Raw genomic sequence first — 56,321 nt, 5'->3', positions numbered from 1 at the left:
GGGGCCGCCGCCGAGCAGGTCGATAAAGGCATCCTCCAGCCGGGGCTGGGCCGGTTGAAAGGCGCCGTTGGCGAGATGCAGCTCTGCCAGCGGTGGGGGCGTCATGCCCGGGTGCAGCAGCAAGCGCACCCGCTCCCCCGCCACCGCGCCATCCATCACCGCCGGGTGAGCCAGTGCCCGGCGCAGCAGGGCGCGCCGCTCGCGGCCATCCAGTTGCCCCGCCTCCAGCAGCCAGCAGCGGCTGGCCATGGCCCCCATCAGATCGGCCGGCGTGCCGCTGGTGCGCACCTCGCCATCCGCCATCAGCAGCACGTGGTCGCACAGCTCCGCCTCATCGAGATAGGCGGTACTCCAGAGCACCGTCATTCCCCCCTTGGCCAGTTCGCGCACCATCTGCCAGAGGGCGCGGCGAGAGATGGGATCGACCCCGACCCCCGGTTCGTCCAGCAGCAGCACATCCGGGGTGCCGAGCAGGGCGCAGGCCAGCCCGAGTTTCTGCTTCATCCCGCCAGAGAGCTTGCCGGCTGGCCGCGCGGTGAAGCGGGCAAGATCGGTGAAGGCGAGCAGCCGCGCGAAGGTGGGCGTGCGTTCGGGCTCCAGTACGCCGCGCAAGTCAGCGTAGAGGGTGAGGTTCTCCAGCACGCTGAGATCTTCGTAGAGGCCGAACTGCTGGGGCATGTAGCCGAGGCGCTGACGCAGCAGATCCCCCTCGCTCACCGGATCCAGCCCCAGCACCCGGATGGTGCCCGCTTCGGGGATCAGCAGACCGGCCAGCAGGCGTAGCAAAGTGCTCTTGCCGGCGCCGTCGGGGCCGACCAGCCCGGTGATGCCGCCAGCCGGAATGGTGGCCGAGATGGCGTTGAGGGCGACCCGCTCGCCAAAGCGTTTGGTGAGCCCATCGAGGGAGATTGCGCAGCTCATGGCGCCAGCCTGACGGTGACCGGCATCCCCTGGCGTAGGGCCGGGTCGGGGTCCTGCACCACGATGCGCAGCCGGTAGACGAGGTGAGTGCGCAGGTCCGGCGTCTCCACCGATTTCGGGGTGAACTCGGCGGTCGGCGAGACAAAGCCCACCACCCCGTGATAGGGCTTGTCCGGCCGCGAGTCGGTGGTGAGGGTCACCTTGGCGCCGCTCGGGAAGTGGCCGAGCCAGGGCTCCTCCACATAGGCGCGCACCCAGACCGGCGCGGTCAGGGAGAGGTTGAAGGCGGTCGCTCCGCTCTGCACCATGCTGCCGTTTTCGATGGCGCGGCTGATGATGATGCCGTCGCTGGGAGCGGTCAGGCTGGCATCCGCCAGCGCCAGCTCGGCACTGGCGAGCGCCGCTTTGGCACCTTCCAGTTGGGCATCGGACTGGGCTATCTCTTCCGGACGATAGCCGGTTTCGAGCTGGGCGAGCTGTTCGCGGGCGGAGCGCACCTGCGCCCGGGTCTGATCCCGCTGGGAGCGGGCGGTATCGAGCTGACCGCGGGAGATGGCGCCGGTGGCTGCCAATGCGCTCTGGCGGCGCCACTGCTGGTCGGCCTCCAGTGCAGCGGCTTCGGCGGCGGCCAGTGCGGCCCGGGCGCGGTCGGTCTCTTCGCTGCGATAGCCTTTGTGGATCAAGGCGTTGGCGGCAGTGAGCGCGGCCAGATTGGCGCGGGCGCTGTCGCGGCTGTGGGTGAGGGGAGCCGGATCGAGGCGGGCCAGCAGTTGACCGGCTTTTACCCTATCCCCCTCATCGACCAGCGCCTGATCGACGCGGCCGCCGACCCGAAAGGCCAGATTGACGTCGCGAATGTCGACGTTGCCGTAGAGGACGGAGCCGTCGGCGGGGCGCCCCTGCCACCAGAGGTAGCCACCGATAACGGTTAGCAGCAGGGCCAGGATTGCAATGCGTTGCTTCATGCCGCGTCTCCTTCTTTCATATCACTGGGGCGCAGGCCGCGCAGTGCCCATACCAGCCGCTGTCTGGCGGCCTCGGGGTTGTCTATCTGGCTCAGAAAGGGGGCGGCCTTCTCGGGCAGCCAGCCGAGCTGACGACCGCTGCCAGCGATCACCAGCGGCAGGCCGACCGACCCCATGATGAAGATCATCAGCTGGAGTGGGTGACCCGCGACCAGCGACCCTTCCGCCTGTGCCATCCGTACCTGTTCGATCAACAGCAGGGGATGGCGGCGCGGCAGGCTGAGCAGAAAACGCTGGGCCGCCCCTTCGCCTGCCAGCGCATCGCCAAACAGGTGGTTGATAAAGCCGCGCTGGCGCGCCACCAGCCCGATCAGCGCCTCCATGGTGGCCTCGAACATGGCGATGGCAGAGGGGTAGGAACCTTTGGCTGCCACCGATTTGAGCTCGTCATAGAGGGGGGCGTACCAGAGCTCCACCAGCTCGTCGATAAAGGCGTCGCGGTTGCCGAAGTGGTAGACGAAAGAGCCAAGGTTCACCTCGGCCGCCGCCGCCAGCTCGCGCACCGTCAGGCCGCGCAGACCCTTCTCGGTGGCGATGGCGAGGCCGGTATCGAGCAGTTTCTGCCGGGTTGGATTCATCTCTCTGGTTCCTGTTGCGCAGCTTTCGATCTGATTTATACGTATGTATAAATCAATCGCACAGAAGTTGATAGATCTTTTTTTGAGCAAATTTCAGCAGGGATGAAAAACGGCGGGCTTTCGTAAGGGGAGGTATGAAAGCGCCTTGGGATTGAATGGATTGCCGCAGATAAGGGCCAGAGTCCGGGCGACGGAGACGGAATGAAATGGGCGGTGGAGAAATAAAAACGCCTCCACAGGGGAGGCGTTTTCAGATCAATCGCGCGCTTACAGAATAAAGCGGCTCAGATCTTCATCCTCGACAAGCGCACCGAGGTGGGCGTTGACGTAGTCGGTGTCGATGACAAAGGTCTCGCCAGACTTCTCGGAGGCGTCGTAGGAGATATCTTCCATCAGGCGCTCCATCACGGTGTGAAGACGGCGGGCACCGATGTTCTCGGTACGCTCGTTAACCTGCCACGCCGCTTCGGCCAGACGGCGGATGCCATCCTTGGTGAACTCGATGTTGACCCCTTCGGTGGCCATCAGCGCCTTGTACTGATCGGTCAGGGAGGCGTTCGGTTCGGTCAGGATGCGCTCGAAGTCATCTGTGGTCAGCGCGGTCAGCTCGACCCGGATCGGCAGACGGCCCTGCAGCTCGGGGATGAGGTCGGACGGCTTGGCGATCTGGAAGGCGCCGGAGGCGACAAACAGGATGTGGTCGGTCTTGACCATGCCGTGCTTGGTGTTGACGGTGCAACCTTCAACCAGCGGCAGCAGGTCGCGCTGTACCCCTTCACGGGAGACATCGGGGCCGGAGCTCTCGCCGCGCTTGCAGATCTTGTCGATCTCGTCGAGGAAGACGATGCCGTTGTTCTCGACCGCTGCGATCGCTTTCTGCTTCAGCTCTTCCGGATTGACCAGACGAGCCGCTTCCTCTTCGATCAGCGCCTTCATGGCCTCTTTGACCTTGATCTTGCGCTTCTTCTTCTGGTTCTGGCCCAGATTCTGGAACAGTCCCTGCAGCTGGTTGGCCATCTCTTCCATGCCCGGCGGGGTCATGATTTCGACACCCATCGGGGAGGCGGAGAGTTCCAGCTCGATCTCCTTGTCATCCAGCTGACCTTCCCGCAGTTTCTTGCGGAAGATCTGGCGGGTGTTGGAGTTGTCGGCTTTCTCTTCCTCACCCCAGGTGTTGCGCGGGTTGGGCAGCAGGGCGTCGAGAATGCGCTCTTCGGCAGCCTCCTCGGCGCGGTATTTCATCTTCTCCATCTCGGTTTCGCGCACCAGCTTGATGGCGGCATCGGTCAGATCGCGGATGATGCTGTCCACTTCCTTGCCGACATAGCCCACTTCGGTGAACTTGGTCGCTTCCACCTTGATGAAGGGGGCGTTGGCCAGCTTGGCCAGACGACGGGCGATCTCGGTCTTGCCGACACCGGTCGGGCCGATCATCAGGATGTTTTTCGGGGTCACTTCATGGCGCATCTCTTCGTTGAGCTGCATCCGGCGCCAGCGGTTGCGCAGGGCAACGGCAACGGCGCGCTTGGCATCGGCCTGACCAATGATGTGTCTGTCCAGCTCGTGGACGATTTCTCTCGGGGTCATCTCGGACATGATGGTGTTCCTGTATCCGGGGCGGGCAGTGCCCACCCCTTGGGAAATTGGGTTTGGCTGGCGGCCTTATTTCGCCGAATAGTCCAGCACTTCAATGGTGTGGTTGCCGTTGGTGAAGACGCAGATGTCGCCCGCAATCTTGAGGGACTTCTCGACAATGGTCCTGGCATCCAGCTCGGTGTTTTCCAGCAGCGCGATGGCGGCGGACTGGGCGAAGTTGCCGCCGCTGCCGATGGCGATGAGATCGTGCTCCGGCTGCACCACGTCACCGTTGCCGGTGATGATGAAGGATTTGTGTTCGTCGGCCACGGCCAGCAGCGCTTCGAGGCGGCGCAGGGCGCGATCGGTGCGCCAATCTTTGGCCAGCGCCACGGCGGCGCGCTCCAGATTACCCTGATGGGCCTGCAGTTTTGCTTCGAAACGCTCGAGCAGGGTGAAGGCGTCGGCGGTACCGCCAGCGAAACCGGCCAGCACCTTGCCGTTATAGAGACGATGAACCTTGCGGGCGTTGCCCTTCATGACGGTGTTGCCAAGAGAGACCTGGCCATCGCCACCGATGACGACCTGACCGTTGCGGCGAACTGAAACTATGGTAGTCACTTTACTTACCTCGCTTGAGCCGAATGACGGCCTGACTGTGCATGGCAAGAAAGATGGGGATGGCAAACGGGCTTTTCAACCCTGCCTTTGGTCGGGATAAACGGGGTAGCAAACAGCGTGGGTGCGAGTGACACCAAAAGAACAGGGCCGGGTGTTGCCACCCAGCCCTGCGTCATCGGTAAGCAGATTACCCTTTCTTGGGAATGCAGCCGCTGATGCCGGAGCTCTGCAGCTTGCTGTTGGCCGCGTCGGCGGCCGCCTTGCCGTTGAAGGGGCCCACCATCACCTTGTAGACGGTGCCGTTGGCGCCATTGATCACCTGCAGGCTGGATGAGAGCCCGGCGGTGAAGGCGATACGAGCCTTGAGCGACTCTGCGGAATCCTGCGAGCGCAGGGCGGCGCACTGCATCATATAGCGACCGCTGTCGGCGGCTGCGGTCTGGGCTGGCGGAGTGGCCGCTTTGGCCTTGGCCGCTTCGGCGCGTTCCCGTTCCAGCTCGGCACGGATCTCCCGCTCCATCCGTTCCCGTTCAGCCTTGCGGTCGATCACCTGCTCTTGCGCGCTGGCAACCGGTGCTCCGGAGGTGGAAGGGGTGGTCGCCGGATTGGGCTGATAGGGCTTGGGCTGGCCGATGGGCGTTCCCGGTTGGGGAATGTCGGTCGGCACCGGCTGTGGCAGTTTTTCCGGTTGCAGGGTCATGGTATCTGCCGGTGGTGGCGGCAGCACACCCGGCTGGGTCGGCGGCTCTATGATATCGACCTGCTTGTTCTCAAGCCGTTCGATGTAGCTCCACTTCTCCTGAGGCAGCCCGTTATTCTGCGCTTTTGGCTTGTTGGCCTTTACCTGCTCCTCAATGGTGGGGGCGTCGTTGCCCTTGCCATTGATCATGTAAAGGAAGCCACCAAAGCCTGCCAGCAGTGCCACGACCAGCAGCACTGGAATAACAGGAAAGCGGCGAGGGGCCGCTTTCTTGGTATTGCGGCCACCCGCCCGACGTCGCGGGCGGCTGCCGACATAATCCCGGGTTGCCATCTATTACATGCGCTCCAGGGTATGGATGCCCAGTACGCCGAGGCCCAGCTTCAGCACCTTGGCGGTGGCGGCGCACAGCAGCAGACGGCTCTGACGGGTCGCTTCGTCCACGCCATCCTTGTTGATCGGGCAGGCTTCATAGAAGGTCATGAAGTTGCCGGACAACTCGTACAGGTAGGTACAGAGCAGGTGCGGCATGCCTTTTTCGGCCACGCCGTTAACCGCGTCGGAGAACTGGATCAGCTTCTGGGCCAGCACCTCTTCGGCCTCTTCGTTCAGGGTCACGTTGCCGGTCAGCGTTTCGGCATCGATGTTGGCCTTGCGGAAGATGGACTGGATACGGGTGTAGGCGTACTGCAGGTAAGGGGCAGTGTTGCCTTCAAAGGAGAGCATCAGATCCCAGTCGAAGATGTAGTCGGTAGTACGGTTCTTGGAGAGATCCGCATACTTGACCGCGCCCATGGCGATGGCGTTGACCACGTTGGCCTTCTCTTCGGCAGAGAGGTCGCTGTTGCGGCTCTCCAGCAGGGCGGCAGCGCGCTCTTCCGCTTCGTTCAGCAGGTCAACCAGCTTGACGGTACCACCGGAGCGGGTCTTGTAGGGACGACCATCCTTGCCCAGCATCATGCCGAAGGCGTGGTGCTCGAGCGGCACGGATTCCGGCACATAGCCCGCCTTGCGGGTGATGGTCCAGGCCTGCATCAGGTGCTGGTGCTGACGGGAGTCGATGAAGTACATGACACGGTCGGCGCCCAGGGTTTCATAACGGTATTTGGCACAGGCGATGTCGGTGGTGGTGTAGAGGAAACCGCCATCGCTCTTCTGGATGATGACGCCCATGGCCTCGCCATCCTTGTTCTTGAACTCGTCCAGGAAGACAACGGTGGCGCCTTCGCTCTCGACCGCCAGCCCCTTGGCTTTCAGGTCGGCGACGATCTCCGGCAGCATGTCGTTGTACATGGACTCGCCCATGATGTCCTTGTTGGTCAGGGAGACATTCAGGCGGTCGTAGTTGATCTGGTTCTGTTCCATGGTCATGTCGACCAGCTTCTTCCACATGGTACGGCAGTACTCGTCGCCGCCCTGCAGCTTGACCACGTAGTTACGGGCGCGCTCGGCGAAGGCTTCGTCTTCGTCGTAGCAACGCTTGGCCTGGGTGTAGAAGGCTTCCAGATCCTTGAGCGCCATGTCGCTGGCGTGCTCGTTGGACATTTTCTCCAGATAGGCGATCAGCATGCCGAACTGGGTACCCCAGTCACCGATGTGGTTGGCGCGGATCACTTTGTGGCCGAGGAATTCCAGTGCGCGCGCGGCCACGTCACCGAGTACGGTGGAGCGGATGTGGTGCACCGCCATCTCTTTGGCCACGTTGGGGGCGGAGTAGTCCACCACCACGGTTTGTGGCGCGGGCAACCGTACGTTGGCGTTGGCAGAGGTCACCATGGCCTCGACCTGACCGGCCAGCCAGCGCTGGTCGAAGAAGAAGTTGATGAAGCCGGGACCGGCGATCTCGACCTTGGCGATCAGGTCGGAGGCAGGCAGGTGCTCGATGATGGCAGCCGCCAGCTCACGGGGATTTTTGCGGGCCGGTTTGGCCAGCAGCATGGCCAGGTTGGTAGCCAGGTCGCCGTGAGCTTTTTCCTTGCATCGGTCTACTTGCACGCGGGCTTCCAGGTCCGCCGGCAGGACGCCTGCTGACTTGAGATTGGCTACCGTTTGTTCAAGTAGATGATGAATATGCTCTTTCATAACTGACCACCAAGGTTGCGCGTCGAAAAATGACTGATATATAAGGGCGTGAATTTTACCCGCATCGGCTCGAGAAAACTATAGGGATGACCCGCCGCTCGCTGTCGGGCGGATATTTCACTGCGTTTGGCGCCATATTCCAGAATATTGGGCGGAAATTACGGTGCTTATCCATTTCTACTGCATATCGAAGCGGCTTGTCCAGGCTATTTTCCCCTGATTGTTAAGGGTTTTTCCTTTCCGCTGACGGGAATGATCTCCTCCCTCTGGCCCGGCGTATCAACAGAGGTTCCCAACCGAGGAGTTTGCGATGCGACTGGCGCTGTTTCCCCTATCTGCCCACCTGCTGCCCGGCGGCGTCATGCCGCTGCGGATCTTCGAACCGAGATACCAGCGGATGATCGCCGAGGCGGGGGAGTCCGGCTTTGCCCTCTGCATGGTGGACCCTCGCCAGCCCGACGCCCTGCGCAACATGCTGCCCATCGCCACCCGGGTCACCATCATCGATTTCGACCGGCTGCCGGACGGCATGCTGGGGATCACGGTGCAGGGGATGGAGCGGGTGCAGATAGAGGATCTGTGGCAGGAGCCCGATGGCCTGCGTATCGGCGAGGTGACGCCGCTGACGGCCTGGCCGCCCCGCCGGCTCCATCCTGATCAGCAGCCGCTGGTCGATGCGCTGCGGGAGGTGTTTGCCGACTATCCCGACTACGCCGCCCTCTATCCCGCCCCCCGCTGGGACGATGGCAACTGGGTGGCCCAGCGCTGGCTGGAGGTGCTGCCGATCCCCCCCGAGCAGAAGCAGCTGCTGCTAGCCGCCGCCGACAATCAGCCCGCCATCGCCCTGCTCAAGGGAGTGCTGGTGGCCAGCCACTGATTTTTTCCTGACCCGCTGATCCGCCACTGCCGCAGCGCCGTACAAGTCATCACCACAGCATGTTCGACAGCACACCAAAGGGATGGCGCAATGGCATATACTGGCCAACCACACTCGACCATACGCAGGACCTCGCCCGTGATGGATAACCCGGATGGCGATCTCAAATCTCTGCTGATCAGGGTGGCAGAGCAGGCCGACAAGGCTGCTTTTGCCCGCCTGTTCCAACACTTTGCGCCGCGTATTCGCAGCTACGGCCTGCGCCACCTCGGCAGCGAAGCCAACGCCATGGAGCTGGTGCAGGAGACCATGCTGCTGGTGTGGCAGAAGGCGCGCCTCTACCACCCCGAGAAGGGGGCGCCGACCACCTGGATCTACACCGTGATGCGCAACCAGTGCTTCGACATGCTGCGCCGTCGTCGCGCCAGCAAGGAGGATCTATGTGCCGAGGAGCTGTGGCCGGTGCTGGAGTTTCAGGCCGAAGAGGAGCACCTGAGCGGCGGTGAGGATGCGGTGCTGACCCGTCAGATGGCCCACTATCTGGGCACCCTGCCGGAGCCGCAACAGCAGGTGGTGCGTGGCATCTATCTGCAGGAGTTCTCCCAGCAGGAGTTGGCGGAGCGACTCGGCGTGCCGCTCGGTACCATCAAGTCCCGCCTCCGGTTGGCGTTACAGAAACTGAAAGAGCAAGTGGAGCAAGGCCATGATTAAAGCCCATCCGACCGACCCTATGCTGCGTGCTTTTGCCGCCGATGAGCTCCCTCTGCCGCTGGCGGTAGGGCTCTCCGCCCACTGCGAACTCTGCCCCGATTGTGCTGCCCGACTAAAGACATTCGAGGAGCTGGCGCAACAATATCTTGCCTCGCCAGCGGAGCCCGAGCTGGCCTCCCGCGATGAAGTGGGACTGGACGCCGGATTCGACGCCATGCTGGCGGATATTCTGGCGCAGCCGCTGGCAGAGCCCCTCTCCGAGCCAACACATGACCAGCCCCGAACGCAGCACGGCGAGCTGGAGGTGGCCGGTCACGCCTACCGTTTGCCACGGGTGCTGGCCCGCTACCGCTCGCCCAAGTGGCGCCATATCGGGGTCATTCGTCAGCAGAGTCTGCCGCTGGACGAGATGGGCGCGCGCGCCAGCCTGCTCCATATCGAAGCGGGCGGTCGCATCCCCGAGCACACCCATCAGGGTTATGAGCTGACCCTGCTGCTGGCTGGCAATATTCAGGATGGCGATACCCTTTACAAGGCGGGAGATTTCATCTGGCGCGATGCCAGCCACTCCCACAGCCCGCATACGCCGGACGGTTGCCTCTGCTACACGGTGCAGGATGCGCCGGTGCAGTTCACCAAGGGGTTGTCGCGGCTGCTGAATGGCATCAGCCAGCATCTCTACTGAGCACTATGACGCCATAGAAAAAGGGACCAGATTGGTCCCTTTTTTCATTTGATTGCTGGTTGCCGGTCAGGCGACAAACACCAGATAGACGGCGAATGCCACGATAAAGCGGTAGATGGCGAACGGGATGAAGTCGATGCGGCGGATCAATGTCAGGAAGGTCTTGATCGCAAACATCGCTACCACGAAGGCGGTGATAAAGCCCACTGCAAACATCGGGAAGTCGGCCATCGAGAGGAAATCGCGGCTCTTGTAGAGATCCAGCCCGCTGGCGGCCACCATCATGGGCACTGCCATGATGAAGGAGAACTCGGCGGCAGCGTGACGGCTGATCCCCATCAGCATGCCACCACTGATGGTGGCGCCGGAGCGGGAGAAGCCGGGCCACAGGGCCAGACACTGGAACAGACCGATGCCGAACGCCTGCTTGTAGCTGATGTCATCCAGGGTTTCGGCTGTGACGGCCGGGCGGAACTTCTCGGCGATGATCAGCAGGATGCCCCCCGCGACCAGCGCGTACATTACGGTCTGCGGACCAAACAGGTTGGCCTTGATCCAGCTGTGGATGGCCAGACCGACCACGATGGCGGGCATCATGCCGAGGATGACATGGATCAGCGACAGGGTGGCGTGATCCCGGGACGGCTTCTGGCCAAAGTGGATGCCAATCAGGCCAAACAGGCGACGCCAGAAGACGGCGACCACGGCGAGGATGGAGCCAAGCTGGATCACCACTTCGAAGGTGGCGGCCTTGGGCCCTTCAAAGCCCAGCAGATGGCCGACGATAATCATGTGGCCGGTGGAGGAGACGGGGAGGAACTCGGTCAGCCCCTCGACGACGCCCAGAATAAAGGCGACCAGCAGGCTATAAGTGTCAGTCATCGAACAAACAATCCTTAACTTCGTTGATGTAAAACGCCCCGGGAGGGTCTCGGGGCGGCTTATCTTGCTCGATAGTGACTGCTGAGGCTATGTAAAAATCATGAAACCTTTAAGTCAGTCGCGGATAAAACGGTAGCGGGTCTGGTGGTGATAACGCCCGCCCGGCAGCAGCCAGGGGTTGCCCAGCTCGGGGCGATTGGGGCTGTCCGGTAGCTGTTGCGCCTCAAGACAGAAGCCGTCGTGATCCCGGTGCGACTGGCCGCTACGGTTCGGGGTATTGGCCAGCCAGTTGCCGGTATAGAACTGCAGCGAGGGCTGGTTGGTATAGACCTCCATCGCCAGCTGCTTGTCGCCAGAGACTATCCGAGCGGCCCATTCTGATGTCGGGCCGTTGAGCACAAAGGCGTGATCGTACCCCTTGGCCTGTTGCTGCTGGGGATGGTTCAGCCAATCCTGGCCAATCAGGCGCTCGCGGCGCAGATCGAACGGCCCCTCCACCGGAGTGATGGCGATCGGCAGGCTGCTCAGGTCGGTCGGCAGGAAGTGATCGGCATTGATGCTGATGAGGTGGTCACGGACATCGCCGCCATCGGTTTGCCCATCGAGATTGAAGTAGGCGTGGCTGGTAAGGCTGACCGGGGTCGCTGCATCTGTGCTGGCCACAAAATCGACCACCAGATCGCTCTGCTCCAGCCGGTACTCCAGGGTGACCCGCAGATTGCCGGGAAAGCCCTGATCTCCCGCTCGGGAGAGCAATGCCAGCTTGACCCGATCCGCCTCCAGCTCCCTGATTTGCCACTGCTGGCGATGAAAGCCCGCCTGCCCGCCGTGCAGACAGTTGGGTGCCTGATTGGCATTCAGCGGCCAGTGCTGTCCATCACGCACCAGCTCAGCACCGCCGATGCGGTTGGCAAAACGCCCGGCCACCGCACCCAGCCACACCTGTTGGGTGGGATAGGCGTCGTCGGCACAGCCCAGCAGCACTTCGCGCCGTTTGCCCGCTACCGGCAGGGTGAGGGAGGTGAGGGTTGCGCCGAAGTCGAGGCCGCGTAGCCGCAGCCCCTCTTCATTTTCCAGCTCGAACGGGGTCATGGCGCTGCTCATAGCTTGCCTGCACCGGCGCTGGCAGAGCAGACGTAGCAGTCGGCCTTGAGGCCCGAGAGGGCCGGATACTCCGCCTCGACGGCGGCAATCACCTCGGCCACTTTCTCCGGGCGCAGCAGGGCGACCACGCAGCCGCCGAAGCCGCCACCGGTCATCCGCACGCCACCATCTGTGCCGATCCTGGCCTTGATGATCTCCACCAGACCGTCGATGGCGGGCACTGTGATCTCGAAGTCATCGCGCATGGCGGCGTGCGACTGGGCCATCAGCTCGCCGAGACGGGTCAGATCGTGGCTCGCCAGCGCATCGGCGGCCGCCAGAGTGCGGGCATTTTCCCCAACGATGTGGCGGGCACGACGATAGCAAGCATCATCCAGCCCGGCCTTGCGCGCTTCCAGTCCGGCCAGATCAAGGTCGCGCAGCGCCTTGACTCCGTAGTGACGGGCGGCCGCTTCGCACTGCTGGCGGCGGGTGTTGTATTCGCTATCCACCAGACCGCGGCGCACATTGGAGTTGACGATCAGCACCGCCAGATCGGTGGGCATGGGGATGAGGCGGGTCTCCAGCGAGCGGCAGTCGAGCAGCAGGGCGTGGTCGGTTTTGCCGCTGGCGGAGATCATCTGATCCATGATGCCGCAGTTGCAGCCGACGAACTGGTTCTCCGCCTGCTGGCCATTGAGGGCGATCTCGGCCTGAGTGATGCCGAGCCCCAGCGCCTCTTTGAAGGCCTGACCAATGGCCACTTCCAGCGAGGCGGAGGAGGAGAGCCCCGCCCCCTGCGGCACGTTGCCGGAGACCACCAGATCGAGGCCGTGCAGGGCATAGCCACGCTCCTGCAGATACTTCACCACGCCGCGGATGTAGTCGCTCCAGCGTTGGCTGGGGTGGTGCTCGATGGGCTGGTCGAGGTCGAACTGGTCGCGCTGGTTGTCGTAGTCGGCGGCGATCACCTGCACTTGTCGGTCATCGCGCAGGCCGATGGCAACGCAGGTCTCGTAGTCGATGGCGCAGGGCAGCACGAAGCCGTCGTTGTAGTCGGTATGTTCACCGATGAGGTTGACGCGGCCGGGGGCGCGCACCAGCAGATCGGGCGCTTTGGCAAATTGCTCGGCAAAAACGGTGCTGACGCGTTGGCTGGGGGTCATAGGGCCTCCTCATTGGTTTGATTGGTCTGGTTGTAGTGAATGGGGCTCAGAGCGCGCAGCCGCTCGGCGGCCTGCTCCGGAGTAAGGTCGCGCTGGGTTTCGGCCAGCATCTCGAAGCCGACCATGAATTTGCGCACGGTGGCGGAGCGCAGCAGGGGCGGATAGAAGTGGGCATGTAGTTGCCACACCTCGGGGCAATCCGACTTGGGCGGTGCAAAGTGCCAGCCCATGGAGTAGGGAAAGCTGCACTCGAACAGGTTGTCGTAGCGGCTGGTGAGCTCCTTGAGCGCCACCGCCAGATCCTGTTGCTGGGCCTTGGTCAGGTTGAGCATGGAGGGGACGTGCGCCTTGGGCAGCAGCAGGGTTTCGAACGGCCAGGCGGCCCAGAAGGGGACCACGGCGAGCCAGTGCTCGGTCTCCACCACGATGCGCGAGCGATCCGCCAGCTCCCGCTCCACATACTCCAGCAGCATGGGACGGCCATGCTCGGCCAGCCAGTCACGCTGGTGCTGCTCTTCGCGGGCGATCTCGTTGGGCAGGAAATCGCTGCCCCAGATCTGGCCGTGGGGGTGCGGGTTGGAGCAGCCCATGACGGCGCCTTTGTTTTCAAATACCTGCACCCACTCCCACTGGGCCGACAGCTCGGCGACCTGATCCATCCAGGTGGTGATCACCCCTTCGATGGCGGGCAGCGGCAGCTCGGGCAGGGTCTTGCCGTGATCTGGCGAGAAGCAGATGACCCGGCTTGTGCCGCGGGCGGCTTCCAGTTTCAGCAGGGGATCGCTGGCGCTATCGGCGGCCGGGGTATCCTGCATCAGAGCGGCGAAGTCGTTGGTAAAAACGAAGGTGCCCTGATAGTCGGGGTTGATGTCGCCAGTGACCCGGGTGTTGCCCGCGCAGAGGAAGCAGTCGGGATCGTGGGCCTGTTTGGGGGCCTGACTCACCTTCTCCACCTGTCCCTGCCAGGGGCGTTTGGCCCGATGGGGGGAGACCAGCACATACTGGCCGGTCAGCGGGTTGAAGCGGCGATGGGGATGATCGACGGGGTTGAACATCATCTCTCCTGAATAAGGTATTGAAAAATAGGGGCGTCTATTAACAGGGAGCAGGCAGGCCTACTCCTCGTAACCGTTCGGATTGGCGGATTGCCAGCGCCAGCTATCGGCACACATGGCGTCGATGTTGCGGGTCGCCCGCCAGCCCAGCTCGCGCTCGGCCTTGGCCGGATCGGCCCAGCAGGCGGCGATATCGCCGGGGCGACGCGGCTCGATGCGAAATGGCAACGGCTTGCCACAGGCGGCGGAGAAAGCGGCGACCAGCTGCAACACGCTCTGGCCCTCGCCGGTGCCCAGGTTGTAGGTGTGCACGCCACCCTTGCCGGCGCAGTGTTGCAGCGCCTTGACGTGCCCCTCGGCGAGATCCATCACGTGGATGTAGTCGCGCACACCAGTGCCATCCGGGGTGGGGTAATCGTTTCCAAAGACAGACAGGCAGTCGCGACGGCCAATGGCGACCTGGGTGATATAGGGCATCAGATTGTTGGGGATCCCTTGCGGGTCTTCACCCATGGTGCCCGATTCGTGGGCGCCGACCGGATTGAAGTAGCGCAGTAGGGTCATGCTCCAGTGGGGCTCGGCCAGCTGCAGATCTTCGAGGATCTCCTCGATGATCAGCTTGGATCGCCCGTAAGGGTTGGTGGCGCTGCGAGGGAAATCCTCGCGGATCGGCAGGTTGGCGGGATCGCCATAGACGGTGGCCGAGGAGCTGAACACCAGATTGTGCACATTGGCCCGCTTCATCGCCTGCAGCAGGGTGAGGGTGCCGCCGAGGTTGTTCTCGTAGTAATCCAGTGGAATGCGAGTCGACTCACCGACCGCCTTGAGGGCGGCAAAGTGGATCACTGCGTCGATCTGCTGTTCGGCGAAGATCCGGTCCAGCAGGGCGGCATCGCGAATATCTCCTTGATAGAACACGGGTTGCTGGCCGCTGATAGCCGCGACTCGAGTCAATACGCTGCGCTTGCTGTTGCAGAGGTTGTCGACCACCACGGGATTCATACCTGCCGATTGCAGGGCCAGACAGGTGTGGCTGCCAATATATCCGCAACCGCCGGTGACCAGAACGTTCATCTTGCTCTCCACTGAAAAGTGTCTGGAAGCAGTCTAGCCGAGGGTGTGGCGACCAAACTGTGAGCTTGCTTGCAAAACAGTGTAAACGATTACACTGTTTTTATGGTCATCCTGACGGCAGATATGCGTTTCACCTCTGTTTTCAATGGGTTTGCTGGGTATAATGGCGCTCTATTGCACAGTGAAATAAGTGAAAACAGTATGAGCACCATCAAGGACGTCGCCCGTTTGGCCAATGTGTCGGTGGCAACGGTTTCACGGGTGATGAACAACTCCCCCAAGGCCAGCGCCGCGTCTCGCGAAGTGGTGCAGAAGGCCATGGCCGAACTGGGCTATACCCCCAACGCCAACGCGCGGGCACTGGTGAACCAGACTTGCGACACCATGGGGGTGGTGGTCGGTGATGTAGCCGATCCCTTCTTCGGTGCACTGGTGAAGGGGGTCTCCGGCGTGGCCGTCGAGCAGAACCTTCACCTGCTGATGGGTAACGGTTTTCACAAGGCGCGTCAGGAGCGTGAAGCGATCGAGCTGCTGATCGGCAAGCGCTGCGAGGCGCTGGTGGTGCACAGCAAGGCGCTTAGCGACGAGGAACTTTACGATTACGCTATGCGGGTGCCCGGTATGGTGCTGATCAACCGTGATATTCCGGTCCTCAAGGGGCGATGCATCGCTCTAAACAACAGGCTTGGTGCGGCCACGGCGACTCGCCACCTGATCGAACTGGGTCACCGCCATATCGCCTTTATCAGCTCGGATCATGCCATCGAGGATGCCACCTTGCGCCTGCAGGGTTATCAGGATGGACTGATGGAGGCTGGTCTGGCAGCCGATCCGGAGCTTATCGAGAGCGGCACGCCGAACGAGGAGGGGGGGGAGCGCGCCATGCTCAACCTGCTGGCCAAGGGGCTCAAGGTGACCGCCGTGGTGGCCTATAACGATGCCATGGCGGCGGGCGCCATCTCAGTGCTGGCCGACAACGGCCTGCGAGTGCCGGAGGAGGTTTCGGTGGTGGGCTTCGATGACATCATCTATGCCAGATACCTGAGGCCCAAGCTCTCCACCATGCGCTATCCCATCGAGTTGATGGCGGCCCAGGCGGCCAAGCTGGCCATTCAGCTGGCGGCGGGGGAGAGTGACGCGACCCAGAGCCGGATCTATACCCCCACCCTGATCAATCGCCACTCGGTGGCACCGGTTCGGGCCGGATAGCCCCCTTTTTAGGCCCTGTTCGGGGCCGTTTCTTGCACAGTTATTGTTTTACCTGTTTTTAATCATTTTTACTCCGCTTTACTTAACAAAATCAGTGTAATCGTTTACATCTGTGTGAGCGAGATCGCCGTTCCCTGCGTCATACTTCTCTAGACTGAATACGTTTTTCAATCAGCAGGGAGAGAGTGAATGCTCAGGGAGATAGTGGCGCGTCAGGATTGGCAGACTCAGGCCATTACGTCGGTAAACCGTCTGGCTGCCCATACCCCCATGTTCAGCTGGCGCAGCGAAGCGGATGCCAGGGGTGATCTGGCCTCTTCCTCCCGTCTCTTGCTCGATGGCGAGTGGCGCTTCTCCTTCTTTGCCGCTCCCGAGCGGGTGCCCGAGAGTTGGCTGGCGCAGGATCTGGTGGATGCTTGCCCCATTACAGTGCCGGGCAACTGGCAGCTGGATGCCGCCTATCCGGCTGCGCGGCCGCTCACCGATGGCCCCATCTACACCAATATCAAGTACCCCTTTCCCTGCGATCCGCCGCGAGTGCCAGCAGAGAACCCCACCGGTTGCTACTCACGCGAGTTCGAACTGTCCGCCGACTGGCTGGCCAGCGGTCAGAGCCGAATCATCTTCGACGGGGTGAGTAGCGCCTTCCACCTCTTCTGCAACGGCCGCTGGGTCGGTTACTCTCAGGACAGCCGCCTGCCCGCCGAATTCGATCTGACCCCATATCTGCAGAGCGGTCGCAACCGGCTGGCGGTGCTGGTGCTGCGCTGGTCCGACGGCTCCTATCTGGAAGATCAGGATATGTGGTGGCTGTCGGGGATCTTCCGCTCCGTCACCTTGCTGCACAAACCGACCCGCCATCTGATGGATATGCGGGTGACGCCTGAACTGGATGCCTGCTATCGGGATGGCCGTCTCAAGATTGCCCTGCAAGTGGCCAATGGGGCCGGTCTGTCGGTGGAGGCCAATCTCTATGACGGTGGCGAGCGGGTCGCGACCCTGCGCCAGCCGATCGGCACCCAAGCCATTGATGAAAAAGGGGCGTATGACGATCGCGCCGAGCTGTGGCTCGATGTGGCTGCGCCGCGCAAGTGGAGCGCCGAGACGCCCCATCTCTATCGTCTGACCCTGACCTTGCTGGACGAGCAGGGCCAGGCCATCGAGAGCGAAGCGTGCGATGTGGGCTTTAGGGTGGTGGAGATCCGTGGCGGCCTGCTGCGGGTCAACGGTCAGCCGCTGCTTGTTCGCGGTGCCAACCGTCATGAACACCATCCCGCCAAGGGTTATGCCATCGATCGCGCCACCATGGAGCGGGATCTGCTGCTGATGAAGCGGCACAACTTCAATGCGGTGCGCTGTTCCCACTATCCCAACCACCCCGACTTCTATCGCCTGTGCGACCGGCTCGGCCTCTATGTGGTGGACGAGGCGAATCTGGAGACCCACGGCATGACCCCCATGGGGCGGTTGGCGCGGGATCCCGCCTGGAGCAATGCCTTTCTGGAGCGAGCGACCCGCATGGTGGCACGGGATTTCAACCACCCCTCGATCATCATCTGGTCGCTGGGCAACGAGTCGGGTTACGGCCCGGCCCACGATGCCATGTATGGCTGGATCAAGTGCAGCGACCCGAGCCGTCCGGTGCAGTATGAGGGGGGCGGGGCCGATACCCCGGCGACCGACATTATCTGCCCCATGTATGCCAGAACCCATCAGGATCAACCCTTCCCGGCGGTGCCAAAGTGGGCGCTTGCCAAGTGGATCGGCCTGCCCGGCGAGCACCGACCGCTGATCCTCTGCGAGTACGCCCACGCCATGGGTAACAGCCTGGGGGGCTACGCCCACTACTGGCAGGCGTTTCGCGATCATCCACGCCTGCAAGGCGGGTTTGTCTGGGATTGGGTCGATCAGGGGCTCGACAAATACACCGCCGATGGTCGCCACTACTGGGGCTATGGCGGCGATTTTGGTGATGTGAAAAACGATCGCCAGTTCTGCTGCAACGGCTTGCTGTTCCCGGATCGCACTCCGCATCCAGCCCTGTTCGAGGCGAAGCGTGCCCAGCAACCGTTCCGCTTCACTCTGCTTGAGCGCACCCCGCTGCGGGTGCGGATCGAGAGTGAATACCTGTTTCGGGAAACCGACAACGAGCGGCTTTGCTGGCAGCTGTGCGAGAACGGCCATGTGCAGCAGCAAGGGGAGGTTTCCCTCATGCTGGTGCCGCAAGGGGTGGTCGAGTTGACCCTGAGCGAGGCGTTGCCCACCTTTGCGGCAGGTTCACTGGCCTGGCTCGATCTGGCCATCGTTCAGCCCCAGGCCACCCTCTGGTCGCAGGCAGATCACAAGGTCGCCCGTCAGCAGTTCACCCTGCCGACTCCCCTTGCCCTGCCAGCGCCGGTCGCTGCCGCTACCCTGAGCGAGCAGCCGGATGGCTGGCGGATCACTGCCGCAAACAGCCAGTGGTGGCTCGATAAGCTGAGCGGCCGCATCACCAGTTGGCAAAAATCGGGGCAGGAGCAGCTGCTGGCGCCGATCATGGATCACTTCTATCGCGCACCGCTCGACAACGACATCGGCACCAGCGAAGCGGATCACGCCGACCCCAACTCCTGGATTGCCCGCTGGCAGGGCTGTGGTCTCGGTCAGTGGCAGCACCGCTGTCTGGGGATTGCGGTCGCCGGAGGGGATACCCGGGTCAGTCATGGCTACTTCCATCGTGATGAGCTGCTGCTGGTGAGTCACTGGCATCACCGCTTTACCGACGATGGCGCCATGAGCCTGGAGATAGAGACCGAGCTGGCGCAGGTGCTGCCTTCGCTACCGCGGATCGGTCTGTTGCTCCATCTGGCCGAGGTACCGGCGCGAGCAGAATGGCTGGGGCGTGGCCCGCACGAGAACTATCCGGATCGCCTGCTGGGCGCCGATCTGGGGCGCTGGAGTTTGCCGCTGGAGGCCATGCATACCCCTTACATCTTCCCGAGTGACAACGGCTTGCGCTGCGATACCCGTCAGTTGCAGCTGGGCAGCACGACGGTGAGCGGCAGCTTCCATTTCAGTGCCAGCCGCTTCAGTCAGCAACAGCTGGCCGCTGCTCGTCACCAGAGCGATCTGGTGGCCGAAGAGGGGCTGTGGGTCTGCCTCGATGGCGCCCATATGGGGGTGGGCGGGGATGACTCCTGGAGTCAGAGCGTGCGTCCCGAGTATCAACTGCTTGAGCGCCGTTACCGTTGGGGCTGCACTCTCCGTTAAGCCAGCTATTGAGACGACTGTCGAGCCAGTGCGCCATTTTGACAACAGACCAGTAACGACTAGCCTCAATGCTGTGGGAAAGATTGAGTCTCAAGTCTGATTTTTATTTATATGTATTTGAAAAATAAATATAAAGTTTCAATGTAACAGAGTGTAAACGTTTTCATTTTGTCGTCATGATCACAGAAGAAATGACAACAAACTGATTACATTGATTGGCGCTTGCTCAATTGCTCGCCACCCTACAACACAGATAGACACATCGGAGCACACATAATGAAAAAACTGACCACAGTTGCCGCCCTGCTGATGGGCATGATGGCTGGAGCCAATGCCCAGGCTGACACCCGTATCGGGGTAACCGTCTACAAGTACGACGACAACTTCATGGCGGTCGTGCGCAAGGCCATCGAGAAGGAGGCGGCAGCCACTCCGGGGGTGGAACTGCTGATGAACGACTCCCAGAACGACCAGTCCAAGCAGAACGACCAGATCGACGTGCTGCTGGCCAAAGGGGTGAAGGCGCTGGCCATCAACCTGGTAGACCCGGCTGCGGCACCGGTGGTGATTGAGAAAGCCCGTGGCGAAGATATCCCGGTGGTCTTCTACAACAAGGAGCCGAGCGCTACCGATCTGGCCAGCTACGACAAGGCCTACTACGTGGGCACCGACTCCAAGGAGTCAGGGATCATCCAGGGTCAGCTGATTGCCAAACACTGGAAAGCCCATCCGGAGTGGGATCTGAACAAGGATGGCGTGATCCAGTTCGTGTTGCTGAAAGGGGAGCCGGGCCACCCGGATGCCGAGGCGCGCACCTCCTACGTGGTCAAGACCCTGAACGATGGTGGCGTCAAGACCGAGCAACTGCACATGGATACCGGTATGTGGGATACCGCCATGGCGAAAGACAAGATGGATGCCTGGATCTCCGGCCCCAACGCCAACAAGATCGAAGTGGTCATCGCCAACAACGACGGCATGGCAATGGGCGCGGTTGAGTCACTGAAAGCCCAGGGCAAGACTGCCATTCCGGTATTCGGCGTCGATGCGCTGCCGGAAGCGCTGGCCATGGTCAAGAGCGGTGCCATGGCGGGTACCGTGCTGAACGATGCGGCCAACCAGGCTAAAGCCACTTTCGAGCTGACCAAGAACCTGGCTGAAGGCAAACCGGCCGGTGAAGGCACCAAGTGGAATATCGTCGACAAGGTAGTACGTGTTGCCTACGTCGGTGTGGATAAAGACAACCTGTCCCAATTCGAGTAATTCCCTCCTCCAGGGCAAGGGAGATCCCCTTGCCCTTTTTTCAACCAGATGTGATGGCTGATATGACAACACAGCAACAATCAGAATGGCTGTTGGAGATGATTGACGTCAGTAAGAGCTTTCCCGGCGTCAAGGCACTCGATAATGTCAATTTACGGGTCCGTCCTCATTCTGTGCATGCGTTGATGGGCGAGAACGGAGCGGGAAAATCCACACTGCTCAAGTGCCTGTTCGGCATTTACGAGAAGGATCAGGGCAAGATCTTCTTCAAGGGGCAGGAGATCAACTTCACCTCCTCGAAAGAGGCGCTGGAAAATGGCGTCTCCATGGTGCATCAGGAGCTCAACCTGGTGCTGCAGCGTACCGTGATGGACAACATGTGGCTCGGCCGCTACCCCACCAAGGGGTGGTTTATCGACCACGGCAAGATGTATGACGACACCAAGCGCATCTTCGATGAGCTGGATATCGACATCGACCCCAAGGTGAAGGTCGCGACCCTGTCGGTCTCCCAGATGCAGATGATCGAGATCGCCAAGGCGTTCTCCTACGACGCCAAGATCGTCATCATGGACGAACCCACCTCCTCCCTGACCGAGAAAGAGGTGAACCACCTCTTCAAGATCATCAACAAGTTGAAGGAGAAGGGGTGCGGCATCGTCTACATCTCTCACAAGATGGAGGAGATCTTCCAGCTCTGTGACGAGATCACCATATTGCGGGATGGCCAGTGGGTGGCAACCCAGCCGCTCAAGGGCATGACCATGGATCAGATCATCGGCATGATGGTCGGCCGTGAACTGACCCAGCGCTTCCCGGAAAAGACCAACCAGCCGAAGGAGGTGATCCTCGAGATCGAACACCTGACGGCGAAAAACCAGCCCTCTATTCAGGACATCACCTTCAACCTGCACAAGGGGGAGATCCTCGGCATCGCCGGACTGGTGGGGGCCAAGCGCACCGACATCGTCGAGACCCTGTTCGGTATTCGTGATCGCAGCCAGGGCAGCATCAAGCTGCACGGCAAAGAGGTGGCCAACCACAACGCCCACGAAGCGATCCGCAACGGCTTTGCGCTGGTGACGGAAGAGCGCCGCTCCACCGGTATCTACTCCCGGCTCGATATCGCCTTCAACTCCCTGATCGCCAACATGGACAGCTACAAGGGCTCCATGGGGCTGCTCAGCGACAACAAGATGAAGAGCGATACCCAGTGGGTGATCGACTCCATGCGGGTCAAGACGCCGACCCAGCAGACCCAGATCGGTTCCCTCTCCGGGGGCAACCAGCAGAAGGTGATCATCGGTCGCTGGCTGCTGACCCAGCCGGAGATCCTGATGCTCGACGAGCCCACCCGCGGCATCGACGTCGGGGCCAAGTTCGAGATCTACCAGCTCATCCTGGAGCTGGCGAAGAAGGACAAAGGGATCATCATCATCTCGTCAGAGATGCCGGAATTGCTGGGGATCACCGACCGCATCATGGTGATGAGCAATGGCCGGGTCGCCGGGATCGTCAATACCAAAGAAACTGACCAGAGCGAGATACTGCGCCTGGCATCTCTGTACCTCTAGAGACAGGAAGACATTTATGGAGTCGGCTAAAAATTTCAATCTGATGCAGGCGCTCAAGGAAAACGCCATCTATCTGGTGCTGCTGGTGCTGCTCATGGTCATCGTGATCCAGGAGCCCTCCTTCCTGAGCCTCACCAACTTCAGCAACATCCTGACCCAGTCCTCGGTGCGGGTCATCATCGCGCTGGGGGTGGCGGGCATCATCATCACCCAGGGGACGGATCTCTCGGCCGGTCGTCAGGTTGGTCTGGCGGCACTCATCGCGGCAACCATGTTGCAGGCGCTGACCAACGTCAACAAGGTGTTCCCGACGTTGGGGGAGGTGCCCATTCCTGCGGTGATCCTGCTGGTGTGTGTGGTGGGGGCGCTGATTGGTCTGGTCAACGGTCTGATCGTGGCCTACCTGAATGTCACCCCGTTCATTACCACCCTGGGCACCATGATCATCGTTTACGGTATCAACTCCCTCTACTTTGACTCGGTAGGGGCCTCGCCGGTGGCCGGGTTTGATCCCCGCTTCTCCAGCTTCGCGCAGGGCTTTATCCGGATAGGAGGATTCAAGCTCTCCTATCTCACCTTCTATGCCGCCATCGCCAGCGTCTTTGTCTGGGTGCTGTGGAACAAGACCCGCTTTGGCAAAAACATCTTCGCCATCGGCGGCAACCCCGAGGCGGCCAAGGTCTCCGGCGTCAACGTGGCGGTCAATCTGGTGATGATCTATGCGCTGGCAGGGGTCTTCTACGCCTTCGGCGGCATGCTGGAAGCGGGCCGGATCGGTAGCGCCACCAACAACCTCGGCTTCATGTACGAGCTGGATGCCATCGCGGCGTGCGTAGTGGGCGGCGTGTCGTTTGCCGGCGGGGTGGGAACGGTCGCGGGTGTGATTACCGGCGTACTTATCTTCACCCTGATCAACTATGGCTTGACCTATATCGGCGTCAGCCCTTACTGGCAGTTCATCATCAAGGGCGGCATCATCATTCTGGCGGTGGCTCTGGACTCCATGAAGTACGCCAAGAAGAAATAACAATTGGCAGGGAGGGTTGGCGTTGTCAGCCCTCTCTTCTGGAGGGAACCCATGCCATTCAAGGTCAAGATTTACCTCTTGCTGCTACTGGCCATTCTGGTCACCATCGGCACTGCCGGGCTCAGCGTCAACCACTTCATCAGTGGCTATATTCGCACTCAGGCCACCCACAACATCAACGAGCAGATCACTCTGGTCAAAGAGAAGCTGGCCAGCGACATCAATCAGAAAATCCTGTTGGCCGCCAACCTCAACTTCGGGGTGACCAACGTCAAGAAGACCCTGCAAGAGACCGGCTTTCACAATATCGTCAAGGTGATCGGCGACATGGCATTCGACGTGAGCGGTGTCATCAACGACAGCGCCAAAGTGGATGCCCTGCGCAAGTTGATCCCCGCCGCCAACAACCAGATCACCGTCAGCCCGCTGCAACAGGTGGATGGCAAGCCGGTCATCACCATTCTGGTGCCACGCGGTGCCGATTCCGCCTATCTCTACTACCTCGACATGAGCGAGTTCAAAAGCCTGCTGGAGAAGATGAGTGGCGATGGCCGCTACTTCTCGCTGGCCGACAGTCAGGGCAACAGCCTCTATAACAGCAAGCCGCAGGGGGAGAGCGAAGCGCGCCCCAACCAGCTGGATATTCGCGGCAGCAGCTGGACGCTGACCGGCTACATCGATCTTGACTACATCCGGGCCATGACCCGGGCTCTCAACGGCCAGATCATCATGGCGCTGTGCGGCGTGGCGATCGTGGTGATGGTGCTGGCGATGCTGGCGCTCAATGTGGCCTATCGCCCCATCCTCTCGTTGCGGGATCTGGTGCTGGAGCTCTCTCGCGGCAGCGGCGATCTCACCCGCCGACTGGCGGTGACCAGCAAGGATGACCTTGGCCAGATCTCGGCCGGGATCAACCGCTTTATCGAGCGGTTGCAGGAGATGATGGGGGAGGTGCTGCAGGCGAGCGGCCAGCTCAACAGCGGCATCGAGGGGTTGGCCTGCCAGACCGGCGCCGCCCAGTCCCTGCTGGCGGATCATGTACGCGAGACCGAGCAGGTGGTGACCGCCATCAACGAGATGAGCCGCACCGCGGTCTCCGTCTCCGAGAGTGCGGCCAGCACCGCCCAGCTCACCGGCCAGAGCCAGCAGCTGGCGAGCCAGTCCCGTCAGGTGGTGGATCAGGCCATGGCCAGCGTGATGGCGCTGGTGGACGAAGTGGAAGCCACTGCCCGCTCCATCGAAGCGATGCAGCAGGATGTGCAGCAGATTGGCTCAGTGCTCGGGGTGATCGGCAGCATTGCCGAACAGACCAACCTGCTGGCCCTCAATGCCGCCATCGAGGCGGCCCGCGCCGGTGAACAGGGTCGTGGCTTTGCGGTGGTGGCAGACGAGGTGCGTTCCCTCGCAGCCCGTACCCAGCAGAGCACAGCCGAGATCCAGACCATGCTGGCCAGTCTGCAGCGGGGCACCCGAACTGTGGTGGATGCCATGGGCAACACCAAGCAGAGCTGTCAGGGGGCGGCCGAGAACACTACCAGGGTCAACGAGTCGCTGGATCTGATGGCAGGGGAAGTGGTGGAGATCAACGATCTCATCAGCCATATCGCCACGGCGGCGGAGCAGCAGAGTGCGGTGGCCGAAGAGATCAACCGCAACATGAGTGCCATCGCCGAAGTGATCCGCCAGCTGACCCACAACGGGGAAGCGACGGTCGCCAGCTCCGCGGCGATGCAACAGACCTACGACCGGCTGCGGGAGATCGTGGGCCACTTCCGGCTGGAGTGAGGCCGGTGTTCAGTCAATAACAAAACAGAGCCATCCGGCCCTGTTGTTGTTTTTCCGTCTGCCTGAATCAACCGGCCTTGCGGCGCAGATAGACCCCGGCTTCCATGTGATGGGTCCAGGGGAACTGGTCGAACAGGGCGAAACGGGCGATCTCGTGGGTCTCGCCCAGAACTGCCATGTTGGCCTGCAGGGTATCTGGGTTGCAGGAGATGTAGAGGATGTTGTCGTACTCCTGCACCAGCTTGACGGTAGCATCGTCGAGACCGGCGCGGGGCGGGTCGACGAAGATGGTGTTGCACTGGTAGCTCTTGAGGTCGACCCCCTTGAGGCGGTTGAACTCCCGCTCGCCACGCATCGCCATGGTGAACTCCTCGGCCGACATGCGCAGGATGATCAGGTTGTCGACGCCGTTGGCGGCAATGTTGAACTGGGCGGAGTCGACGCTCGGCTTGGCGATCTCGGTAGCCAGCACCTTGCGGAAGTTCTGCGCCAGCGCGATGGAGAAGTTGCCGTTGCCGCAATAGAGCTCCAGCAGGTCCCCTTCGCTCCCCTTGGTCACATCCAGCGCCCAGGCCAGCATCTGCTCGTTGATGGCGGCGTTGGGCTGGGTGAAGCTGTTCTCCACCTGCTTGTAGATGAGCTGGCGACCCGCCACGTTGAGCTGTTCGATGACGAAGTCATCCCCCAGACAGATCTTCTGCTTGTGGGCGCGGCCAATCAGTTGCAGCTCGAACCCCTTGGCGCGCAGATCGGCCTGCAGCGCTGCGGCGGCCTGTTGCCATTCGGCCTCCAGCTTGCGGTGATAGAGCAGGCTGACAATGATCTGGCCGGACTGGGTGGAGAGGTAGTCGATCTGGAACAGCTTGCGGCGCAGCACCGGGTGTGGGCGCAGCCCCTCCAGCAGCAGCGGCATCAACTGGTTGATGAGGCGGCTGGCGGTAGGGAAGTGGTCTATCTTGATGATCTCTTTGGTCGCCGGGGCATACATGCAGTGGAAGAGGTCATCCCCTTCGTGCCAGATGCGAAATTCGGCGCGCATCCGGTAATACTCCGCCGGTGAGCTGTGCACTTCCAGCGCCGGGAGGGTGAAGCCGGCAAACAGCTCGGTGAGGCGAGCGCGCTTTTCGTCGAGTTGGGCCTGATAGTCGGCCGCGGTTCTAGGCGCCGGAGCGTTCGCGGAAGGCTGTTGGGATTGGGTCATAAATACCTCACATGCACACCGGCCGGGCCGGGTCGAAATCGGGGGAAGGCAACAGGCCACCCAAAGGGGCCCGATTTTAAAAGCCAGCCGCAGATTGTCCAGCATTTTGTGGTCAAGAAGTGTTCAGTCAGGCCGATAGCTGATCTACAGGCATGGTGGGAGGACACATTATGCAAATCGAAGGCGTGGGCGCAGCCCAACCCAAGGGAGTGGGTGTTTCTCCCAAATCGCCCCAACAGGCGGAGCAGAAACAGGTCAAGAGCGAGGAGGAGGTCTCCTTGCACAAGCCGCCCAAGTGGGCGCAGGTGCTGATCCAGCAGGCATTGCAGTTCTCGCTGGAGATCAACGGCCAGGGCTATCAGGCTCCTAAGGTGAAAGAACCTGAGGAGATCACCCCGGAGACTCTGTTCGACTTCCAGTCGGTGGCGGACAACGTGCTGCAGTTCGTGACCGGACGGCTTGGTGCCGCGCGGGCCGATGGCAAATCCGACGACGACCTGACCGGGATGATGGAGCAGGCCCGCAAGGGGGTCGACAAGGGCTTTGACGAGGCGAAGAAGCAGCTCGGCAAGTGGGCGACTGACAACGACGATATTAAAACCGGTATCGATCAGAGCTACAAGCTGATCCAGAAAGGGCTCGAGGAGTTCGAGAAGGAGTTCTTCGGCAAGGTTTCTCCGACCGACATGGGACAGGCCGAGATGGCTAGTCGCCAGCAGGGGTATCTGGAGATCCAGACCAAGGATGGCGACAAGGTGGTGCTGCGCTTCAACGACAGCTGGCAGACCAAGTCCCAGAGCAGCGAGAGCGGCAGCCAGTTCAGCCTCAAATCGAGCCAGAGCTTCAGCTTCTCGCTGGAGGGGGATCTCAGCAGCGACGAGATGGAGTCCATCGGCAAGCTGGTCAAAGGAATCGATGAGCTGGCGGGGAGCTTCTTCTCCGGCAACTTCGAGGATCTGCTGGACAAGGCGGGCGAGCTGAAACTGGATGACAGCCAGTTGGCCTCCTACTCTCTCAAGCTCAAACAGAGCGTCAAGCTGAGCCAGACCTATCAGGGGGCGCACTCCCTGCAGGATCTGATCAAGCCGTTTGCCGACTACCTGCCCAAGCTGGATCAGGTGCAGAAACAGGCGGATAGCCTACTGCCCCCAGCCCAACAACAGGCATTGACCCCGGCCGTGCTGGCCGCGAGAGGAGAAGAGGAACCGGTGCAGGTCGATCGCTTCACCAGCTTCAACCAGAGGATGCTGGAGGCGCTGCGGATGATCAACCAGTTCCAGCCCTCCACCGAGCCCGCCAGTAAGAACGCCTGAGCCACAGCGCGTAACGCAAGTAATGACCTGCCGTTTGCCAGCCCTTCCCGGGGCTGGCAAACTGGCCTTTTCTCCAATCCGGTTGCCCCATGAACCCCAAGAAGCCAAGAGACAAGCGCGAGCTCTGCTACCCCTTTATCTTCGAAACCTCGCTCAAATGTGATTTTGAAATCGCCACCGACGAGCTCTGCTGTCAGGTCGGGGCTGTGCTGTCACACCTTGCGCCGGATGCGGATACCCGGCCCATGCTGGCGGATCTCGCGGCGTTGCAGCGGCTTATCTACAACCTCAACGGCTCGGTGCGCGGCAAGCTGGGGATCTTCGACGCAGATCTTGAGTGGCTCAAGGCCCGTTACGACCACTACAACGAGGCGAGTCGCGGCAGCGTCACCGGTTTTGTGCTGCCACAGGGGCCGCAGCCCATTCCAACCCTCCATCTGTGCCGCTGCGGCAGCAAGAAGGTGGTGCGGCTGCTGGTCCGGCTGGAAGAGAGCGGGGTGGCCTTCGATCCCATTCTCTATCGCTTCGCCAACCTGCTGGCCAACTTCTTCTTCGTGCTCACCGTCTACCTCAAGCAGCGCTGGCAGGTGCCGGAAGTGCCCTACGTCAGCATCAACTACTGATGGCGGCTGGTTAGGGGCCAGACGTCATGGTGGATTGAGCGGAATAAAAAACCGGAGCCTTGGGCTCCGGTTTTGTTTTTCAGCGCGTCAGTTGCCCGCTCAGCTGGAGATCAGCACCCGGGCCGAGTTGGCGGGGATGGTGAGCTGCACCTCGCCCTGCACCACTTCAAACTTCTCACCGTTGAAGGCGTCGGTGAAGCGGCTGGCAGGGCTGGCGGTCTGCCACAGGGGCAGGCTGATGGTGCGCGGCTCGCTCGGGTGGCGGTTGCAGGCTACTACCACCTGATCGCTTTGCAGGGTACGGGCGAACACATAGCTGTGGGGCCCGGCGTAGAGGGTCTGGATATCGCCACGGCGCAGGGAGGGGCGCTGGCGGCGGATCTGGATCAGCCGACGATAGTGGTCGTGCAGCACGTGATCCCAGTCAGTGGTATCCCACGGGAAGCAGCGGCGGCAGTCCGGATCGTTGCCGCCGGAGAGCCCCACTTCATCGCCGTAGTAGATGGATGGCACGCCGATATAGGTGAGCAGCAGGGTGGCGGCCAGCTGCATCCGCTGTTTGTCCTCTCCCAGCAGATGGAGGAAACGGGCGGTATCGTGGCTGTCCAGCAGGTTGAACTGGGCCAGCTGGTTCTTGAACGGGATATGGGCCCGCGCCAGCTTGAGCCAGCGATCCAGCTCTTCGGCGCTGATCTTGATGGGGTGGTAGGCGATATCCTTGCCAGCCAGGAAGGCGCGGATCGGATGGGCGAAGCCGTAGTAGTTCATGGCGCCGTCCTCCTGATCCCCTTGCAGCCACTGGCTCGCCTCGAAGAAGTGTTCGCCGAGCACGTAGGCGTCCGGGTTCTCCTGCTTCACTGCCCCGCGAATGGCCCGCACATGGCTGCGGTTGCCCTCGGCGGTGCCGCGCTCGCCCAGCATGTGGATGACGTCAAAGCGCCAGCCATCGATCTGGTAGGGGGCGCGCATCCAGTAACGGAGGATGGCGTCGTCGGCCCGATAGACGGCGTCCTGCACCTTCTCGCAGGAGAAGTCGAGCTTGGGCAGGCTGCGAATGCCCTTCCAGCTGACGTAATCCCCTTCTTTGTCAAAGGTGTAGAAGCTGCGCCACGGGGAGTCCGGGTTGCTCTGGGCTCCCAGTGGCGGGCAGAACCAGGGGTGCTCGGTAGAGGTGTGGTTGACCACCGCATCGAGGATGATCTTCATGCCGCGCTGGTGCAGGTTGCGGGTCAGCTCGGCGAACTGCTCGTTGCTGCCGAGGTGGGCGTCCACCTTGAAGTAGTCCTGGGTGTCGTACTTGTGGTTGCTCGGTGAATCGAAGATGGGGTTGAGGTAGAGCGCCGTCACTCCGAGAGATTGCAGATAGTGCAGCTTGGCATCGATGCCCGCCAGATCGCCGCCGTAAAATTCGCAGGCGCCGTGGCCCTCTTCGTGGCGACTGACCGGCTCGCCCCACGCCTTGCTGATCACCGCCTTGCCGCGATATTCGTACTCGTGATGCTTGACGCTGAGGGATGGATCGCCGTTGCAGAAGCGGTCGGGGAAGATCTGATAGAACACCTGATCCTGCACCCAGGCCGGTGGCTGGTGCAGGCTGTTGAAGCGAAAATGCTGTTCCCGTGGCGGCATGGACGCGCTGACGCCCGCCCCGTGCAGCCACCACTGTTCCTCGTCGGTGAGGCATTTGAAGCTGTAGAGGTGGATATCCTGTCCCTTGATGAGCGGCAGGGTCGCCTGCCACACCTGCAGCCGATCGCGGGTGGAGACTGCCGTCATCGGGATCAGGTACTCCTCGTTATCCGGCTCGTGGCGCAGCCACACCTCGCGGATCGGCGCATCCAGCTCGCTAAAGAGGGTCAATTGCAGTGCGTCGGCGCTCTCTTTGAACCAGGGCGCCACCTGGGGATGAAACAGAAACGGATGGGTCATGATGCTTATTGAGTCAGAAGATCGGCGAGGGCATTACCCTGTTCATGCAATGTTTCGAGCTGGCCTGCCAGCGACTTGGGATCCAGTCCCAACTGGTCGGCGAGCGGTTTGGGGAAGCGGGCGATGATGGCCTGGGCAGGCACGCCCGCGTTCCAGGCGAAGGAGATAAACACGGCGAGGCGGATCAGCACCGCCTCCTTGCTGACCGGATCGTGGGAGAGCGGGTCAAGCTGTTGGGAGATGGCATCGACGAAGGCCTCGGAGAGGTTCCAGCGCCGCGCCAGCTCGGCACCGAGCTGGGCGTAGTCGTAGCCCAGCATCTCCCGCTGTGCCTCGACCCGGCTGCTGCCGTTCTGGATCGCCATGTTGATGAGCTCGGCCTCTTCCGGCAAGGTGCTCTGGATAAGCAGTTCGCCGATGTTGTGGATCAGAGCGCAGGTGAAGGCGGTCTCGGGATCCATCACCTTGGCCTCCTGGGCCAGGGTCTTGGCGATGGTGGCGACCTGGAAGGTCTCGGTCCAGAACTTGTTCTTGTCGAAGCTGGGCGGGGCCTTGAAGGTGCCGATGATGCCGGAGGCGACCACCACGGAGCGCAGCCGGTTGAAGCCGAGCCGGATCACCGCCTGTTCGATGGAGGTCACTTCGTTGCCCCGGCGCAGGGCGGCCGAGTTGGCCATCCGCAGCACTTTGACGCTGATCACCTGATCCATGGCGATCTTGGCCGCAATCTCGTCGATGCGGGCATTCTCGTCGTTGAAGCTCTGCATCAACTCGTGCAGCAGCTTGGGAATAGTGGGGAGTTGTTTGATCTTGTCAAACAGGCGATCCATCGACATGGCTGAGGCAGCCTCCATTGCGAACTCTGCCTCATATTGTGCCACAGCCGGACAACATGTTCCTGTTTGTGATGCGGCTTTGTGAGCGCTAGAACACCCAGTCGCGCAAGGTGTATTCCAAACGGTGCTGTTTGCCCTGCAGGATCAGGTTCTGACTGGTGCCGCTCAAGGTCGCCCCCTCGGTAAGGGTGGTCAGTACGGCCTGTTCGATAGTGTCGAGCGGCGGCATACAGGCCATTTCGGTGCTGCCCAGACTGGTGACCCACAGTTTGTCATCTTCCAGGTGGCCTTGTCCGAAGTAGCGGTTGCAACCGGCGATGCCGTTGACGGTGAAGTGCTCGCCGATCTCGAAATCGGGAGGATTGTCGCGGGGGGCCTTGATCGGTTCGCCATCCAGTTTGCTCAGTACCCAGTGGTGGTGTTGCAGATCTTGCTGAACAAAGGCGGTCGAGCTGCAGCCAGCGAGCAGTAACAGGGGGATCAGCAAAAAGGGCAATCTGGGCATGAGGGGGCTCCGGTTGGGGGAGCGTCAAGAATACCCTTTTTGGGCAGTCGGGAGCAGGGCGGGAGAGGGGACGACCGACCGCTTCTGTCGCCCCTTGTCCCGCACGACTGTCGCTTAATGGCAACACACGGGTGATGTTGCCATCGATTTACGCTATCTCAGGGCTCAGTTGGCGAACAGCCGCTCGGCATAACGGGCGAGACCGGCGGCCACCGAGCCGAAGTCATCGCCACCCTCAAGCGGGATGGACGGGAGCTTCTGGCGGATAAAGCTGGCGATCAGCGGTGAGCGGGCGCTACCGCCGGTGACGAAGATGCGATCCGGCTGCACACCGGCGGCGGCAATCGCTTCGTCCATCAGCTCGCCAATCTTCTCCAGCAGCAGGGCCGAGGCGTTGGCCAGCTGTTCGCGGGTCAGCTCCGCTTCCAGCCCTTTTTCCAGCTCGGCCAGCGACTGGCGATTGAGCTCCTGCTCCGAGAGGGCGATCTTGCCCTGCTCGGCACGCCACACCAGCTGGTGGCTCAGCTTGTGGGCCCGCAGGCTGGCCAGACGACCCAGCTTGCTGCCGGGTTGGCTGTCGAGCTGCAGATCCTGCAGCTGGCGGGCGGTGTCGAGGCTGTAGAAACGGCTCTGGGCACTGACGTCGTTGATGGCGGCCGCATCCCAGAACAGCGGGTGGGGCAGCGGCTTGCCGGTCTTGAGGGTCTCGTGCATGCCGAGCAGCGGCATCATCCCCTCCACCGTCAGGCGGATGTCGAAGTCGTTGCCGCCGATCCGCTGGCCGCTGTGGCCGAGCAGATCGCCGCTGCGATCCAGCTGATCGCGGTAGCCGGGGCCCATCCGCAGCATGGAGCAGTCGGTGGTACCGCCGCCGATATCCACCACCAGTACCACGGCGTCTTCGGTGAGGCGCGCCTCGAACTCAAACCCGGCGGCCACCGGTTCATAGAGGAACTCCACCTGCTCGAAACCGGCCAGACGGGCCGCCTCGGTCAGGATGGCGATAGCTTGCTGGTTGCTCTCCTCCCCTGCCAGACCCTGGAAGTTGACCGGACGGCCGATCACCGCTTGGCGGATCGGGGCGCCGAGCTGCTGCTCCGCCTGCTGGCGAACGTGGAGCATCATGGCGCAGACGATATCTTCAAACAGGGCGATCTGGGGAGCCTTGAGGCCATAGGCGCCGAGAAAGGATTTCGGTGACTTGATGTAGTAGCCGTCGTCCGGCTCTTCCAGATAGCGCTCCAGCGCGGCACCGCCAAAGCTCAGCTCGTCGATCAGTCCCTCTTCGCGCATCTGGCGGCGAACCATCTGGGCGCGGGTGACCACGGGGCCACGCAGCTTGAGGTATTCCGCCTGCTGGGCGGGGGCCAGCCCTTCGGCCAACAGACCGGCGATAGCATCCCGGTGGGGAGCATGCAGGGTGGAGGGGAGGTAGCGGGATGCACCAAGATTCAGCAGCCTGGGGCTACCTTGTTCCATCACGGCCACGGCACAGTTGGAGGTGCCGTAATCAAATCCGATAAACATGGGCGCCAGACTCCTGAATAAAAAAGGGGGGCTAGCCTACCCGAAGGCGCCGGGTCTCACAACCCGGCGCGTGACGAAGAGAGGGCGAGCCCTTATTCCACTTCGTTGTCGCAGCGGCCCTGGCTCTCGATGGCGCGGATATTGCCGAGGGTGGTATCGGCGATGGCGTGCAACGCCTCGCGGGTCAGGAACGCCTGATGGCCGGTGAACAGCACGTTGTGGCAGGCTGACAGGCGGCGGAACACATCATCGGTGATCACCTCGTTGGACTTGTCGGAGAAGAAGAGATCCTCTTCCTCTTCGTAGACGTCCAGCCCCAGCGCGCCAATGCGGGAAGTCTTGAGCGCCTCGATGGCGGCGTTGGAGTCGAGCAGGCCGCCACGGCTGGTGTTGATGATCATCACCCCGTCCTTCATCTTGGCGAATGCCTCCTTGTTCAACAGGTGGTAGTTCTCTTTGAACAGCGGGCAGTGCAGGCTGATGATGTCGGATTGGCGGAACAGAGTATCGAGATCCACGTACTCGGCACCCAGCTCAATGGCTGCCGGATTCTGGTAAGGATCGTTGACCAGCAGGCGAACCCCGAAGCCCTTGAGGATACGCAGGGCGGCCAGACCGATCTTGCCGGTGCCGATGACGCCAACGGTCTTGCCATGCATGTTGAAGCCGACCAGCCCTTCCAGCGAGAAGTTGGCGTCGCGGGTGCGCTGATAAGCCTTATGGATGCGGCGGTTGAGGCACATCATCATGCCGACTGCGTGTTCTGCGGTCGCCTCGGGGGAGTAGGCAGGCACCCGCACCACTTTCAGCCCCAGCTCTTTGGCGGCGGCCAGATCCACGTTGTTGTAACCGGCGCAGCGCAGGGCAATCACCTGGGTGCCGTTGGCAGCCAGTTCGGTCAATACCTCGCGGTCGGCATCGTCATTGACGAACAGACACACCACCGGGAAGCCGTGAGCCAGTCGGGCCGTTTTGGCCTCCAGCCGTACATCGAAAAACTCCAGGTCGAAGCCGTACTGGCTGTTGGCCTGGTTGAAATGCTCTTTGTCATAGCTCTTGGTACTGAATACGGCGACTTTCATGGTATTTGCTCCGCAGCGTGTGTGTCGTCAAATTACAACAAAATGGGTCAGCTATCACCGGACAAACCGGCTGGTTATTGTCCCCACGGCATAATGGGAACGGCGCTGACTGCACTCTTGTACGAACCATCCACCAGTTTGGTGCTGTAGGTCAGGTAAACCAGTGCATTGCGTTTCTTGTCGTAAAAACGCACCACTTTCTGCTCCTTGAACATCAGCGAGGTGCTGACATCGAACACCTCTTCTCCCGCCTTCAGCTTTTCGGGCAGGGTGATGGGGCCGATCTGGTGGCACGACAGGGAGGCGTGGGAGGGATCTTCCGCCAGTCCCAGCCCGCCTTTGACGCCACCTGTCTTGGGGCGCGCCAGATAGCAGGCGACGCCGTCTATGCGCGGGTCGTCGAACGCCTCCACCAGGATCTTGTGGTTCGGGCCAAACAGCTTGAAGGCTGTGCTCACTTCACCGACCGGGTCGGCCTTGTCGGCCAGCGCCGGGCCGGCAAACAGGGCCCCCAGCAGCAGGGGCAGGGCGCGGCGCAGGGCATTATGTCGCGTGTGGTTATGTGTCATGGTCTCTCCTGTTGGCCCGGCATTCCTCAATAGGGAATGCCCAGGCGACGATAGAGGCTGGCAAGCACCCAGGCAGGGCCTATCAGCAGAAATTGCAGGTCGGCGAGGAAGGAGGGGCGCTTGCCCTCGATCTTGTGGCCGACAAACTGGGCTATCCAGAGCAGCACGAACGCTGCCACGGCCGGCCACAACAGCGGCCCCTGCCATTGGTGGCAGATCCACAGTCCCAGTGCGGTCAGCCCGGCCATCCCCGCGAACAGCGAAAACGACAGCTGCAGATAGAACAGCAGCACCGGAATGGCTGCCACTGCCGCCCAGTTGAGTGGCTCTGGCAAGGGCCCGTGTGGCAGACACCAGAGCAGCGCCAGCGAGCAGAGATAGATGCCCGGCACCGCCAGCTTGTGGATGGCGACGTTGACCGGATGGCGATGACTCTGGCCGTACTGCGCAAACCACTCCTGGATTCCCTTCATGGCACCTCCCTGGCGCACTGTGTTCTCGCAGCCTGACCTTCGTGGTCAGGCGCTCGGGATGCTTATCCCTGCGGTGGATACTCCCAATATTGGGCTGGAATGGATTTTAGCAACGGGGTCATATCCGGATTGGGCAGGGCGATGGTGACCCGCTGATCGAGGTTGGCGCTGGCGAGCGCTTCGCGGATCTTGGGGTTGTCATTGAAGAACTTCATAAAGCTGCCATCGGCATAGGCCCGCTCCAGCCCGGTCTGAATCGCCTTGGCCAGCTTGGGGTATTCGGGGCTGACGAAGAAGAACTGGGCGAAGGGGTAGCGGATCAGCAGGTGCTGCTCGATGGCGAGGTTGGGATACTGCGCCACCAGTTCGCTGCGCTCGGCGAAGATCTCCACCAGGGCGCGCGGGAAGAAGTCGATCTTGTCGCCGTCGTTGATAAGGCGAAACAGGCTGCTGTATCGGCCGGAGAAGGTCGGGATGCCCGCATTTTCCAGAATTTTGTTATCGGCCCAACCGACTCCTTGCGCCGCCTTCAGCTGTTTGAGGTCGGCCAGGGTATTGATCTGGTTGAACTTCTCCTGAGCATCCGCGTGGATGAAGGACAGCCGCAATCCTTCCAGCCCGCGAAACAGCGGAATGGGGACGGCAATCAGGGAGGATTCGAGTGCGCTGGAGGTGCCCATCCAGAAGACGTTGATGGTCTTGCCCTTGCTCAGCTGCTGTTGGAGGGTGAACTGGTTGAGGTCGAGTTCGACAGGCTCGATGCGAAAGGGTTGCCCGGAGCGAGTCAGGGCCAGTTCCAGCAGCTTGTACTGGTACTCCTGGTCAAGATTGTTGACGGGACGGCTGGGGACCTTGACCGTCAGAACCTGTGCTTGTGCCAGCAGTGGCAGGCACAAACACAGCTTGATGAGCCATTTCACTCTCTGTTCTCCTGTAGATTCCGGAAGGTGTCCGGAGTCTAACAGAACTTGTCACCATCTTGCTGCGAGGCGTTGTGCAAGGTTTGAGCTCGGTGCCCTGCCTTGCTGGCGTCTGTTGCACCAGAATGGTGACGGTTCTTCGAAGAATCAGGCGACGCGACGGAACACGTGGGTATCGTTAAATTCCTTGGTGCTCTGGCATTCGACGCAGAAACGGGATTCCGGACGGGCATGCAGCCGCTTGAGGGAGATCTCGTCACCGCAAGATTCGCAGTAACCAAAATCCCCTTCGCTGATGCGCTTCAATGCGCCCCGCAGCTTGCGCAGGTGCAGCTTGTCGTGCTCGATGCGGTTCAGCTCCAGACGGCGGGCTTCCTCGATACTGGCACGGTCAATTTCATCAGCCATCTCGTTGGTGTCGGTGGCGATGGCCTGGCTGGCCTGGGAGTTCAGGCGCTCTTCGAGCTCGACGATCTGTCGCTCGATCTGCCCCTTGTAAAAGGCCAGTTGGTCTTCAGTCATGAAATCACACATACGATTAACTACCAGTCAGTTTACTAACCCAATTATCCCTGTTTATGGGGGCTGTCTGCCTACAGACCAAGCCCTTGTATCCCGATTTGCACCTGTTTCATGCAAGAGAGTGCAAATCAGGGCGGGCCTTGTACCAAAAAAATGCAGCCAAGCAAAGCAAATAGGATAAGGATTGTGCGCCCTTGCAAAAAAATGGTCCGTTCCTGCGGGGGATTGGTCGGGATCTGGCGCCTGCTTCACCCTCTGTTGGCATCGCCTTTGCAAAGATGAGAAAGGTAGGCTTCGTACGGATTTGAGTGTTTAGTATTTGGTGCCGCCTTGGTCATTATATGCGCCGTTATTTATAGTTTTTTAAACACGTCCGCTTGACATTCCCCTTGATGGCGGGCTTTTATGGTGATGTTGATTACAATTTTATAACAAGGGTGTTCCATATATTAGACACCCTTGCCAATGGCAACCGTAAAGTCGGGGTTTAACATGGACAGTATCAAAGGCTGGATGGAGAGCAATCGCATCACGGAAGTGGAGTGCCTGTTCCCGGATTTCACCGGCAACGCCCGGGGCAAGATCATCCCAGCCAACAAGTTTTTGCGTGAAGGGGGCATGCGTCTGCCCGAAGTGATTTTCACCCAGACGGTGACCGGCGAATATCCGGATGACGACAGCATGATCGACCCGCTGGAGCGGGACATGCAGCTCTATCCCGACCCCAACACCATCCGTTTTGTCCCCTGGGCGCTGGAGCCCACTGCCCAGGTGATCCACGACTGTTTCGACGTCAACGGCAAGCTGATCGACATCGCGCCGCGCTCCGTGCTGCGTCGGGTTCTGTCATTTTACGAGAAGCAGGGCTGGAAGCCGGTGGTGGCGCCCGAGCTGGAATTCTATCTGGTCACCCGCAACGAGGACCCCGACTATCCGCTGGTGCCGCCGGTGGGTCGCAACGGCCGCCCTGAGACCGCCCGCCAGTCGTTCAGTATCGATGCGGTCAACGAGTTCGACCCCATCTTTGAAGACATGTATGACTACTGCGAGGCGCAGGAGCTGGAGGTGGACACCCTGATCCACGAGTCGGGCGCCGCCCAGATGGAGATCAACTTCCTGCATGGTGATGCCATCGATCTGGCGGATCAGGTGTTCCTGTTCAAGCGCACCATGCGTGAAGCCGCTCACCGCCACGGCATCTATGCCACCTTCATGGCCAAGCCGATGAGCGACGAACCGGGGTCGGCCATGCACATCCACCAGAGTCTGGAAGATGTGAACGGCCATAACCTGTTCGGCACCCCGAGCGGCGGTAATAGCGAACAGTTCATGCACTTTATCGCCGGTCTGCAGAAATACACCCCGGCGGTGACCGCCCTGCTGGCCCCCAACGTCAACTCCTACCGCCGCCTCACCTTTGGCGAGAGCGCGCCGCGCAACGTACAGTGGGGGGTTGAGAACCGCACTTGTGGCCTGCGGGTGCCCTTCTCCGACCCGAGCGCACGGCGGGTGGAGAACCGCTTCGCCGGTGCCGATGCTAACCCCTATCTGGCGCTGGCCGCCACTCTGGCCTGTGGCTATCTCGGCATGATGGAGAAGCTGGAGCCGCTGCCGGAGATGAAGTCGAGCGCCTATGACCTGCCCTACAGCCTGCCCCGCTCGCTGGAGGAGGCACTCAGCCATCTCGAACAGTGCGAGCCCATCAAGGAGATGCTGGGGGAGCGCTTCACCCGCGCCTTCGTCGCGGTCAAACGCAAAGAGTACGAGACCTACTTCGGGGTGATCAGTCGCTGGGAGCGGGAGTTCCTGCTGCTGAACGTTTGATCCCCCTGTAACGGGGAGGCCGGAGTCGGCCTCCCCGGTCCCTGTATCGAAGAGACCGGAACGCGAGTCAGGTGGCGGCTGCCACCTGTGAGTGGTTGTGGCCGAAAGAGCGCTGCGACCTGGATTGATTAACGATTGAATCTTGCCAAATCGAAGGCGCAGGGGAGTAACGAATGCAGCAGACACGCCGTGAGTGACTGTGGCTGCGAACGTGCCGACTCATCTGACTATTTGACGACTGAATCTTGCTAAATCGAAGGAACCGAGGAGCAACAAATGCAGCAGACAACCCGTGAGTGGCAACAACTGGATGCCAGCCACCACCTGCACCCCTTTACCGACTTTCAGGCCCTGAACAAGAAGGGCTCGCGCATCATCACCAACGCCAGCGGCGTCTATCTGGAAGACTCCGAGGGAAAACGCATTCTCGACGGCATGGCGGGCCTGTGGTGCGTCAATATGGGCTATGGCCGCCAGGAGCTGGTGGATGCCGCTACCCGCCAGATGCAGCAGTTGCCCTACTACAACCTCTTCTTCCAGACCGCTCACCCGCCGGTGATCGAGCTGGCCACCCTGCTGGCCGAGGTGACGCCAGCCCATCTCAACCACGTCTTCTTCACCGGCTCCGGCTCCGAGTGCAACGACACCGTGCTGCGGATGGTGCGCCACTACTGGGCCAGCAAGGGTCAGCCTGACAAACAGGTGATCATCAGTCGCCATAACGCCTATCACGGCTCCACCGTGGCGGGGGCGAGTCTGGGTGGCATGAAGGGGATGCATGCCCAGGGCGGACTGCCCATTCCCGGCATAGTGCACATCGATCAGCCCTACCACTTCGGTGAGGGGCGGGGGATGAGTGCCCACGAGTTCGGGCTGGAGCGGGCCCGTCAGCTGGAGCAGAAGATTCTGGAGCTGGGGGTGGACAAGGTGGCTGCCTTTATCGGCGAGCCGATCCAGGGGGCGGGCGGCGTCATCATTCCGCCTGACAGCTACTGGCCGGAGATCCAGCGCATCTGCGATCACTACGGCATCCTGCTGATCGCCGACGAGGTGATCTGCGGCTTTGGCCGTACCGGCCACTGGTTTGCCAGCGAAGGGTTTGGCATCAAGCCGGACCTGATGTGTCTGGCCAAGGGGATCACCTCCGGTTATCTGCCGCTCGGCGCAGTGATGGTGAGCGACCGGGTTGCCAAGGGGTTGGTGGAGGAGGGGGGCGAGTTCAACCACGGCTTCACCTACTCGGGTCATCCGGTCTCTTGCGCCGTGGCGGTGGCCAATATCCAGCTTATGCAGAAAGAGAGCATAGTTAAGCGAGTGCATGATACTATCGGCCCCTATTTGCAGCGCCGCTGGGCGGAGCTGGCCGATCATCCGCTGGTGGGAGAAACCCGAGGCAAAGGATTGGTCGCCGCGCTGGAAATCGTTGAGGACAAGCAGACCAACCGGCGTTTTCCGGCTCAGGCAAATGCGGGGATGACTTGCCGGGAGTTCTGCTTTAACAATGGCTTGGTGATGAGGGCGGTAGGCGATACCATGATCATATCGCCCCCCTTGGTCATCACCGAGGAACAGGTTGATGAATTGGTCGATCTGGCCAGGCGCAGTCTGGATCTGACAGCCGCAAAGCTGAAGGGTTGAGGCAAGTCGGGCAGGTTGGCATGCGCATACAATTTGCTTAGGAGACAAGGATGATGTCTTTCAAAACAGGAGTGATCGCTGCCTCTGTGGCTCTGGTCATGGCAAGTGCCGGAGCAATGGCTGAAGAGAAGGTGCTGCACGTCTACAACTGGAGCGACTACATAGCGCCGGATACCCTGGATAACTTCCAGAAGGAGACGGGGATCAAGGTGGTCTATGACGTGTTCGACAGTAACGAGGTACTGGAAGCCAAGTTGCTGGCGGGTAGCTCGGGCTACGACATCGTGGTGCCATCCAACCCCTTCCTGGCCAAGCAGATCAAGGCGGGCGTGTTCCAGAAACTGGACAAGTCCAAGCTCTCCAACTGGCAAAACATGGATGTCGACCTGCTCAAGGCGCTCGAGCCGAGTGATCCGGGCAACCAGTACTCCATCCCCTATCTGTGGGGCACCATCGGCTATGCCTACAACGCCGAGAAGGTGAAAGCCGTGCTGGGGGCCGAGGCCCCGGTCAACTCCTGGGATCTGGTGTTCAAGCCGGAGAACATGGCCAAGTTGAAAGAGTGTGGCGTCTCCTTCCTCGATTCACCGACCGAAATGCTGCCGGCTGCCCTGCAATATCTGGGCTTCAAACCGGATAGCCAGAAACCGGCCGAGCTGAAGAAGGCTGAGGAGCTGTTCCTCTCCATCCGTCCCTATACCGCCTATTTCCACTCCTCCAAGTACATCTCGGATCTGGCCAACGGCAACCTCTGCGTCGCGGTCGGTTACTCCGGTGACTTGCAGCAGTCCAAGGCGCGGGCAGCCGAGGCCAAGAATGGCGTCGCGCTCACCTACACCATTCCGAAAGAGGGGGCAGGCAGCTTCTTTGACATGATCGCCATTCCGGCGGATGCCAAGAACGTCGAGGCGGCCCACACCTTCATCAACTACCTGATGAAGCCGGAGGTGATCGCCAATATCACCAACGTGGTGCAGTTCCCGAACGGCAACAAGGCGGCGACCCCGCTGGTGGATGAGGCGATCCGTACCGATCCGGGTATCTACCCTGATGCGGCGACCCTGCAGAAGATCTACACCTTCCCGGATCTGCCGGCCAAGGTGCAGCGTCTGATGACCCGCAGCTGGACCAAGATCAAGTCCGGCAAGTAAGTAACGAATGCCCCTCCCGGTCCGCAGTTCGGCCGGGAGGGTAGTGATGCCATCCATCCGGATGGGCCGCGCGAATGGATGCGCAGACGGTCAACCACTGAAACAGGAGAACTGACACCGTGAATACAACCAGATTGCTAACCATAGCGCTGACCATGGGATTGGCGAATGTGGCCCAGGCTGCCCCTGTGCTGCACTTCTACAACTGGTCTGACTATATCGGCGAGACCACCCTCAGCGATTTCCAGCAGGCGACCGGGATCAAGACCGTCTATGACGTGTTTGACTCTAACGAGACCCTGGAAGGCAAGTTGCTGACGGGGCGGACCGGTTACGATCTGGTGGTGCCCTCCAATAATTTCCTGGCCAAGCAGATTAAGGCGGGAGCCTTCCAGAAGCTGGATAAATCCCTGCTGCCCAATCTGGCCAACCTGGATCCCGTGCTGCTCAAGCAGCTCGACAAGGTGGATCCGGGTCATCAGTACGCGGTGCCCTATCTGTGGGGGACCAACGGCATTGGCTACAACGTCGACAAAATCAAGGCGGTGCTGGGGGTCGACAAGATTGACTCCTGGGCCACCATCTTCGAACCGGAAAATATGGCGAAACTCTCTCGCTGCGGCGTCGCCTTCCTCGACTCTGCCGACGAGATGATCCCTGCTGCCCTCAACTACCTCGGGCTCGATCCCAACAGTCATGCGACGGGGGATATCAAGCAGGCCGAGGCGCTGCTGCTCAAGGTACGGCCCTATGTGGCCTACTTCCACTCCTCCAAATACATCGGCGATCTCGCCAATGGCGACATCTGCGTGGCAGCCGGTTTTTCCGGCGACATCCTGCAAGCCGCTACCCGCGCCGATGAAGCTGGCAAGGGGGTGAAAATTGCCTACAGCATTCCGAAAGAGGGGGGCAATCTCTGGTTCGACATGATGGCGATCCCGTCCGATGCCACCAATGTCAAAGAGGCGCACGCCCTCATCAACTACGTCCTGCAGCCCGAAGTGATCGCCAAGGTCAGCGACTATGTGGGCTACGCGAATCCCAACTCAAGGGCGGGCGAGTTTATGGATGAGGCGGTGCGCAACAATGAGGAGGTTTATCCCCCTCAGGCCGTGCTGGAGCGACTCTATGTGCAGGAAGCACATCCCCGCTCCGTACAGCGTCTAATCACCCGGAGTTGGACCAAGATCAAGTCCGGTACCTAACCTTGGTGCCCGTTCGGGGGCGCCAAATCGCTTTTATGGATCGGCTGCAAGGCCGGTATCACGTTGGGGAGTTTGGTAATGGCGATAGCCTCCAGTGCCTACAAGAAAGCCCTCGAGGGCAGTCAGCAGCGCAAAGAAGTGCTGGTGAAAATTGATCGGGTAAGCAAGCAGTTCGACGAAACGCTGGCGGTCGATAACGTATCTCTCAATATTCACAAGGGAGAGATTTTCGCCCTGCTCGGCGGGTCCGGTTCCGGCAAATCGACCCTGCTGCGGATGCTGGCCGGTTTCGAGCGCCCGACCGAGGGGCGGCTGTTCCTCGACGGGGTCGACATCACCGACATGCCCCCCTATGAACGCCCCATCAACATGATGTTCCAGTCCTACGCCCTGTTCCCCCATATGACGGTGGCCCAAAACATCGCCTTTGGCCTCAAGCAGGATGGCCTGCCCAAGGCCGAGATCGATGCCCGCGTGGAGGAGATGCTCAAGCTGGTGCAGATGACCCAGTATGCCCGCCGCAAACCGCATCAGCTCTCCGGTGGCCAGCGCCAGCGGGTGGCGCTGGCCCGTTCCCTGGCCAAGCGTCCCAAGTTGCTGCTGCTGGATGAACCCATGGGGGCGCTCGACAAGAAGCTGCGATCCAAGATGCAACTGGAGCTGGTGGAGATCATCGAGCGGGTCGGGGTGACCTGCGTCATGGTGACCCACGATCAGGAAGAGGCCATGACTATGGCGGAGCGGATCGCCATCATGCACCTCGGCTGCATCGAGCAGATCGGTAGCCCGATGGATATCTACGAGACTCCAGCCAGTCGGCTGGTGTGCGAGTTCATCGGCAACGTCAACCTGTTTGACGGCCTGCTGGTGGAGGATGAGCAGGACCACGCCACCATCGCCTGCGCCGATCTGGAGCAGCCCATCTATGTGGGCCACGGCATCAGCTCCCGCGCCGAAAACAAGAAGGTGACCTACGCCCTGCGGCCGGAAAAACTGCTGATGAGTCTGCAAAAGCCGGAGGAGATCGAGCACCCGGACTTCAACTGGACCAAGGGTGAGGTCTATGACATCGCCTATCTGGGCGGTCACTCGGTTTACCACATCCAGCTGCCCTCGGGCAAAATCGTTCAGGCTTTCATCGCCAATGCCGAACGCCACGGCAAGCGGCCAACCTGGGATGACCAGGTGTTCCTCTACTGGGAAGATGACAGCGGCGTGGTGCTGCAATCATGAAGTTCTTGCAACGACTGAAGCGGGTCGGGGGGCGCCGACTGGTGATTGGCATCCCCTTCTTCTGGCTGTTCCTCTTCTTCCTGCTGCCCTTCGTCATCGTGGTGAAGATCAGTTTTGCGGAAGCGGATGTGGCGATCCCGCCCTACACCGACGTGGTGAGCTGGGCCGACAATCAGCTCACCATCCTGCTCAACATGGGCAACTACCTGCTGCTGCAGGAGGATGAGCTTTATATTGCCGCCTATCTGGGCTCCCTCAAGATGGCCTTCGTCAGCACTTTGCTTTGCCTGCTGATTGGCTATCCGATGGCCTACTCCATTGCCCGGGCCAACAAGGAGACCCAGACCGTTCTGCTGCTGCTTATCATGATGCCGACCTGGACCGCCATTCTGATCCGGATCTACGCATGGATGGGGATCCTCAGTAACAACGGCCTGCTCAACAGCGTTTTGCTGGGGATCGGGGTGATCAACGAGCCGCTGCAGATCCTCAACACCAACCTGGCGGTCTATATCGGCATTGTTTACTCCTACCTGCCCTTCATGGTGCTGCCGCTCTACGCCAATCTGGTCAAACATGACCAGAGCCTGCTGGAGGCAGCCTCCGACTTGGGGGCTCGCAACCTGACCCGTTTCTGGCAGATCACGGTACCGCTCTCCAAGAACGGCATTATCGCCGGCTGCATGCTGGTGTTCATCCCGGTGGTGGGGGAGTTCGTTATTCCGGAAATGCTGGGCGGCCCGGAGACCCTGATGATCGGCAAGGTGCTGTGGCAGGAGTTCTTCAACAACCGCGACTGGCCGGTTGCCTCTGCACTGGCGGTGGTGATGCTGGCGGTGCTGATCATTCCGATCATCCTCTTCAACCGTAACCAGGCCAAAGAGCTGGAGGGCAAGGCATGATGAAGCGTTTCGGTTTTGCCAAACTGATGCTCTGGCTGGGGCTGCTGTTTATCTACCTGCCCATGATCATCATGGTGATCTACTCCTTCAACGCCTCCAAGCTGGTGACGGTGTGGGGTGGCTGGTCGCTGAAGTGGTACTTCGGCCTGCTCGATAACAAGCAGCTGATCGGGTCTGTGTTCCGCTCGCTGGAGATCGCCTTCTACACCGCGATCGCTGCTGTGGCGCTGGGGACGGTGGCGGCTTTCGTGCTGACCCGAATTCCCCACTTCCGTGGTCGCACCCTGTTCGGCGGCATGGTGACGGCGCCGCTGGTGATGCCCGAGGTGATCACCGGTCTGTCGCTGCTGCTGCTGTTCGTGGCGATGGCCCAGCTGGTGGGCTGGCCCGCCGAGCGGGGCATGCTGACCATCTGGATCGCCCACACCACCTTCTGTACCGCCTACGTGGCGATCGTGGTGTCGGCGCGGTTGCGGGAGCTGGATCTCTCCATCGAGGAGGCGGCAATGGATCTCGGCGCCAAGCCGTGGAAGGTGTTCTTCCTGATCACTATCCCGATGATCGCCCCCTCGCTGGCGGCAGGCGGCATGATGTCGTTCGCCCTGTCGCTGGATGATCTGGTGCTGGCGAGCTTCGTCTCCGGCCCGGGCTCGACCACCTTGCCGATGGAGGTCTTCTCGGCGGTGCGGCTCGGGGTGAAACCCGAGATCAACGCGGTGGCCAGCCTGATCCTGCTGTCGGTATCGCTCTTTACCTTTGGCAGCTGGTATCTGATGGCCAGGGCGGAGAAGCGCCGTCGCGCCGAGATCGCCATGACCACCCAGATGCAGGCCGTCGTCTGACGCCATGATAAGATCCGCCTACTCTCGTCAACCAGGAGGATGAGTATGCGGATCTCCCTTTTTAGCGGTCGTGGCACCGAGCTGGTGCCCGGCCTCACCAGCGCCATTCACAAGCAACCGATCTCTGCACCAGTTCGCTGTACTTTTGCCGGTCTGGAAGGAGATGAACAGTGTGACCAGCGCCACCACGGTGGCCCGGATCGGGCGCTCCACTACTATCCTGCCGATCACTATCTCTGGTGGCAGACCTGGCAAACCGCGCTGGGCTTGCCTGCGCCACGCACACCCTGGCAACCTGCCGCCTTTGGCGAGAACCTCTCCGGTATCGGGCTGACCGAGGTGCAAGCCTGCATTGGCGATGTCTATCGACTCGGCGAGGCGCTGATCCAGATCAGCCAGCCGAGATCCCCCTGCTTCAAGCTCAACCAGCGTTTTGGCTATGGCCAGATGTCCCAGGTGATGCAGCTGAATGGCCGTTGTGGCTGGCTGCTGCGGGTGCTGGAGGAGGGCATGATCGCGCCTGACACGGCCATGGAGCTGGTAGACAGACCCTATCCCGAACTGACGGTGAAGCGCACGGCGGATATCCTGTTCAATCAGGTGCGCAACGAGACTGACCTGCTGCTGTTGCTGGAGAATCCGGCCCTCTCGCCCAACTGGCGCCAGCATGCAGCCGACTGGCTGGAGCATGGCACTGTGGCTGACTGGCAGCGCCGTCTGCTGGGACCGGCATCCCTGCGCCTGGCCTGACAGCCGGTTACCGGAATGTCACCAGCTGGCTGCAGCCCGGTAAATGGGTGAAAAGAGTGCTGAATAGTTGAGCGAACGGCGTTTTTTTTCCTGTTAAATGCAAAAAAGGCTTGTGTCAGGTCTGGGCTTTCGGTAAATTCCCGTCCCGCAGACATCGGTGTGTAGCGCAGCTTGGTAGCGCACTTCGTTCGGGACGAAGGGGTCGGAGGTTCGAATCCTCTCACACCGACCAAATTCAATAAGGGCTTAGCTTCGGCTAGGCCCTTGTGCATTTCCGGCCCTCCAGTTCTGTGGGGCATTTTGATTTTCTGTCCTGTTTACCACATCTGCAATCGATACCTATTGACTCCTCATCCGTTGTTTCCCCCTTCTTGGAAACGTGTTAACTATTTCCTTCCATACAGATTGTCCGACTCGTTGCGGGCCTCAAATGAGCGGCTGATTTCAATCTCTTTGAATATCAAGGTTCGACGGCAGGAAAAGGATGACCAGATATGCAAGGCCAGGAACGGCAATGCCAGGAGTTTTACCAGACTCGTTTTGCTGGATATGCACAGCAGCTTGCCCCATTCGCCGCACTTGATGAGTGCCTTCACGACTTTCTGGATCAACGTCCGAGCGGCAAATACACAACTCGCAATCGTGCTGCCGGACTGGCTGCCGCATCCTTTTGGTGGGAGCCAGTCAATCTTGAAAGTGCTCAACTGGCAAGCTTGGCACTGGGACGTATTTTGCATTTTGAGGATGCTATTAGCACTGCGCTGCTGGATCATCTGTCCGCTCGTCATCCAGATGTATTGCGTTGGGCGATTCGTTACTCGAAGCTGTTTACACGCAGCGATTCACCGCTCTGGCAGCATCTTCGGGACAATCTCGTCAGCAAGGATTGGTGCGTATTTTTCGGCGTCTGTGATCGCTTGCTTGAGCAACTCGAACCATTCGATAAAGCCATCGCACTGGCTGAGTCCCACCTGAAGTCGCTTACGCTATTAGAGCTACTTTCCTATTTGAGCGTGACAGCTTATGGGCACTTGGTGCCGCTAAGGATAGAGACAGCAGGGCGGAAGATTGGGATGTCTATGATCGGATTATCGCGCGCAAACTGTTGAATTGTTCCGAGCGTGATTTTCAACTGACAGAGGAGGTTCTCGGCCGATCTCTCAAGCGTCATTTGTCGCCACTCCTTTTTCCACAGTCAGGTGTGGGGCGAGAGTGTGTTGCCTACCTCGAATCGGTTGCCCTGCTTATTGCCGCTATGCGCGAGCGAATCGATTACGAGAATTCCATCAATTGGTTCTGTTTTGACAGCGATTGCGGTTACCAGCTCAAGCCGGGACAACCGGTCATCTTCAATAAAACTGATTTGGGCTCACAGCGCTGGCAGCGTACTGAGAGAAAAAGCAGGTTGCTTTGGCACTACTGGATGTACCGCGCGATTGAGCAATTCGCAGCGTCCGATATGGCTGGCGCAATCATAGGGAGGCCGGAAAACCACGAAGCGAATCAGCTTGCTTACATAAAAGCCATTCGCAGTCAGCTCTACCTGCAGACCATTTTCGGGTTGGGTGAGCGGGTCAGACTGAACGATGGAGCTGAGGTAGCCCTGCACCACGCGATATTAGCCAGTGAGCTGACAACCGTGTTCTTCGAGCAGGCATTTCTCCAGCCTTTTCTGCGCTATATGGATGACTCAGGTGTAGCAGTGAAGGCTCTGGGTCAATTGGCTTTTGAAGGACTTGTGCATGGTGAGAACCGCTTTCCCATCACCTGGTCGGAACCGAAAGATAAGATCCGTCGTATTTGTGGTTGGACCGTCAGCCCTGAGCATCCCAAGGGCGACCCCGAGGCGGCCGAAGCCATCCTGAAGTTCTGGACCAGTGATCTGCAGGCTCTATCCGCGCAGATAAGGCAAGCGCCAAGCATACCGTCACCACGACTGTACGAGCGGCCGTTCTACAAGATTGGCCGCTACAGTTTTCAGTTCCCCTGGGTTGCCGGTCAACAGAACAATCTGACCGCTGCGGTGAATAACCTGCGTCGTGTTGAACAACGCAGGCCAGCTTTGCGCAGCGAAACGGAGCGTATTGAACATACCCTTGCCGAAGCGCTAAGGCAGAGGGGATTCCACGTCGTGGTGGGCTACCAACCGCCACTGAGTGATGAGCGCGATGCTGGCGAAGTGGACCTGATCTGTCACTTGGATGGGGTTGCGTTGCTGCTGGAGGTCAAGTCTGGCTTCATTCGTTCAACTCGCCATGAAGTCTGGCTGCATCGAACCAATACCCTGCGCAAGGCGGCGAGGCAGTTAAAGCGCAAGCAACCGGTTGTGCTTCAAGCACTGCAAAATGACCAAGGGTTGCGTTCAGCTCTATTGCTGAGTGATGTTAATCCTCTGCCAGCCCTGCATGCCTGGGTTGTGGATACGTCGATTGAATTTGATGGTGAGGTTGTCGATGGGTTCCACGTCGTCTCCCGCGAGATCATGGAGATCGCTTTGCGCGATGAACCGCATTATCTGCGGGAGTTTGAAGAGATGGATGAGGCTGAGGCTGGGAATGAGGTAGAGACTCTGTATGCCGACGGATTCAGTGCGCAAGCTCTTGTTAGGTTGATCGAGTCCGATGGGGTCTGGAGTGATGTGCTGTAGAACGTGACAAGTAGGTTTGCGGAATTCATGAGGTGTGGGGCGCCACATTTTGGCTATCTGCTTGGCAATAAAGCAGTAGCCGTGTGCATTAAAAGGGCCACCGCTCGGTGGCCCATCGGTGGAGTCTGATCCTGACTCCGGCACTCTAGATTGTGGCAATCTCGCTATGGGTCTTGTCTATGGTGCCCTCCTTGCGCGCCAGGCGCTGACTCAGATATGCCAGTGCTGATGCCGCAAAGCCTTGAAACTGTGTTGAGGCAGCAAGGCCGCGTGCTTGGGGTACTCACTAATGAAATGTTCTATTCCCTCCATCAGTTGTGCACGTAATGAAATCACGGGCTCATGCCAGGCTTGCAGGCATAAATGGCCGGGGATCAACTGCTCCTGATAATCTTCCAGCAGCTGTTCTGGCCAGGGTTCAATACCGGAATTGCGTTGCAGCAAATAGTGGGCGGCGGGTTCACGGGCATAAATGAACTGAATTTGGGCCAGATCGCGTTGGCATAGCGTTTGACTGTTGATATGACAGGTCAAATATTTTCCCGTTTTCAGATCCAGAAAGTGACCGCGTTGCCGACAGGGAACGATGCGATACCAAGGCAGGGGTGAGGAGAGAGAATACCCCTCAAGCTCCTGTTCCAACCAGTGGCGACACTCGGGTGTCTGCACCTCGTCGAGCATGGACTCGAGCTGTGTCAACAAGGCTCTGGATGGTTTGATGGCCAGTTTCGCACTCATCGCCTGCAATCCTCCCTCTGCACACAATCCCGACTATCAGTATGGACCTTGTTCGGCCAGAGGGGGTAAGGAATCTAATGATTAAAATTGGATTAGCCGCGTGGTTTTTATGCACTAATTTGGTTCAACCCACCAGATAGGTACCAGTGCCGAAGGCGATGTGGGTGCCCTCTTCGTTGTGCAGCTCCATCCGGGCTACCGCGACCTTGCTGCCGGCCCGGATGATGTGGGCGGTGGCGATAAACTCGTTGCCGCGCCCCGGGCGCAGGTAATCTACCCGCAGATCTATGGTGCCGAGGCGAGCGAAGCGCTCCTTGAGATAACTGGGGGAGAACTCCTCCAGCTCGTCGATGCAGGATGCGGCGACGATCATGCCGCCCGCTACATCGAGCAGCGTGGCGGTGACGCCGCCGTGCAGGATGTTGTGGAAAGGGTTGCCGATCAGCTTCTCGTCCATCTTGATACGCAGCTCCACCTTGTCGAAGTCGTAGTGGGTCACCTGCATGCCGATCAGCTTGTTGAAGGGCATCTTCTCGGCAAACAGGTTGGCAATGCCACTGAGCGCCATCTTCTTGAGCATCTGTTTCATTCTCTGATCTCAATCCTTGTCATCAAAGCCGAGTAAAAACTCCAGCCAGTCTGCAACAGTTCCTTAACAGTCGCAATGGCAGGTTTATTGTGGGCGGCGGCTGCTTTAGAATGGCGACCCCAAAGGAGAGCCCATGACCGCGATTGCCGAAACCCTGCCAGATCCTCAGCCAGAGAGTCCGCTTGCCCTGCTGCAGGCGGTCTTCGGCTATCAGCAGTTTCGGCCGGGTCAGCTCGAGATCATCGAGCAGATCGTCGCGGGGCGCGATGCGTTGGTGCTCAAGCCTACTGGCGGCGGCAAGTCGCTCTGCTACCAGATCCCGGCACTGCTGCGGCCCGGGCTCGGGGTGGTGGTCTCTCCACTGATCTCCCTGATGAAGGATCAGGTCGACAGCCTGCGCGCCAACGGTGTGGCGGCGGTCTACATCAACTCGGCCCTGAGCCGGGAGGAGATGATCCAGAACTTTGCCGCCATGCGCCGCGGCGAGATCAAGCTGGTCTATGTCTCCCCCGAGCGACTGTTGCAGCACGAGTTTATGGATCGGCTGGCCGAGCTGCCGCTCGGGCTGTTCGCCATCGATGAGGCGCACTGTGTCTCCCAGTGGGGCCACGATTTCCGGCCTGAGTATGCGGCGCTGGGGCGGCTCAAACAGTGGTTCCCGCAGGTGCCTGTGGTGGCGCTGACCGCCACCGCCGACGAGGCGACCCGCAGCGACATGCTGCACCGCCTCGAGCTGAACGATCCCTTCATCCACACTGCAAGCTTCGATCGCCCCAATATCCGCTACAGCTTGGTGGAGAAGTTCAAGGCGGCCGAGCAGCTGCTGCGTTACGTGCAGAGCCAGAAGGGCAACTGCGGCATCGTCTACTGCTCCAGTCGCAACCGGGTGGAGGAGGTGGCCGAACGGTTATCCCGCCACGGCTGCAAGGCCGCGCCCTATCATGCGGGGCTACCGCTCGAGCAGCGCCAGCAGACCCAGGATGCCTTCCTCAAGGATGATGTCGAGATCGTGGTGGCAACGGTGGCGTTTGGTATGGGCATCGACAAGCCCAATGTGCGCTTCGTGGTGCACTACGACATCCCGAAGAACATCGAATCCTACTATCAGGAGACCGGCCGCGCCGGGCGCGATGGCACCCCCGCCGAGGCGCTGCTGCTCTACGATCCCGCCGATATCGGCCGAGTGCGCCGCCTGCTCGACAACATCGAGAATCCCCAGCAGCTGCAGGTGGAGCAGTACAAGCTCAACGTGATGACGGCGTTTGCCGAGGCGCAGACCTGCCGCCGTCAGGTGCTGCTCAACTACTTTGGCGAGTACAACGACAAGCCGTGCGGCAACTGCGATATCTGTCTCGATCCGCCCAAGAGCTATGACGGCACTGAAGATGCCCAGAAGGCGCTCTCCTGCGTCTGGCGGGTGGGGCAGAATTTCGGGGTAGGTTATGTGGTGGAGGTGCTGCGCGGGTCGCTGAACCAGCGCATCAAGGATCACGGCCACGACAAGCTCTCGACCTACGGCATCGGCAAGGATCAGAGCCACGAATACTGGATGAGCGTGATCCGCCAGCTGATCCACAAGGGGCTGCTGACCCAGAACATTACTCGCAATCTGGTGCTGCAGCTGACCGAAGCGGCCCGCCCCGTGCTGCGTGGCGAGGTGAAGCTGGAACTGGCGGTACCCCGCCTGCAGCCTATCTCCAGCCGCAAGGAGAAGCGCAATGGCCTGCTCGACAACGCCAACTACGACAAGCGACTGTTCAAGGAGCTGCGCGGCCTGCGCAAGCAGATTGCCGAGGATGAAGAGGTGCCGCCCTACGTGGTGTTCAACGATGCGACCCTGGTGGAGATGGCTCAGCTGATGCCGATGACCGAAGACGAGATGCTGGCCATCAACGGCGTCGGTCACCGCAAGCTGGAGCGCTTCGGCGAAGCCTTTATGGATCTGATCATCGACTACTGCCGGCGGTAGGGTCGATTAGGCAGCCTAATCGACCACGGTAAGCGCGGCTCGGAAGAACCAAGGGTTAGACGCGAGGTTATTTCAGGCTGGCGTAGAAGGCGGCCAGATTGTCGATATCCGCATCGGTCAGCGGCGCCATGAAGGGGTCCATCAAGGGCTCTTTGCGAGTGCCATCCTTGAACGCTTTCAACTGTTTCACCAGATAGGCGGCATTCTGACCCGCCAGATGGGGATAGTTGGGGATCATCGCCTTGCCTTCCACGCCGTGACAGGCGGCACAGACCGCCGCCTTGGCTTTGCCGGCTTCAATATCGGCAGCCTTGGCCTGATGACCCCACGCCAGTGCCAGCAAGGGCAGGGCATATACCCATTTTTGCATCTTCTTCTCCTTGAATTGAAAAATGATGGTTGCCAGTGAGCACAAGCATGGCTGACGGCAGTATAAAGAGTGACACGAGCATACGCAGGGACGAATGGCACAACCATGAAGTTGATCAACACTTTTGCTACCGAGTTGCCCTGGGCCTGTGAACCCGTGGTTCCCCAGCCGCTGCAGCAGCCCCGGTTGCTTCATCTCAACCGGGCTTTGCTGGATGAGTTGGGGCTGGGAGGCATCAGCGAGGCTGACTGGATCGCCTGTTGTGGTGAGGGAAAAATGCTGCCTGGTATGCAACCGGTAGCTCAGGTCTATGCCGGCCATCAGTTCGGGGGTTATAGCCCCCGGCTTGGAGATGGTCGCGCGCTGCTGCTGGGTGAGCAGCTGGCGCCGGATGGCCAGCGCTGGGATCTGCACCTGAAGGGGGCGGGTAAAACCCCGTTCTCCCGTTTTGGTGACGGCCGCGCCGTGCTGCGCTCCAGCATTCGCGAATATCTTGCCTCCGAGGCGCTCCATGCTCTCGGCATCCCGACCACCCGTGCGCTGGTATTAGTGGGGAGTCAGGAGCCCGTTTATCGCGAGCAGGTTGAGACAGGGGCGACTGTGCTGCGCACCGCCCCCAGCCATCTGCGCTTCGGTCATATCGAGTATTTCGCCTGGAGCGGGCAGGGGGAGAAGATCCCGCCGCTCATCGACTATCTGCTGCGCCACCACTTCCCCGAGCTGGAGAGTGGCGCCGAACTGTTTGCCGAAGTGGTGCGCCGCACCGCGCGCCTGATTGCCAAATGGCAGGCGGCGGGCTTCTGTCACGGGGTGATGAACACCGACAACATGTCGCTGCTCGGCCTGACGCTGGATTACGGCCCCTACGGCTTTATCGATGCCTATGTGCCGGACTTTGTCTGCAACCACTCGGATCCGGCGGGCCGCTACGCGCTGGATCAGCAGCCTGCGGTCGGTTACTGGAATCTGCAAAAACTGGCGCAGGCGCTGGCTGGCTATGTAGACGGTGATGCGCTGGCTGCAGCGTTGGCCCAGTACGAGCAGCAGCTGATGCTGCACTACTCCGAGCTGATGCGGGCCAAACTCGGGCTGGCGGTGTGGGAGGAGGATGACCCGGCGCTGTTCCGCGAGTTGTTCCGGTTGCTGGCGGCTAACAAAGTGGATTACCACCTGTTCCTGCGCCGTCTCGGTGAGGTGACGCAAGAGGGGGCGTGGCCTGCGTCTCTGCTGGCCCTGTTGTCTGAACCTGGTGTTTGGCAGGCGTGGCTGGAACGCTATCGGGCGCGGATAATGCGCGAAGGCAGCGAGGATGTCGTGCGCAAGGCGCAGATGGATGCCATCAATCCCAAGTATGTGCTGCGCAATGCGCTGGCCCAGCAGGTGATAGACGCCGCCGACGCAGGGGATATGCAGCCGTTCGAGCGGCTGTTCGCCGCCTTGCAGCGCCCCTTTGATGAACAACCCGAATGTGAGGATCTCGCCACCCCGACTCCGGCATGGTATTGCGGTGGTGAGCTCTCCTGCAGTAGCTGAGAGACAGGGAATGAGTTGGCAAATCAAACAGGTAGATAGCGAAGTTGGCGTGGTGACGCTGGATTGTCCGGCGCTCGAGTGGGACTCGTTTCCGCTGTTGGCGCAGGCCTTGCTGCGAGAGTGGGAGCTGCAGCCGCTCGAGCAGGATACGGGGGCCGACCGCCATAGTTGGTTGCTGGGGTTTGAAGGGAGCCAGTTTCGGCTTGAGTATGAACACTACAGCGGCTGCTGGCTGGAGGCGGTGCGCCCGGCGGATCGGGAGGCGCTGCTCTGGCTCGCCAGACAGCACAAGGCGTGACTATCGCCTGCAAGGCTAGCTCTGCGGCTGGCCAACCTGGATGAGCCTAATCGCATAAAGATTGAACTATCGGTTTTGGGGCGTATAATCTCGCCCCTCGATTATCGCCAATGGTGGTGATATGGGTTCCCTAACCCCATTAACCAAAAAGGTCACAAGATGAATCTGACCCCTGCGCAGTACCAAACGGCGCTCGTTCGCCTGTCGTTGTTCCACATCCTGATCATTGCCAGCAGCAACTATCTGGTGCAGCTGCCGATCACCGTGTTTGGCTTCCACACCACCTGGGGCGCGTTCAGCTTCCCGTTTATCTTCCTGGCCACTGACCTGACGGTGCGGATCTTCGGTGCCGGTCTGGCACGCAAGATTATCCAGACCGTGATGCTGCCTGCGCTGGCGGTCTCCTATGCGCTCTCTGTGCTCTTCTTCGAAGGGAGCTTTCAGGGCGTTGGTCATCTGGCTGAATTCAACCTGTTCGTGGCGCGTATCGCGCTGGCCAGCTTTATGGCCTATCTGGTAGGGCAGTTCATGGATGTGGTGGTGTTCAACCGCCTGCGTCTGCTCAAGCAGTGGTGGATTGCGCCAGCGGCCTCCACCCTGTTCGGTAATCTGGTTGATACCATCGCTTTCTTCAGTGTGGCCTTCTGGCGCACCACAGATCCTTTCATGGCAGAGCACTGGGTCGAGATCGCAACCGTCGATTACGTATTCAAGTTGCTGATAAGCCTTGGTTTGTTCGTGCCGCTCTACGGTGTCTTGCTGCGCTACCTCAGCCGCAAGCTGGTGGGCGAGGCCGGATTATCCAGCCTGCAAACGGCCACCCGGCAAGCCTGACCAGATTGACCACCCTTCGCGGTGGTCAATTTTTTGCACTTTCTGCAAATAGCGCTTGCCTAGTTAAATGAGAATGATTATTGTTAACTTGTTTTCCGGGAAAGACTTCATTCGTTCCAACGTGATGGACTTCTTGTGAAGGCACGACATTGCTCACATTGCTTCCAGTTAAGGGCCAGTTTATCTGGCCCTCTTTTTTGTCATTTTTCAGCAAGTTGCAGGCATAAAAAACGGGAGCCAAGGCTCCCGTCGTCACGCTGTCTGTGGCTTACTCGATATCGAGTGCCTCGGGGGAGAGGATCACCCCTGTGGTATCGGCGTAGAGGTGGTCGTCAGGCAGAAAGGTCACGCCACCGAAGTTGACCGGTAGATCGGTCTCCCCTACATCCTTGCTGTCGGCACCGACCGGAATGGCTGCCAGTGCCTGAATGCCGATATCCAGATCTTCCAGAATATCGACTTCGCGGACGCAGCCGTAGCAGACAATCCCTTCCCAATCGTTCTCGGCCGCCGTGGTGGCGATGTCGCTGTCGATCAGAGCTCGGCGCATGGAGCCACCGCCATCGATCAGCAAGACACGTCCCAGTCCGTTCTCTTTGACGAGTTCACGGATCAGGCCATTCGATTCGAAGCATTTGACGGTGGTGATGACGCCGCCGAAAGAGGCGCGGCCGCCGAAGGAGCAGAGCATGGGTTCAAGCACATCCACCATGTCCTGATAGATGTCGCACAGTTCAGAAGTATTGTATTCCATAGTGTCAAATCCACGGCTGGAAACAGGTGCAACCAGTATAAGGAGTGGGTGTGGCATTTCAATGAATATTCCTTGCACAGATCACCTGTCGCCGCTTTTCTGCATAAGCTCAATGCAGTTCACTGCCAGTTTGCGAGAGGTCCATCGTGCTTATCCGTCATAAGTTGATCCTGAATACCGTGCTGGTTGCCGTTGCCATGCTGGTACTGAGCGGCCTGTTTATCTACTCCAGCCAGGTGCACCGTCACCTGACCGAAGCCCAGCGCAATATCGACCAGCTGGAGATCGCCATGCTCAACCTGCGGCGGGCCGAGAAGGATTTTCTGATCCGCAAGGATATGACCTTCGTCGAGCGCTTCAATCAGGGGCTGTCTGACTTTCACCAGCACAATCGGGAGCTGG

The 56,321-nt window shown here is 60.4% G+C and carries 52 protein-coding genes and 1 tRNA gene (2 of these 53 running past the window's edge); 27 read left to right on the top strand and 26 right to left on the bottom strand.

Features of this window, described 5'->3' with window-relative positions; all coding sequences use genetic code 11:
- The 7 genes from ACTG2B_RS22170 to argS form a co-directional block, all read right to left on the bottom strand.
- Window positions 1-921: the 5' portion of an ATP-binding cassette domain-containing protein gene (locus ACTG2B_RS22170; protein WP_439996855.1), read on the bottom strand. The gene continues 849 nt to the left of window position 1, outside the view; only the first 921 of its 1,770 coding nucleotides appear in the window; the start codon lies at window positions 919-921; the stop codon falls past the left edge of the window.
- Window positions 918-1,886 (bottom strand): secretion protein HlyD, encoded by a 969-nt coding sequence (gene hlyD / locus ACTG2B_RS22165; protein WP_439996854.1) that lies wholly within the window; start codon window positions 1,884-1,886, stop codon window positions 918-920. Before hlyD ends, ACTG2B_RS22170 begins: the two co-directional genes overlap by 4 nt.
- Window positions 1,883-2,524, bottom strand: coding sequence for a TetR/AcrR family transcriptional regulator (locus tag ACTG2B_RS22160; protein WP_279464116.1), 642 nt, complete (start codon window positions 2,522-2,524; stop codon window positions 1,883-1,885). The genes hlyD and ACTG2B_RS22160 overlap by 4 nt, the downstream gene beginning before the upstream one ends.
- 267 nt (window positions 2,525-2,791) lie before the next feature.
- Entirely contained in the window at window positions 2,792-4,120 is a 1,329-nt protein-coding gene (hslU, locus tag ACTG2B_RS22155) for an HslU--HslV peptidase ATPase subunit (RefSeq protein ID WP_005340773.1), read from the bottom strand.
- A gap of 66 nt (window positions 4,121-4,186) precedes the next feature.
- Window positions 4,187-4,720 (bottom strand): ATP-dependent protease subunit HslV, encoded by a 534-nt coding sequence (hslV, locus tag ACTG2B_RS22150; protein WP_005340772.1) that lies wholly within the window; start codon window positions 4,718-4,720, stop codon window positions 4,187-4,189.
- 187 nt (window positions 4,721-4,907) lie between these two features.
- A complete protein-coding gene (locus tag ACTG2B_RS22145; protein ID WP_005340771.1) occupies window positions 4,908-5,753 on the bottom strand; it encodes an SPOR domain-containing protein in 846 nt (281 codons plus the stop codon).
- Window positions 5,754-5,756: 3 nt separating this feature from the next.
- A complete protein-coding gene (gene argS, locus ACTG2B_RS22140) occupies window positions 5,757-7,502 on the bottom strand; it encodes an arginine--tRNA ligase (RefSeq protein WP_064339135.1) in 1,746 nt (581 codons plus the stop codon).
- 310 nt (window positions 7,503-7,812) lie between these two features.
- On the opposite strand from argS, the gene ACTG2B_RS22135 reads away from it, so the two are divergent.
- The 3 genes from ACTG2B_RS22135 to ACTG2B_RS22125 all read left to right on the top strand — a co-directional run bounded on the left by ACTG2B_RS22135 (window position 7,813) and on the right by ACTG2B_RS22125 (window position 9,775).
- The gene (locus ACTG2B_RS22135) at window positions 7,813-8,379 is read left to right on the top strand and encodes an LON peptidase substrate-binding domain-containing protein (protein ID WP_139494644.1); all 567 of its coding nucleotides are present in this window, start codon (window positions 7,813-7,815) and stop codon (window positions 8,377-8,379) included.
- Between the two features lie 141 nt (window positions 8,380-8,520).
- Complete coding sequence (locus ACTG2B_RS22130) at window positions 8,521-9,090, top strand: sigma-70 family RNA polymerase sigma factor (RefSeq protein ID WP_005355542.1); 570 nt, start codon at window positions 8,521-8,523, stop codon at window positions 9,088-9,090.
- The gene (locus ACTG2B_RS22125; protein ID WP_439996853.1) at window positions 9,083-9,775 is read left to right on the top strand and encodes a ChrR family anti-sigma-E factor; all 693 of its coding nucleotides are present in this window, start codon (window positions 9,083-9,085) and stop codon (window positions 9,773-9,775) included. The genes ACTG2B_RS22130 and ACTG2B_RS22125 overlap by 8 nt, the downstream gene beginning before the upstream one ends.
- Window positions 9,776-9,841: 66 nt before the next feature.
- Here ACTG2B_RS22125 and bacA read toward each other — a convergent pair whose 3' ends face one another.
- From bacA to galE, 5 genes are all read right to left on the bottom strand, one after another.
- Window positions 9,842-10,657: an undecaprenyl-diphosphate phosphatase gene (bacA, locus tag ACTG2B_RS22120; protein ID WP_021230740.1), complete on the bottom strand. Its 816-nt coding sequence runs from the start codon at window positions 10,655-10,657 to the stop codon at window positions 9,842-9,844.
- Between the two features lie 114 nt (window positions 10,658-10,771).
- The gene (gene galM / locus ACTG2B_RS22115) at window positions 10,772-11,761 is read right to left on the bottom strand and encodes a galactose-1-epimerase (RefSeq protein ID WP_439996852.1); all 990 of its coding nucleotides are present in this window, start codon (window positions 11,759-11,761) and stop codon (window positions 10,772-10,774) included.
- Window positions 11,758-12,906 (bottom strand): galactokinase, encoded by a 1,149-nt coding sequence (galK, locus tag ACTG2B_RS22110; protein WP_439996851.1) that lies wholly within the window; start codon window positions 12,904-12,906, stop codon window positions 11,758-11,760. Before galK ends, galM begins: the two co-directional genes overlap by 4 nt.
- On the bottom strand, window positions 12,903-13,961 hold the full coding sequence (locus tag ACTG2B_RS22105; protein ID WP_439996850.1) for a UDP-glucose--hexose-1-phosphate uridylyltransferase: 1,059 nt from the start codon (window positions 13,959-13,961) through the stop codon (window positions 12,903-12,905). Before ACTG2B_RS22105 ends, galK begins: the two co-directional genes overlap by 4 nt.
- A gap of 60 nt (window positions 13,962-14,021) precedes the next feature.
- On the bottom strand, window positions 14,022-15,035 hold the full coding sequence (gene galE, locus ACTG2B_RS22100; protein WP_319919280.1) for a UDP-glucose 4-epimerase GalE: 1,014 nt from the start codon (window positions 15,033-15,035) through the stop codon (window positions 14,022-14,024).
- Between the two features lie 201 nt (window positions 15,036-15,236).
- Here galE and ACTG2B_RS22095 point away from each other — a divergent pair, with 201 nt between their 5' ends.
- The 6 genes from ACTG2B_RS22095 to ACTG2B_RS22070 all read left to right on the top strand — a co-directional run bounded on the left by ACTG2B_RS22095 (window position 15,237) and on the right by ACTG2B_RS22070 (window position 25,142).
- Window positions 15,237-16,244 (top strand): substrate-binding domain-containing protein, encoded by a 1,008-nt coding sequence (locus ACTG2B_RS22095; protein WP_439996849.1) that lies wholly within the window; start codon window positions 15,237-15,239, stop codon window positions 16,242-16,244.
- 189 nt (window positions 16,245-16,433) lie between these two features.
- Window positions 16,434-19,493, top strand: coding sequence for a beta-galactosidase (locus ACTG2B_RS22090; RefSeq protein WP_439996848.1), 3,060 nt, complete (start codon window positions 16,434-16,436; stop codon window positions 19,491-19,493).
- Between the two features lie 276 nt (window positions 19,494-19,769).
- The gene (mglB, locus tag ACTG2B_RS22085; protein WP_005340747.1) at window positions 19,770-20,756 is read left to right on the top strand and encodes a galactose/glucose ABC transporter substrate-binding protein MglB; all 987 of its coding nucleotides are present in this window, start codon (window positions 19,770-19,772) and stop codon (window positions 20,754-20,756) included.
- 53 nt (window positions 20,757-20,809) lie between these two features.
- Complete coding sequence (gene mglA, locus ACTG2B_RS22080; protein WP_069527674.1) at window positions 20,810-22,330, top strand: galactose/methyl galactoside ABC transporter ATP-binding protein MglA; 1,521 nt, start codon at window positions 20,810-20,812, stop codon at window positions 22,328-22,330.
- Between the two features lie 16 nt (window positions 22,331-22,346).
- Window positions 22,347-23,357 carry a galactose/methyl galactoside ABC transporter permease MglC gene (gene mglC / locus ACTG2B_RS22075; RefSeq protein WP_005342585.1) on the top strand — a complete coding sequence of 337 codons (1,011 nt, stop codon included), beginning with the start codon at window positions 22,347-22,349 and terminating at the stop codon, window positions 23,355-23,357.
- 51 nt (window positions 23,358-23,408) lie between these two features.
- The gene (locus ACTG2B_RS22070; protein WP_439996847.1) at window positions 23,409-25,142 is read left to right on the top strand and encodes a methyl-accepting chemotaxis protein; all 1,734 of its coding nucleotides are present in this window, start codon (window positions 23,409-23,411) and stop codon (window positions 25,140-25,142) included.
- Window positions 25,143-25,209: 67 nt separating this feature from the next.
- Here the strand turns inward: ACTG2B_RS22070 and trmA are convergent, their stop codons facing one another.
- Complete coding sequence (trmA, locus tag ACTG2B_RS22065; protein ID WP_421308420.1) at window positions 25,210-26,343, bottom strand: tRNA (uridine(54)-C5)-methyltransferase TrmA; 1,134 nt, start codon at window positions 26,341-26,343, stop codon at window positions 25,210-25,212.
- A gap of 170 nt (window positions 26,344-26,513) precedes the next feature.
- Between trmA and ACTG2B_RS22060 the strand changes: the two genes are divergently transcribed.
- Both ACTG2B_RS22060 and ACTG2B_RS22055 read left to right on the top strand, forming a co-directional pair.
- On the top strand, window positions 26,514-27,656 hold the full coding sequence (locus tag ACTG2B_RS22060; protein WP_439996846.1) for a DUF5610 domain-containing protein: 1,143 nt from the start codon (window positions 26,514-26,516) through the stop codon (window positions 27,654-27,656).
- Between the two features lie 89 nt (window positions 27,657-27,745).
- Window positions 27,746-28,279 carry an ATP--cob(I)alamin adenosyltransferase gene (locus ACTG2B_RS22055; protein ID WP_201944193.1) on the top strand — a complete coding sequence of 178 codons (534 nt, stop codon included), beginning with the start codon at window positions 27,746-27,748 and terminating at the stop codon, window positions 28,277-28,279.
- Window positions 28,280-28,378: 99 nt separating this feature from the next.
- On the opposite strand, the gene malZ is transcribed toward ACTG2B_RS22055, so the two are convergent.
- From malZ to ACTG2B_RS22010, 9 genes are all read right to left on the bottom strand, one after another.
- Window positions 28,379-30,208, bottom strand: a complete 1,830-nt coding sequence (gene malZ, locus ACTG2B_RS22050) for a maltodextrin glucosidase (RefSeq protein ID WP_005355500.1) — start codon at window positions 30,206-30,208, stop codon at window positions 28,379-28,381.
- 5 nt (window positions 30,209-30,213) lie between these two features.
- Window positions 30,214-31,062: an HDOD domain-containing protein gene (locus ACTG2B_RS22045; RefSeq protein WP_064341032.1), complete on the bottom strand. Its 849-nt coding sequence runs from the start codon at window positions 31,060-31,062 to the stop codon at window positions 30,214-30,216.
- A gap of 70 nt (window positions 31,063-31,132) precedes the next feature.
- On the bottom strand, window positions 31,133-31,549 hold the full coding sequence (locus ACTG2B_RS22040; protein WP_005340725.1) for an META domain-containing protein: 417 nt from the start codon (window positions 31,547-31,549) through the stop codon (window positions 31,133-31,135).
- A gap of 165 nt (window positions 31,550-31,714) precedes the next feature.
- Complete coding sequence (gene yegD, locus ACTG2B_RS22035) at window positions 31,715-33,076, bottom strand: molecular chaperone (RefSeq protein ID WP_042081785.1); 1,362 nt, start codon at window positions 33,074-33,076, stop codon at window positions 31,715-31,717.
- 92 nt (window positions 33,077-33,168) lie between these two features.
- Window positions 33,169-34,158, bottom strand: a complete 990-nt coding sequence (locus ACTG2B_RS22030) for a 2-hydroxyacid dehydrogenase (RefSeq protein ID WP_005340720.1) — start codon at window positions 34,156-34,158, stop codon at window positions 33,169-33,171.
- A 74-nt stretch (window positions 34,159-34,232) separates the two neighbouring features.
- On the bottom strand, window positions 34,233-34,727 hold the full coding sequence (locus ACTG2B_RS22025; protein WP_439996845.1) for a CreA family protein: 495 nt from the start codon (window positions 34,725-34,727) through the stop codon (window positions 34,233-34,235).
- Between the two features lie 26 nt (window positions 34,728-34,753).
- Window positions 34,754-35,200 carry an Mpo1 family 2-hydroxy fatty acid dioxygenase gene (locus ACTG2B_RS22020; protein WP_043821502.1) on the bottom strand — a complete coding sequence of 149 codons (447 nt, stop codon included), beginning with the start codon at window positions 35,198-35,200 and terminating at the stop codon, window positions 34,754-34,756.
- Window positions 35,201-35,262: 62 nt separating this feature from the next.
- The gene (locus tag ACTG2B_RS22015) at window positions 35,263-36,120 is read right to left on the bottom strand and encodes a hypothetical protein (protein WP_278170909.1); all 858 of its coding nucleotides are present in this window, start codon (window positions 36,118-36,120) and stop codon (window positions 35,263-35,265) included.
- Window positions 36,121-36,267: 147 nt separating this feature from the next.
- On the bottom strand, window positions 36,268-36,654 hold the full coding sequence (locus ACTG2B_RS22010; protein WP_005356952.1) for a TraR/DksA family transcriptional regulator: 387 nt from the start codon (window positions 36,652-36,654) through the stop codon (window positions 36,268-36,270).
- A 480-nt stretch (window positions 36,655-37,134) separates the two neighbouring features.
- Between ACTG2B_RS22010 and ACTG2B_RS22005 the strand changes: the two genes are divergently transcribed.
- The 11 genes from ACTG2B_RS22005 (at window position 37,135) to ACTG2B_RS21955 (ending at window position 48,834) form a co-directional block, all read left to right on the top strand.
- Window positions 37,135-38,466, top strand: a complete 1,332-nt coding sequence (locus tag ACTG2B_RS22005) for a glutamine synthetase family protein (RefSeq protein ID WP_088868211.1) — start codon at window positions 37,135-37,137, stop codon at window positions 38,464-38,466.
- A gap of 276 nt (window positions 38,467-38,742) precedes the next feature.
- Window positions 38,743-40,104 (top strand): aspartate aminotransferase family protein, encoded by a 1,362-nt coding sequence (locus tag ACTG2B_RS22000; protein ID WP_201992824.1) that lies wholly within the window; start codon window positions 38,743-38,745, stop codon window positions 40,102-40,104.
- Between the two features lie 53 nt (window positions 40,105-40,157).
- Window positions 40,158-41,255 (top strand): extracellular solute-binding protein, encoded by a 1,098-nt coding sequence (locus tag ACTG2B_RS21995; RefSeq protein WP_201992851.1) that lies wholly within the window; start codon window positions 40,158-40,160, stop codon window positions 41,253-41,255.
- A 119-nt stretch (window positions 41,256-41,374) separates the two neighbouring features.
- A complete protein-coding gene (locus ACTG2B_RS21990; protein WP_201992825.1) occupies window positions 41,375-42,460 on the top strand; it encodes a polyamine ABC transporter substrate-binding protein in 1,086 nt (361 codons plus the stop codon).
- A 78-nt stretch (window positions 42,461-42,538) separates the two neighbouring features.
- Window positions 42,539-43,693 (top strand): polyamine ABC transporter ATP-binding protein, encoded by a 1,155-nt coding sequence (gene potA / locus ACTG2B_RS21985; protein WP_005340704.1) that lies wholly within the window; start codon window positions 42,539-42,541, stop codon window positions 43,691-43,693.
- A complete protein-coding gene (locus tag ACTG2B_RS21980; RefSeq protein ID WP_439996844.1) occupies window positions 43,690-44,595 on the top strand; it encodes an ABC transporter permease subunit in 906 nt (301 codons plus the stop codon). The genes potA and ACTG2B_RS21980 overlap by 4 nt, the downstream gene beginning before the upstream one ends.
- On the top strand, window positions 44,592-45,437 hold the full coding sequence (locus ACTG2B_RS21975) for an ABC transporter permease subunit (RefSeq protein ID WP_005355472.1): 846 nt from the start codon (window positions 44,592-44,594) through the stop codon (window positions 45,435-45,437). The genes ACTG2B_RS21980 and ACTG2B_RS21975 overlap by 4 nt, the downstream gene beginning before the upstream one ends.
- A 45-nt stretch (window positions 45,438-45,482) precedes the next feature.
- Window positions 45,483-46,187 carry an MOSC domain-containing protein gene (locus tag ACTG2B_RS21970; protein ID WP_371167196.1) on the top strand — a complete coding sequence of 235 codons (705 nt, stop codon included), beginning with the start codon at window positions 45,483-45,485 and terminating at the stop codon, window positions 46,185-46,187.
- A 155-nt stretch (window positions 46,188-46,342) separates the two neighbouring features.
- A tRNA-Pro gene (locus ACTG2B_RS21965) sits at window positions 46,343-46,419 on the top strand.
- Window positions 46,420-46,681: 262 nt separating this feature from the next.
- Window positions 46,682-47,296, top strand: a complete 615-nt coding sequence (locus tag ACTG2B_RS21960) for a hypothetical protein (RefSeq protein WP_439996843.1) — start codon at window positions 46,682-46,684, stop codon at window positions 47,294-47,296.
- Entirely contained in the window at window positions 47,293-48,834 is a 1,542-nt protein-coding gene (locus ACTG2B_RS21955; RefSeq protein WP_439996842.1) for a nuclease-related domain-containing protein, read from the top strand. Before ACTG2B_RS21960 ends, ACTG2B_RS21955 begins: the two co-directional genes overlap by 4 nt.
- 210 nt (window positions 48,835-49,044) lie before the next feature.
- On the opposite strand, the gene ACTG2B_RS21950 is transcribed toward ACTG2B_RS21955, so the two are convergent.
- Together ACTG2B_RS21950 and ACTG2B_RS21945 are read right to left on the bottom strand one after the other, a co-directional pair.
- Entirely contained in the window at window positions 49,045-49,572 is a 528-nt protein-coding gene (locus ACTG2B_RS21950; protein ID WP_005356927.1) for an AbiTii domain-containing protein, read from the bottom strand.
- 124 nt (window positions 49,573-49,696) lie between these two features.
- Window positions 49,697-50,161, bottom strand: coding sequence for a thioesterase family protein (locus tag ACTG2B_RS21945; protein ID WP_005355465.1), 465 nt, complete (start codon window positions 50,159-50,161; stop codon window positions 49,697-49,699).
- A 133-nt stretch (window positions 50,162-50,294) separates the two neighbouring features.
- Between ACTG2B_RS21945 and recQ the strand changes: the two genes are divergently transcribed.
- Window positions 50,295-52,130 (top strand): ATP-dependent DNA helicase RecQ, encoded by a 1,836-nt coding sequence (recQ, locus tag ACTG2B_RS21940; protein WP_429202123.1) that lies wholly within the window; start codon window positions 50,295-50,297, stop codon window positions 52,128-52,130.
- 67 nt (window positions 52,131-52,197) lie between these two features.
- Here recQ and ACTG2B_RS21935 read toward each other — a convergent pair whose 3' ends face one another.
- Complete coding sequence (locus tag ACTG2B_RS21935; RefSeq protein ID WP_005340687.1) at window positions 52,198-52,500, bottom strand: c-type cytochrome; 303 nt, start codon at window positions 52,498-52,500, stop codon at window positions 52,198-52,200.
- Between the two features lie 105 nt (window positions 52,501-52,605).
- Between ACTG2B_RS21935 and ACTG2B_RS21930 the strand changes: the two genes are divergently transcribed.
- The 3 genes from ACTG2B_RS21930 (at window position 52,606) to ACTG2B_RS21920 (ending at window position 55,165) form a co-directional block, all read left to right on the top strand.
- Window positions 52,606-54,033, top strand: a complete 1,428-nt coding sequence (locus ACTG2B_RS21930; RefSeq protein ID WP_429202125.1) for a protein adenylyltransferase SelO — start codon at window positions 52,606-52,608, stop codon at window positions 54,031-54,033.
- A gap of 10 nt (window positions 54,034-54,043) precedes the next feature.
- Window positions 54,044-54,331 carry a DUF3630 family protein gene (locus ACTG2B_RS21925; RefSeq protein ID WP_429202127.1) on the top strand — a complete coding sequence of 96 codons (288 nt, stop codon included), beginning with the start codon at window positions 54,044-54,046 and terminating at the stop codon, window positions 54,329-54,331.
- Window positions 54,332-54,490: 159 nt separating this feature from the next.
- A complete protein-coding gene (locus ACTG2B_RS21920) occupies window positions 54,491-55,165 on the top strand; it encodes a 7-cyano-7-deazaguanine/7-aminomethyl-7-deazaguanine transporter (RefSeq protein ID WP_005340680.1) in 675 nt (224 codons plus the stop codon).
- A gap of 268 nt (window positions 55,166-55,433) precedes the next feature.
- Here the strand turns inward: ACTG2B_RS21920 and rraA are convergent, their stop codons facing one another.
- The gene (gene rraA / locus ACTG2B_RS21915) at window positions 55,434-55,919 is read right to left on the bottom strand and encodes a ribonuclease E activity regulator RraA (RefSeq protein WP_005340678.1); all 486 of its coding nucleotides are present in this window, start codon (window positions 55,917-55,919) and stop codon (window positions 55,434-55,436) included.
- Between the two features lie 146 nt (window positions 55,920-56,065).
- Between rraA and ACTG2B_RS21910 the strand changes: the two genes are divergently transcribed.
- On the top strand, window positions 56,066-56,321 hold the beginning of the coding sequence (locus ACTG2B_RS21910; RefSeq protein ID WP_115521500.1) for a methyl-accepting chemotaxis protein. 1,598 nt of this gene lie beyond the right edge of the window; only the first 256 of its 1,854 coding nucleotides appear in the window; its start codon is at window positions 56,066-56,068; its stop codon lies off the right edge, out of view.

It is taken from the genome of Aeromonas sp. 30P, assembly GCF_051919805.1.
Lineage (GTDB): Bacteria > Pseudomonadota > Gammaproteobacteria > Enterobacterales > Aeromonadaceae > Aeromonas > Aeromonas veronii.
This window is presented reverse-complemented; position numbering and strand designations above follow the sequence as displayed.

What these genes read in the sequence shown, in the direction of transcription:
- hlyD (WP_439996854.1), bottom strand. Translation starts at nt 1,886, where the DNA reads ATGAAGCAACGCATTGCAATCCTGGCCCTGCTGCTAACCGTTATCGGT.
- ACTG2B_RS22160 (WP_279464116.1), bottom strand. Translation starts at nt 2,524, where the DNA reads ATGAATCCAACCCGGCAGAAACTGCTCGATACCGGCCTCGCCATCGCC.
- hslU (WP_005340773.1), bottom strand. Translation starts at nt 4,120, where the DNA reads ATGTCCGAGATGACCCCGAGAGAAATCGTCCACGAGCTGGACAGACAC.
- ACTG2B_RS22145 (WP_005340771.1), bottom strand. Translation starts at nt 5,753, where the DNA reads ATGGCAACCCGGGATTATGTCGGCAGCCGCCCGCGACGTCGGGCGGGT.
- argS (WP_064339135.1), bottom strand. Translation starts at nt 7,502, where the DNA reads ATGAAAGAGCATATTCATCATCTACTTGAACAAACGGTAGCCAATCTC.
- ACTG2B_RS22135 (WP_139494644.1), top strand. Translation starts at nt 7,813, where the DNA reads ATGCGACTGGCGCTGTTTCCCCTATCTGCCCACCTGCTGCCCGGCGGC.
- ACTG2B_RS22130 (WP_005355542.1), top strand. Translation starts at nt 8,521, where the DNA reads ATGGATAACCCGGATGGCGATCTCAAATCTCTGCTGATCAGGGTGGCA.
- ACTG2B_RS22125 (WP_439996853.1), top strand. Translation starts at nt 9,083, where the DNA reads ATGATTAAAGCCCATCCGACCGACCCTATGCTGCGTGCTTTTGCCGCC.
- bacA (WP_021230740.1), bottom strand. Translation starts at nt 10,657, where the DNA reads ATGACTGACACTTATAGCCTGCTGGTCGCCTTTATTCTGGGCGTCGTC.
- galM (WP_439996852.1), bottom strand. Translation starts at nt 11,761, where the DNA reads ATGAGCAGCGCCATGACCCCGTTCGAGCTGGAAAATGAAGAGGGGCTG.
- galK (WP_439996851.1), bottom strand. Translation starts at nt 12,906, where the DNA reads ATGACCCCCAGCCAACGCGTCAGCACCGTTTTTGCCGAGCAATTTGCC.
- ACTG2B_RS22105 (WP_439996850.1), bottom strand. Translation starts at nt 13,961, where the DNA reads ATGTTCAACCCCGTCGATCATCCCCATCGCCGCTTCAACCCGCTGACC.
- galE (WP_319919280.1), bottom strand. Translation starts at nt 15,035, where the DNA reads ATGAACGTTCTGGTCACCGGCGGTTGCGGATATATTGGCAGCCACACC.
- ACTG2B_RS22095 (WP_439996849.1), top strand. Translation starts at nt 15,237, where the DNA reads ATGAGCACCATCAAGGACGTCGCCCGTTTGGCCAATGTGTCGGTGGCA.
- ACTG2B_RS22090 (WP_439996848.1), top strand. Translation starts at nt 16,434, where the DNA reads ATGCTCAGGGAGATAGTGGCGCGTCAGGATTGGCAGACTCAGGCCATT.
- mglB (WP_005340747.1), top strand. Translation starts at nt 19,770, where the DNA reads ATGAAAAAACTGACCACAGTTGCCGCCCTGCTGATGGGCATGATGGCT.
- mglA (WP_069527674.1), top strand. Translation starts at nt 20,810, where the DNA reads ATGGCTGATATGACAACACAGCAACAATCAGAATGGCTGTTGGAGATG.
- mglC (WP_005342585.1), top strand. Translation starts at nt 22,347, where the DNA reads ATGGAGTCGGCTAAAAATTTCAATCTGATGCAGGCGCTCAAGGAAAAC.
- ACTG2B_RS22070 (WP_439996847.1), top strand. Translation starts at nt 23,409, where the DNA reads ATGCCATTCAAGGTCAAGATTTACCTCTTGCTGCTACTGGCCATTCTG.
- trmA (WP_421308420.1), bottom strand. Translation starts at nt 26,343, where the DNA reads ATGACCCAATCCCAACAGCCTTCCGCGAACGCTCCGGCGCCTAGAACC.
- ACTG2B_RS22060 (WP_439996846.1), top strand. Translation starts at nt 26,514, where the DNA reads ATGCAAATCGAAGGCGTGGGCGCAGCCCAACCCAAGGGAGTGGGTGTT.
- ACTG2B_RS22055 (WP_201944193.1), top strand. Translation starts at nt 27,746, where the DNA reads ATGAACCCCAAGAAGCCAAGAGACAAGCGCGAGCTCTGCTACCCCTTT.
- malZ (WP_005355500.1), bottom strand. Translation starts at nt 30,208, where the DNA reads ATGACCCATCCGTTTCTGTTTCATCCCCAGGTGGCGCCCTGGTTCAAA.
- ACTG2B_RS22045 (WP_064341032.1), bottom strand. Translation starts at nt 31,062, where the DNA reads ATGGAGGCTGCCTCAGCCATGTCGATGGATCGCCTGTTTGACAAGATC.
- ACTG2B_RS22040 (WP_005340725.1), bottom strand. Translation starts at nt 31,549, where the DNA reads ATGCCCAGATTGCCCTTTTTGCTGATCCCCCTGTTACTGCTCGCTGGC.
- yegD (WP_042081785.1), bottom strand. Translation starts at nt 33,076, where the DNA reads ATGTTTATCGGATTTGATTACGGCACCTCCAACTGTGCCGTGGCCGTG.
- ACTG2B_RS22030 (WP_005340720.1), bottom strand. Translation starts at nt 34,158, where the DNA reads ATGAAAGTCGCCGTATTCAGTACCAAGAGCTATGACAAAGAGCATTTC.
- ACTG2B_RS22025 (WP_439996845.1), bottom strand. Translation starts at nt 34,727, where the DNA reads ATGACACATAACCACACGCGACATAATGCCCTGCGCCGCGCCCTGCCC.
- ACTG2B_RS22020 (WP_043821502.1), bottom strand. Translation starts at nt 35,200, where the DNA reads ATGAAGGGAATCCAGGAGTGGTTTGCGCAGTACGGCCAGAGTCATCGC.
- ACTG2B_RS22010 (WP_005356952.1), bottom strand. Translation starts at nt 36,654, where the DNA reads ATGTGTGATTTCATGACTGAAGACCAACTGGCCTTTTACAAGGGGCAG.
- ACTG2B_RS22005 (WP_088868211.1), top strand. Translation starts at nt 37,135, where the DNA reads ATGGACAGTATCAAAGGCTGGATGGAGAGCAATCGCATCACGGAAGTG.
- ACTG2B_RS22000 (WP_201992824.1), top strand. Translation starts at nt 38,743, where the DNA reads ATGCAGCAGACAACCCGTGAGTGGCAACAACTGGATGCCAGCCACCAC.
- ACTG2B_RS21995 (WP_201992851.1), top strand. Translation starts at nt 40,158, where the DNA reads ATGTCTTTCAAAACAGGAGTGATCGCTGCCTCTGTGGCTCTGGTCATG.
- potA (WP_005340704.1), top strand. Translation starts at nt 42,539, where the DNA reads ATGGCGATAGCCTCCAGTGCCTACAAGAAAGCCCTCGAGGGCAGTCAG.
- ACTG2B_RS21980 (WP_439996844.1), top strand. Translation starts at nt 43,690, where the DNA reads ATGAAGTTCTTGCAACGACTGAAGCGGGTCGGGGGGCGCCGACTGGTG.
- ACTG2B_RS21975 (WP_005355472.1), top strand. Translation starts at nt 44,592, where the DNA reads ATGATGAAGCGTTTCGGTTTTGCCAAACTGATGCTCTGGCTGGGGCTG.
- ACTG2B_RS21970 (WP_371167196.1), top strand. Translation starts at nt 45,483, where the DNA reads ATGCGGATCTCCCTTTTTAGCGGTCGTGGCACCGAGCTGGTGCCCGGC.
- ACTG2B_RS21960 (WP_439996843.1), top strand. Translation starts at nt 46,682, where the DNA reads ATGCAAGGCCAGGAACGGCAATGCCAGGAGTTTTACCAGACTCGTTTT.
- ACTG2B_RS21950 (WP_005356927.1), bottom strand. Translation starts at nt 49,572, where the DNA reads ATGAGTGCGAAACTGGCCATCAAACCATCCAGAGCCTTGTTGACACAG.
- ACTG2B_RS21945 (WP_005355465.1), bottom strand. Translation starts at nt 50,161, where the DNA reads ATGAAACAGATGCTCAAGAAGATGGCGCTCAGTGGCATTGCCAACCTG.
- recQ (WP_429202123.1), top strand. Translation starts at nt 50,295, where the DNA reads ATGACCGCGATTGCCGAAACCCTGCCAGATCCTCAGCCAGAGAGTCCG.
- ACTG2B_RS21935 (WP_005340687.1), bottom strand. Translation starts at nt 52,500, where the DNA reads ATGCAAAAATGGGTATATGCCCTGCCCTTGCTGGCACTGGCGTGGGGT.
- ACTG2B_RS21930 (WP_429202125.1), top strand. Translation starts at nt 52,606, where the DNA reads ATGAAGTTGATCAACACTTTTGCTACCGAGTTGCCCTGGGCCTGTGAA.
- ACTG2B_RS21925 (WP_429202127.1), top strand. Translation starts at nt 54,044, where the DNA reads ATGAGTTGGCAAATCAAACAGGTAGATAGCGAAGTTGGCGTGGTGACG.
- ACTG2B_RS21920 (WP_005340680.1), top strand. Translation starts at nt 54,491, where the DNA reads ATGAATCTGACCCCTGCGCAGTACCAAACGGCGCTCGTTCGCCTGTCG.
- rraA (WP_005340678.1), bottom strand. Translation starts at nt 55,919, where the DNA reads ATGGAATACAATACTTCTGAACTGTGCGACATCTATCAGGACATGGTG.